Annotated in this window: 48 protein-coding genes (1 of these 48 cut by a window edge); 13 read left to right on the plus strand and 35 right to left on the minus strand. The window is 37.5% G+C overall.

The window, feature by feature from the left end:
- Window positions 1-834: the 3' portion of a LysR family transcriptional regulator gene (locus tag C0W29_RS11515; RefSeq protein WP_036790224.1), read on the plus strand. Its footprint begins 90 nt before the window's first position; 834 of the gene's 924 nt are visible here — the last part of the coding sequence; its start codon lies off the left edge, out of view; it ends in the stop codon at window positions 832-834.
- Between the two features lie 93 nt (window positions 835-927).
- On the opposite strand, the gene C0W29_RS11520 is transcribed toward C0W29_RS11515, so the two are convergent.
- Window positions 928-2043 (minus strand): 1-acyl-sn-glycerol-3-phosphate acyltransferase, encoded by a 1116-nt coding sequence (locus C0W29_RS11520; RefSeq protein WP_045044703.1) that lies wholly within the window; start codon window positions 2041-2043, stop codon window positions 928-930.
- A 260-nt stretch (window positions 2044-2303) separates the two neighbouring features.
- On the opposite strand from C0W29_RS11520, the gene C0W29_RS11525 reads away from it, so the two are divergent.
- Window positions 2304-2981, plus strand: a complete 678-nt coding sequence (locus C0W29_RS11525) for a cupin domain-containing protein (RefSeq protein ID WP_045044704.1) — start codon at window positions 2304-2306, stop codon at window positions 2979-2981.
- Window positions 2982-3044: 63 nt separating this feature from the next.
- Here C0W29_RS11525 and C0W29_RS11530 read toward each other — a convergent pair whose 3' ends face one another.
- A complete protein-coding gene (locus C0W29_RS11530) occupies window positions 3045-3572 on the minus strand; it encodes a hypothetical protein (RefSeq protein WP_052671597.1) in 528 nt (175 codons plus the stop codon).
- A gap of 45 nt (window positions 3573-3617) precedes the next feature.
- Window positions 3618-4145: a nicotinate-nicotinamide nucleotide adenylyltransferase gene (locus C0W29_RS11535; RefSeq protein WP_045041237.1), complete on the minus strand. Its 528-nt coding sequence runs from the start codon at window positions 4143-4145 to the stop codon at window positions 3618-3620.
- 246 nt (window positions 4146-4391) lie between these two features.
- Between C0W29_RS11535 and nadE the strand changes: the two genes are divergently transcribed.
- Window positions 4392-5228 carry an ammonia-dependent NAD(+) synthetase gene (nadE, locus tag C0W29_RS11540; protein WP_045044705.1) on the plus strand — a complete coding sequence of 279 codons (837 nt, stop codon included), beginning with the start codon at window positions 4392-4394 and terminating at the stop codon, window positions 5226-5228.
- A gap of 59 nt (window positions 5229-5287) precedes the next feature.
- Here the strand turns inward: nadE and C0W29_RS11545 are convergent, their stop codons facing one another.
- The 7 genes from C0W29_RS11545 to C0W29_RS11575 all read right to left on the minus strand — a co-directional run bounded on the left by C0W29_RS11545 (window position 5288) and on the right by C0W29_RS11575 (window position 12021).
- Entirely contained in the window at window positions 5288-5815 is a 528-nt protein-coding gene (locus C0W29_RS11545) for an HD domain-containing protein (RefSeq protein ID WP_045044706.1), read from the minus strand.
- A 155-nt stretch (window positions 5816-5970) separates the two neighbouring features.
- Entirely contained in the window at window positions 5971-6156 is a 186-nt protein-coding gene (locus tag C0W29_RS11550) for a YoaH family protein (RefSeq protein WP_036790236.1), read from the minus strand.
- An 84-nt stretch (window positions 6157-6240) separates the two neighbouring features.
- Window positions 6241-7440, minus strand: coding sequence for an NnrS family protein (locus C0W29_RS11555; RefSeq protein WP_308810767.1), 1200 nt, complete (start codon window positions 7438-7440; stop codon window positions 6241-6243).
- A gap of 142 nt (window positions 7441-7582) precedes the next feature.
- Window positions 7583-8467, minus strand: a complete 885-nt coding sequence (locus C0W29_RS11560) for a DUF2861 family protein (protein ID WP_080888804.1) — start codon at window positions 8465-8467, stop codon at window positions 7583-7585.
- 18 nt (window positions 8468-8485) lie between these two features.
- Window positions 8486-9145 (minus strand): response regulator transcription factor, encoded by a 660-nt coding sequence (locus tag C0W29_RS11565; RefSeq protein ID WP_036790237.1) that lies wholly within the window; start codon window positions 9143-9145, stop codon window positions 8486-8488.
- On the minus strand, window positions 9120-10559 hold the full coding sequence (vxrA, locus tag C0W29_RS11570; RefSeq protein ID WP_045041239.1) for a sensor histidine kinase VxrA: 1440 nt from the start codon (window positions 10557-10559) through the stop codon (window positions 9120-9122). The genes C0W29_RS11565 and vxrA overlap by 26 nt, the downstream gene beginning before the upstream one ends.
- Before the next feature lie 523 nt (window positions 10560-11082).
- A complete protein-coding gene (locus C0W29_RS11575) occupies window positions 11083-12021 on the minus strand; it encodes a LysR family transcriptional regulator (protein ID WP_045041240.1) in 939 nt (312 codons plus the stop codon).
- Between the two features lie 188 nt (window positions 12022-12209).
- Between C0W29_RS11575 and C0W29_RS22005 the strand changes: the two genes are divergently transcribed.
- From C0W29_RS22005 to C0W29_RS11590, 3 genes are read left to right on the plus strand one after another with little or no spacing between them, the layout of a single operon-like run.
- A complete protein-coding gene (locus tag C0W29_RS22005; protein ID WP_080888805.1) occupies window positions 12210-12428 on the plus strand; it encodes a DUF1656 domain-containing protein in 219 nt (72 codons plus the stop codon).
- A gap of 19 nt (window positions 12429-12447) precedes the next feature.
- On the plus strand, window positions 12448-13329 hold the full coding sequence (locus C0W29_RS11585; protein WP_045044707.1) for an efflux RND transporter periplasmic adaptor subunit: 882 nt from the start codon (window positions 12448-12450) through the stop codon (window positions 13327-13329).
- Window positions 13326-15509 (plus strand): FUSC family protein, encoded by a 2184-nt coding sequence (locus C0W29_RS11590; RefSeq protein ID WP_065191175.1) that lies wholly within the window; start codon window positions 13326-13328, stop codon window positions 15507-15509. The genes C0W29_RS11585 and C0W29_RS11590 overlap by 4 nt, the downstream gene beginning before the upstream one ends.
- A 48-nt stretch (window positions 15510-15557) precedes the next feature.
- Here the strand turns inward: C0W29_RS11590 and pntB are convergent, their stop codons facing one another.
- The 6 genes from pntB to C0W29_RS11620 form a co-directional block, all read right to left on the minus strand.
- On the minus strand, window positions 15558-16934 hold the full coding sequence (pntB, locus tag C0W29_RS11595) for a Re/Si-specific NAD(P)(+) transhydrogenase subunit beta (RefSeq protein ID WP_045044709.1): 1377 nt from the start codon (window positions 16932-16934) through the stop codon (window positions 15558-15560).
- 10 nt (window positions 16935-16944) lie between these two features.
- Window positions 16945-18498 carry a Re/Si-specific NAD(P)(+) transhydrogenase subunit alpha gene (locus tag C0W29_RS11600; protein ID WP_045044710.1) on the minus strand — a complete coding sequence of 518 codons (1554 nt, stop codon included), beginning with the start codon at window positions 18496-18498 and terminating at the stop codon, window positions 16945-16947.
- A 375-nt stretch (window positions 18499-18873) separates the two neighbouring features.
- Window positions 18874-19152: an HlyU family transcriptional regulator gene (locus C0W29_RS11605; RefSeq protein WP_045044711.1), complete on the minus strand. Its 279-nt coding sequence runs from the start codon at window positions 19150-19152 to the stop codon at window positions 18874-18876.
- Window positions 19153-19355: 203 nt separating this feature from the next.
- Window positions 19356-19550 (minus strand): hypothetical protein, encoded by a 195-nt coding sequence (locus C0W29_RS11610; RefSeq protein WP_036790252.1) that lies wholly within the window; start codon window positions 19548-19550, stop codon window positions 19356-19358.
- 228 nt (window positions 19551-19778) lie between these two features.
- Window positions 19779-21530: a bifunctional metallophosphatase/5'-nucleotidase gene (locus tag C0W29_RS11615; protein ID WP_036792748.1), complete on the minus strand. Its 1752-nt coding sequence runs from the start codon at window positions 21528-21530 to the stop codon at window positions 19779-19781.
- 223 nt (window positions 21531-21753) lie between these two features.
- Complete coding sequence (locus C0W29_RS11620) at window positions 21754-22149, minus strand: VOC family protein (protein WP_045044712.1); 396 nt, start codon at window positions 22147-22149, stop codon at window positions 21754-21756.
- A 148-nt stretch (window positions 22150-22297) separates the two neighbouring features.
- Here C0W29_RS11620 and C0W29_RS11625 point away from each other — a divergent pair, with 148 nt between their 5' ends.
- Window positions 22298-23977: a DUF2813 domain-containing protein gene (locus C0W29_RS11625; RefSeq protein ID WP_045044713.1), complete on the plus strand. Its 1680-nt coding sequence runs from the start codon at window positions 22298-22300 to the stop codon at window positions 23975-23977.
- Window positions 23978-24146: 169 nt separating this feature from the next.
- On the plus strand, window positions 24147-25145 hold the full coding sequence (locus tag C0W29_RS11630) for a sensor domain-containing diguanylate cyclase (RefSeq protein ID WP_107174053.1): 999 nt from the start codon (window positions 24147-24149) through the stop codon (window positions 25143-25145).
- A gap of 20 nt (window positions 25146-25165) precedes the next feature.
- Here C0W29_RS11630 and C0W29_RS11635 read toward each other — a convergent pair whose 3' ends face one another.
- From C0W29_RS11635 to rlmF, 12 genes are all read right to left on the minus strand, one after another.
- The gene (locus C0W29_RS11635; protein WP_080895350.1) at window positions 25166-25729 is read right to left on the minus strand and encodes a DUF3833 domain-containing protein; all 564 of its coding nucleotides are present in this window, start codon (window positions 25727-25729) and stop codon (window positions 25166-25168) included.
- 56 nt (window positions 25730-25785) lie between these two features.
- Complete coding sequence (locus tag C0W29_RS11640; RefSeq protein ID WP_045044715.1) at window positions 25786-26283, minus strand: hypothetical protein; 498 nt, start codon at window positions 26281-26283, stop codon at window positions 25786-25788.
- Complete coding sequence (locus tag C0W29_RS11645) at window positions 26280-26795, minus strand: DUF2878 family protein (protein ID WP_045044716.1); 516 nt, start codon at window positions 26793-26795, stop codon at window positions 26280-26282. Before C0W29_RS11645 ends, C0W29_RS11640 begins: the two co-directional genes overlap by 4 nt.
- 2 nt (window positions 26796-26797) lie before the next feature.
- Window positions 26798-28033, minus strand: coding sequence for an SAM-dependent methyltransferase (locus tag C0W29_RS11650; protein ID WP_045044717.1), 1236 nt, complete (start codon window positions 28031-28033; stop codon window positions 26798-26800).
- A gap of 19 nt (window positions 28034-28052) precedes the next feature.
- Window positions 28053-28871 (minus strand): DUF1365 domain-containing protein, encoded by an 819-nt coding sequence (locus C0W29_RS11655; protein ID WP_107174054.1) that lies wholly within the window; start codon window positions 28869-28871, stop codon window positions 28053-28055.
- The gene (locus C0W29_RS11660; protein WP_065191168.1) at window positions 28858-30201 is read right to left on the minus strand and encodes an NAD(P)/FAD-dependent oxidoreductase; all 1344 of its coding nucleotides are present in this window, start codon (window positions 30199-30201) and stop codon (window positions 28858-28860) included. The genes C0W29_RS11655 and C0W29_RS11660 overlap by 14 nt, the downstream gene beginning before the upstream one ends.
- Window positions 30198-30944, minus strand: a complete 747-nt coding sequence (locus C0W29_RS11665) for an SDR family NAD(P)-dependent oxidoreductase (RefSeq protein WP_045041247.1) — start codon at window positions 30942-30944, stop codon at window positions 30198-30200. The genes C0W29_RS11660 and C0W29_RS11665 overlap by 4 nt, the downstream gene beginning before the upstream one ends.
- On the minus strand, window positions 30941-31378 hold the full coding sequence (locus tag C0W29_RS11670; protein ID WP_045044718.1) for a nuclear transport factor 2 family protein: 438 nt from the start codon (window positions 31376-31378) through the stop codon (window positions 30941-30943). Before C0W29_RS11670 ends, C0W29_RS11665 begins: the two co-directional genes overlap by 4 nt.
- Window positions 31379-31404: 26 nt before the next feature.
- The gene (gene phrB / locus C0W29_RS11675; RefSeq protein WP_045044719.1) at window positions 31405-32904 is read right to left on the minus strand and encodes a deoxyribodipyrimidine photo-lyase; all 1500 of its coding nucleotides are present in this window, start codon (window positions 32902-32904) and stop codon (window positions 31405-31407) included.
- Window positions 32905-32941: 37 nt separating this feature from the next.
- On the minus strand, window positions 32942-33739 hold the full coding sequence (locus C0W29_RS11680; protein ID WP_045041250.1) for a MerR family transcriptional regulator: 798 nt from the start codon (window positions 33737-33739) through the stop codon (window positions 32942-32944).
- Window positions 33740-33783: 44 nt separating this feature from the next.
- A complete protein-coding gene (locus C0W29_RS11685) occupies window positions 33784-34731 on the minus strand; it encodes a YbgA family protein (protein WP_045044720.1) in 948 nt (315 codons plus the stop codon).
- A gap of 212 nt (window positions 34732-34943) precedes the next feature.
- Complete coding sequence (gene rlmF / locus C0W29_RS11690; RefSeq protein WP_045041252.1) at window positions 34944-35966, minus strand: 23S rRNA (adenine(1618)-N(6))-methyltransferase RlmF; 1023 nt, start codon at window positions 35964-35966, stop codon at window positions 34944-34946.
- Window positions 35967-36317: 351 nt separating this feature from the next.
- Between rlmF and C0W29_RS11695 the strand changes: the two genes are divergently transcribed.
- Window positions 36318-37391: a transporter substrate-binding domain-containing protein gene (locus C0W29_RS11695; RefSeq protein WP_373455523.1), complete on the plus strand. Its 1074-nt coding sequence runs from the start codon at window positions 36318-36320 to the stop codon at window positions 37389-37391.
- A 60-nt stretch (window positions 37392-37451) separates the two neighbouring features.
- Here the strand turns inward: C0W29_RS11695 and viaA are convergent, their stop codons facing one another.
- Both viaA and C0W29_RS11705 read right to left on the minus strand, forming a co-directional pair.
- Window positions 37452-38909: an ATPase RavA stimulator ViaA gene (gene viaA / locus C0W29_RS11700; protein ID WP_045044721.1), complete on the minus strand. Its 1458-nt coding sequence runs from the start codon at window positions 38907-38909 to the stop codon at window positions 37452-37454.
- A 60-nt stretch (window positions 38910-38969) separates the two neighbouring features.
- Window positions 38970-40625, minus strand: coding sequence for an ATPase RavA domain-containing protein (locus C0W29_RS11705; RefSeq protein ID WP_045044722.1), 1656 nt, complete (start codon window positions 40623-40625; stop codon window positions 38970-38972).
- A gap of 401 nt (window positions 40626-41026) precedes the next feature.
- Here C0W29_RS11705 and C0W29_RS11710 point away from each other — a divergent pair, with 401 nt between their 5' ends.
- On the plus strand, window positions 41027-41848 hold the full coding sequence (locus C0W29_RS11710) for a phosphate ABC transporter substrate-binding protein (RefSeq protein ID WP_045044723.1): 822 nt from the start codon (window positions 41027-41029) through the stop codon (window positions 41846-41848).
- Between the two features lie 104 nt (window positions 41849-41952).
- Here C0W29_RS11710 and C0W29_RS11715 read toward each other — a convergent pair whose 3' ends face one another.
- From C0W29_RS11715 to C0W29_RS11725, 3 genes are read right to left on the minus strand one after another with little or no spacing between them, the layout of a single operon-like run.
- Complete coding sequence (locus tag C0W29_RS11715) at window positions 41953-42810, minus strand: sulfurtransferase (RefSeq protein ID WP_045044724.1); 858 nt, start codon at window positions 42808-42810, stop codon at window positions 41953-41955.
- Between the two features lie 10 nt (window positions 42811-42820).
- Entirely contained in the window at window positions 42821-43381 is a 561-nt protein-coding gene (locus C0W29_RS11720) for a nucleotidyltransferase family protein (protein ID WP_052671599.1), read from the minus strand.
- 31 nt (window positions 43382-43412) lie between these two features.
- Window positions 43413-44258, minus strand: coding sequence for a DUF5718 family protein (locus C0W29_RS11725; RefSeq protein ID WP_045044725.1), 846 nt, complete (start codon window positions 44256-44258; stop codon window positions 43413-43415).
- 222 nt (window positions 44259-44480) lie between these two features.
- Between C0W29_RS11725 and C0W29_RS11730 the strand changes: the two genes are divergently transcribed.
- The gene (locus C0W29_RS11730; RefSeq protein ID WP_052671600.1) at window positions 44481-45566 is read left to right on the plus strand and encodes a S1 family serine peptidase; all 1086 of its coding nucleotides are present in this window, start codon (window positions 44481-44483) and stop codon (window positions 45564-45566) included.
- Window positions 45567-45678: 112 nt separating this feature from the next.
- A complete protein-coding gene (locus tag C0W29_RS11735; protein WP_045044727.1) occupies window positions 45679-46611 on the plus strand; it encodes a precorrin-2 dehydrogenase/sirohydrochlorin ferrochelatase family protein in 933 nt (310 codons plus the stop codon).
- 82 nt (window positions 46612-46693) lie between these two features.
- On the opposite strand, the gene C0W29_RS11740 is transcribed toward C0W29_RS11735, so the two are convergent.
- Window positions 46694-47155, minus strand: coding sequence for a DUF1097 domain-containing protein (locus C0W29_RS11740; RefSeq protein ID WP_045044728.1), 462 nt, complete (start codon window positions 47153-47155; stop codon window positions 46694-46696).
- Window positions 47156-47394: 239 nt separating this feature from the next.
- On the opposite strand from C0W29_RS11740, the gene nagZ reads away from it, so the two are divergent.
- Window positions 47395-48399, plus strand: coding sequence for a beta-N-acetylhexosaminidase (nagZ, locus tag C0W29_RS11745; RefSeq protein WP_045041259.1), 1005 nt, complete (start codon window positions 47395-47397; stop codon window positions 48397-48399).
- Window positions 48400-48456: 57 nt separating this feature from the next.
- Here nagZ and C0W29_RS11750 read toward each other — a convergent pair.
- The coding region (locus C0W29_RS11750) for an EAL domain-containing protein (RefSeq protein ID WP_107277783.1) at window positions 48457-50024 on the minus strand (1568 nt) is incomplete at its 5' end.

A 50024-nucleotide genomic window follows, 5' to 3' on the forward strand; every position in this document is an offset into this window, starting at 1 on the left:
AAATCTCAAGTAAGTAAACAAATTCGTTATTTAGAGGAACGTTTAGGCTGCCAGCTCGTTCAACGTAGTACACGTACAGTGGCCTTAACGGAAATCGGTTTACAATATGCCGATTACGGTCAGCAACTGGTTGATACTGTTAATGAAGCTGAAGCGATGGTGGCAGGATATCGTAATGAAATAAAGGGCGTGCTACGAATTGGCATTGCACAATCTTTTGGCAATATTCATATAACATCAGCTTTGGCTGAGTTTCAAAAAAGCAATCCAGAATTAGAATTAGAAATAAGCTTATTTGATCATCGACCAAATTTATTAGAGGAAGGATTTGATTGTTGGATAGCCATTCATGAACATCCACCTGAAGGCATGGTTGCGCGGAAATTAGCTAACTGCGAATTTGTGGTAGTTGCATCACCTGATTATATTGCGTTACATGGAAAACCAGAAACCCCTGGCGATTTACGCCGCCACAATTGTATAACTTATCAAAGTCGTGAACGTAAATATGTTAATTGGGCTTTTTCTCGTGATGGTGTACAGCAATCAATTCGAGTTAGAGGTAACTACCGTATAGATAACGCACCTGCGGTATTGGATGCCGCTGTCAGTGGCTTAGGTATTGCTTACTTATCGACCTATTTAATGACTAATGAAATCGAAAGCAATAAACTCATTCAGTTACTTCCAGAATGGAAAACGACGGTTGATTTGCCAATTTATGCAGTTTACCCTCGCAGAAAATACTTAGCACCAAAAGTACGTTGTTTCATTGATTTCATGGCTGAACGTATGGCGCAGGCACCTTATAAAACGCCGAGGCCAATGCAATAGCCGATGAGTAATAGAACTTTATTTATACACTAATAAACAAAAGCTACAACGCGGCCATATATCACCGCGTTGTTACTTTTACAGTAGCAGCATTTACTCTAGATGCTGCTTCTTCTGCGCAGGTAAAGCATACATACGACGTAAGATATCTTGTACGCCTTGTGGTTGATCTGCTAATTTCTGTGCAAATAACTGCTGTTCTTTGGCTGTAATTTGGTCAGACTCAATATCTGCTGCGATGTAATTTGATGGGAATAAATGATAATTTTCAGTTATTTGTTTATCAATAATAGCAGCAAGTTCATCTGGAGTATCAGGTGCATCAGTGATCACATCACCAAAGCTGATATGGATTCGTCGTTTCTGACCCACAATACCTTGTACAATACTTTCTATATCTTCAAATTCAGATTTTTCATAAGTACCTGTGGTCGCTTTTTGGTACAACTCTTGTGCTTTTGCCAAATCACAAGGATCGTTTTCATATGAAATAGCGACAGGAACAATATTAAGCCCACTCATAAACTCAGCAAACGGTAATTTTTGCTTACGTCCTTCCATAAAGAACATTTTTAAAATAGCTGGATCAGTTTTATCGTTACCGTCTTTTGCTCGCCCTTCTTTTTGTGCTATCCAAATATTATTGCCGGTCATTAAAGAATGAGAAATATAGCTAGAAAGTAAGCCTAATGACTTCATTAACTCACGAGGACCTTTTGATGAACGCTTTACAATAAAACTCTTGTTCAAACGCATCAATTCAGTAGCACATGGTTTTTTTAGTAAATTATCACCAATCGCAATGCGGACAGTATTGAAGTTCTCATGGAACAAACACCAGTTCACCATTGCCGGATCCATAGCAATATCACGATGATTCGAAACAAATAAATAAGCTTTATTTGGGTCGAGTTTATCTAAACCGGTTGTTGTTACACCGTCACATGAATGATCGATAGTTGCTTGCATATACCTTGCAATATAATCTTGCACATCTTTAACACTGGTCACATTCGACCATTTTTTAACAAGAAAACGTTTTATTAACGGAATTAGCAACCAGCCAAACATACCGGAAGCATGAGGAAAGCGGTATTTTAAAATCGCATTGATGAAATCTTTATCATCAATAAGACGCTGGATAGCCCCTTTAACTTCGTTATCATTGTAAGGGCGGATTTCTTTATAAATATCGTTATCTATACACACAATAAGGCTTCATCTTGAAAAAACTTGGTTATTTTACTGATAAATTCTATTTTACCAAATAACCTAAATCAATAAGGAGTATGGTTGGAGACCGAACCACGTCTAGTCGTTGAATTTTCAACCACTATTAATCATAAAAAGTGCGTTCTAATGCAAAAACGACCAATCATACACTGATTTTGATTATTGTCGCCTATGCAATGTTGACGATGTAACAAAAACAGCCGAATATGTGCAAGATATCGAGTTAGAGAGACATTATGAAACAAGCCATTGAGTTTTCCAAAAACGAGCACCCTTTTCTTTTTGTTGGTTCTCGCCGAAAAAGCCACAACGCCTACTTTATCGTTGTTGCTAGCGGCTGCATATTAATACGCTTAGGTAAACACGAGCACCTCGTATCCCAAGGACATGGTTTTTGGGTGCCTTTTGATTGTTTACATGCATTAACAGTTTTACCCGGTACTCGTTTTTTTAAAGTCGCTTTTTCAATCCGTTTACGACAGCCACTATGTCGTGATGCAGGGTTCTTTGTAGTTAGCCCATTACTTGATGCTTTATTGGTTGAACTTGAAAAGCAACCTATAGAAAAACATGACTGGAATGGCACTGAAGGACGCCTACTTAAAGTTATAGCGGATCAAGTATCAAGCTTATCAGCTTCAACACAATCGTTGTCACCTGCGATTAATAAACAATATCATAATGCACTTGCGCTATTACTTAATGGCAACAAAATTACCGAACAATCGGCGACTCAAAATATTGAACCCGTATTGGGTATGACCTTAAAAGAATTTGAGTCCTGTATTACCATACGTGAGGCGGTTAAATTAGTCCGTTCTGGAAGGAAGTTACCGCAAATTGCCGCGCAGTTGAATACATCTGAAGTGTTACTTGAAGCACTTGCCATGCCTATTTTAGGAAAACCTTTTTAACAATAAAGATTTTTCTATTAAAAGAGTGCCCATTCACATTCAGGGCATTCTTTTAACGATTCATTAATTAAATGGTACGTGAATTTGTAACGATATTCCGTCATCAACACTACTTTTGGTATGCCAACGATAATCTAAGCGTACATGAGTGCTATCGCTTCCAGGATCGCCAAACCCCACACTCATTTGGACACCATGATTTAATACCCACTGCTCAGCATCCACAATATCTTCAACTTCTTCTTGATCATATTTTTTTGGTAACCAAAAACCTAAACCATAGTACATTGAATCATTATGTTCAGTGAAAATAGGATGATCAGCGAAATCGTCACTCCATTTATTCCAAAACTCGCTGGTATTGTAGCCATGGTCTTGCTTCCAATCACGGAACCGTTGTTGAGCCTGCCCACTAGAATTATTCTTTTTATATAATAATGGAATACCAGAGTATTCATCACCGGGACCGCATAACGACCGATCATATTGAAAAAAATCATTATCTATTGGGGATATTTTAGTTGGAATAAACTCACAAGAAAAAGCAGACGCTGAAGACGAATAAAATAAATTACCTACTAAGACAAGCATACATAGTTTTACTTTATTTATGCGCAAATATTAACGTCCTTTAAACTAACTATTAAACTGATATCTGTGGTCATTAACTAACATTTTATGCACTGTTGGTGTTGTATAATCACTAATATCAGTTTTATTTAACAACGCCTCTCGTATCAACGTACTTCGAACAGGTACTGTTTCAGGGCATGCCATAACCTGCCATCGTTTTAGAATGTCTTCTGCTTTATAAAAACGTTGAAAGCTTAAAAAATTATCCGGCCCTATAACAAACGTTATATCACTATCAGGATAATCTAATTGCAGAGCTTCAAGCACAGCAAATGTTGTAACAGCATTATCTCCAATGGCGATTTTTTGTTCTAATGTAGATAATTCTAGATTAGATTGACCAATATCACAGATAAATGCACGTACAAGATCACATCGAGCACTATAATCAAGCATAACTTTCCCCCACGCATGCTGATAGCTAGGAAGTAGTAATACCTTATCAAATTGGCCTAAGCGCTCTAACACTGAACGGTGGCCTAAACTTGGAGGATTAAATGCACTACCAAAAACTGCCAGTGTATGTTTCATATTTCAATTAGCTAACCTCTTTATGAAAAATTATCTTAAGACGATCTTATTTGGTCTAATTTATTAATATGGTGCTGTTTTTGTGCTAAAACCACATTATTTCAAATATATTTACGATTGAGGATTGATCCTTAGTTAGAGTTATCGCATGATTTTGATAAAGGTGTAATGGCTAAGTTCTCATTTTTCCATTATATCGTTTTAAGTGATTAATATTTGGGCAAAAGCCTTAAGGATTCATGACCCATGGAACAACTTATCCGTGAAGAGATGCGTGTACTACCAGTTATCGATGTTGAATTTGAAATTCAGCGCCGTATTGCTTTCATCCAGAAAAAACTCAAGCAGTCTGGTTGTAAATCTCTAGTACTCGGAATTAGCGGAGGTGTTGATTCAACGACTTGTGGCCGTTTAGCACAACTTGCTATCAATGACTTAAATGCTACCACTGCAAGTAATGAGTATCAGTTTATTGCTGTTCGCCTGCCTTATGGTGAGCAACAAGATGAGGATGAAGCACAGCATGCTTTACAGTTTATTCAGCCAAGCCAATCTGTATGCGTAAATATAAAATCAGGGGTTGATGGGCTACATGCCAGCACTTTATTTGGATTAGAAGGTACAACTTTAATCCCAGCAGATCCTGCTAAAGTTGATTTTGTAAAAGGTAATGTTAAAGCACGCGCACGTATGATTGCGCAATATGAAATTGCTGGCTTAGTTGGTGGGCTCGTTATCGGTACGGATCATTCAGCCGAAAATATTACGGGGTTTTATACTAAATTTGGAGATGGTGCTTGTGATCTGGCCCCTCTTTTTGGTTTAAATAAACGCCAGATTCGCAGTATTGCAGCAACATTAGGTGCACCTGACCATCTTGTCGGTAAAGTACCTACCGCTGATTTAGAAGAATTGGCACCACAAAAAGCAGATGAAGATGCATTATTAGTTACTTATGACCAAATTGATGACTTCCTTGAAGGTAAACCTGTTGATGACTTTGTTCGTGATCGTCTGATTAGTATCTATCGTGTTACTCAACACAAGCGTCAGCCAATCCCAACCATTTACGACATCGATTAATTTAGTGGTAAATAAAAGGCCTAACATTATGTTAGGCCTCTTTTTTAGGAACCAATAATTTATTTACATAATATTGTTTCAGGTTGACCAATAATGAGTGCATTGAGTTCTACCCATAAATCATCGCAAAGACCAGGACGGTATACTGCTTCTTTGAAAGCAGGATGTTCATGTTGATACATTTTGTAATGGCGCGGCGAGCTTTGACTGCTTGAGCGTACATTCGCTAAACGATCACAAACCTTCACAATTAATGCTAAACGCGCAGCATCTTCTTTAACATTTAAAGCTGCTAATCGTTGATTAATTTCTAATTTTCGCTTGGCACGATCTTCTAATTTAACATCTGTAACATAGTTAACAGCGTCTGCAATAGTAAAACCAAAACGATCAGCTAACTCATCAAAACTTGTGTCAGTATCTTCAATTATATCATGCAGTTGAGCTACAATCATTGCATCTAAACCAAATGGTTGAGCTAGTTTTGCAACCGCATTAAGGTGAACGGTATATGGAAACTCACCATATCTCTGATCTCCATGACGACTTTTTGCAAATGCTTGTGCAACTAAATAACGACTATCCATCAATGCTTCCTCGGGACTTTTTTATTTTAATGCGTCATTGTAGAAGTAAAACATACCTTGATGCTAGTCGTTTATTTGAAATGAAATGATCCAAAAATAAAAAGAGCCTCTCGACTCTTTTTATTTATTAGATAGTTACGAATGATATCTTAATGTTACTCTTCTTCATCAGCCGGAAGTTCACCTGCGGCCTGACGGCGCTTCATGTCAGCCTCACGAATTTCGTGAGCGACAATCATGATAGCTTCACCGCTGCTGATACCTTTAGCCATAAGATCATGAATACGCTCAGCAGCTACTTGTTGTTCTGCATGCGTTAATGTCGGCGTGTGATTATACATATCATTCTTCTTAACTTCGTAATCGGATGAGTATTTTAGAAGTAAAGTGAAACAATGTCACTGTTTATCCTCGCTGATATCAGATTAACCAGGATGACCATCAACACGAGCTCTAGTGAGTACAGGAAAATAAATCACAGTAAAAATAGTAAAAGAAATTACCCATAAAATAGCAGAAATAACATACGCATCTAATACAGAAATCGGCATTAATACCACCAATAACGTTCGCGTTAACAGTGAACAGAATAAGCTAATAAACGCAATAGTCATCCAGCGCCCTACCTGTAATTTACGTCCTGTATGTCCTAATGAAACACGCGCCATCATCGCAAGTATCATTGCCCCAATACCACCAATAGCGATCAAATGAATACCTATTGTCGGGCTCATATTACTATTTAGGTAGCTCCCACCAAGCCACGCTAAGCCGAGAATCAATGATAAATAAGCACCATGTAATGACCATAACAAAGGCACTCTCATGGTTTTGATACTACGCCAACGACAAAAACGCACTAAATTAGTCACAGCAGCAATAATATACACTATTGCCAATAAACTCGATGGAACGTCACCTGGATAAATAGTAACTATCAACAATATCCAAATGGGAATTAGCGCTGCATATTCTATTACTGAAATTCTTGTGATCGTTGCGGTTTTTGTTCCTCGCGATGTGAAAAATGGAATAACTCTCCCTCCAACAACTAGCACCACAGCCGCAATAATCGTTAACGTTGCTAATGCAGTTGCTTTTAAATCATCAGGGATAACCTTAAGTACCATCAAGTGATATTTTACATTTAATAAAGTAAACATCATTAGAACAGGTATAAAAAATACATTGCGCCACTGCTTGACTCGAATAATTGGTATAGCTAAAAAAATAGTTGCGACGACAATCCAAGCACAATCAACGATCATCCATAAATAACTCGGCGTTGAAAAAATTAACCCTAAGCGCGCAATTAGCCATAAACTAAATAAAAATGCTAACTTGGCGCCTTTTACCCCCGTTTGTCCAGTCCACGTCTGCACTGCCGTCAATAAAAAGCCAACAATGACTGCACCAGCAAAGCCAAATAACATTTCATGGCTATGCCACCATAATGGATTACCATACATCAACTGACTAATATGAGTATTACCCGACCAAAATAAGCCCCATAATGCTATTGAAACGACAGCATAAACTGCAGCCCCTATAAAAAACGGACGAAATGCGAGCCTAAATATAGGGGGGATTTTTTCTTCTTTTGCCCGGTCAATAATTTGCATCATACTACCTCACTGTAAACATGCATAAATTATACATGTTTGCAGTGATATTTCTACTTTTTCACTGTTTACTTTTATTTGTCTGAATTTAAAACAAAAAAATAGCTACTACATGACTGTAATAGCTATTTAGCTTTGAATATGCTTAATCATCTTCGCCGACATAGTCAACGGGACGAGTGATTCGTTGAATATCTAATATCGAAATTTCACCCTGCCAACGTGTTTTCACGACACCAACACTAAGCCAATAACGACCTTCAGGAAGACTCAATTTCGGCAATGATGTAGGCCAATTTGAATCAGACTCTTGACTCCAAATTGCATGCCATGTTGTATCATTAAGATCATACAATTTAATGTTTAAAGTAGGCGATGGACAATTACCATTATTTTTTTCGATATTATCAATTCGCCATGTTTTACTGTCTTTCCAACTAATTTGTTGTTTATCAGCTGGTGCAGTTAGAACAATCCATCCAATCCATGGTGGCTTATTTTCAGCGGTAATAGATAGCTTGTATAAACCTGCTGATACAGGTTCATCTAAACGTTGTGTTTCAACAGAAAAATATCCGCCATCATCGATAAATGGTGCGCCTTGCAATAAGGTCTTATTTGGCCATTTAGTCAGACTAATATTAGTAATATCACTGCGTGTAAGACCAACAACAGAAATTTTCAATAATTGTTGATTTAGGTTCTGCTCAACTTGGCGTTCAATCGATAATTTCGATAACCATGTCGGTAAAACCTTACGCTCAAGGCTATGTCCACAATCTTCACTAATAGCAAGATTAAGCAACTGATCGAGATTATTAGCTTTAACACTATTTGGCGATTGCTGCCATGCTTGGATAATCGTTTGAAAAACGGCGGCGGTATTATCTTCAAGTAATTCTTTATGTGCCATCGTATAAAGATCTTTGGAGATAAACCAATCAGACGATGCAAATGCACTCGATGAAAACAACATCGAGTGCATTAACAATAATCCCATAAGCCAGCGTTTGGGCTTTTTAATTCTCATGGAATACGGACCTAAACCTTATGGTTTCATTCGGTATCCGACACCACGTAGTGTTTCAATCTCAATATCAGGCAATTTTTGACGTAATTGCAAAATATGAGTATCAACGGTACGTGTTGTTGGGTAATGGTTGTAACCCCAAACTTGATCTAATAATTCATCACGAGTAAACACACGGCCTGCATTCTTAGCTAAGAATACTAACAGCTCAAATTCAGTACGTGTCAAAGTCACACTTTCACTTCCATGAAAAACTTCACGGCTTTCTTGATTAATGCGAATATTACCCACAGAAATAATATTAATGGCTGCCATATCGCCATCTTCACCACGAAGATGTACTCGAACGCGTGCTAGCAATTCTTCTTCAGCAAATGGCTTAGTTAAATAGTCTTTTGCACCTGAATCTAACCCGATTACTTTATCGTTAATTGAAACCATTGCTGTTAGTAAGATAACAGGAACATGTTTCTTTTTTAGCCAACCTGATAAATAGTCGAGTGAATCACCTTCCGGTAATTGACGATCAAGTACAACAAGATCAGCATCTTTCCATAATGCATCGACTTTAGTGGCACAATCTGCATATAAGCAATTGTATCCAGCTTGCCTTAGGCAATCGAGTAAACCATCAGCAAGGTTACGGTCATCCTCAACCAGTAGCAGAGTTTGATTCACACGGTATCTCCAAAATAAACGTTGTAGGTGGACCAATGAGTTTCATTCGGCCTCCCATTCTATTAATCATCGATTCAACAATTGTTAAGCCAAGACCTAAGCCTTTAGAGCTAACAAACGGTTTTCTTAAACGAGACCAATCTTTTGCGCCTAATTGCCCTTCATCTTGAACAACCAGTTTCAAAATCCCATTTTTATACGATGACGATAAACTAACTGGTGCTACACCATATTTATGAGCATTAGACAATAAGTTATCAAGACAAGTCCCTAGCCAATAAATATTAACAAGAACGCTTCTATCCTCGCCTAATTTAAGTATAACATCATATTTTTCAGCAACATAACTTAGCCATTCATTCAGTGATTCAATTTCTTGAACACTTAACTGCTGTTGATTAGCTTGAAGGTAGTCTTTACTCGCTTCAGCTAATTGACGTAATCGTCGAGAATCTTCAGTTAAACGGCGGAATTCGTCATATAAACCTTCTGGCAACTCATCAAAATGACGTCGAAAACCTTCAACAGTCATTGCTAAGCTCGCAATTGGAGTACGTAATTCATGTGTTAATATTTGTAATACTAACATCCGCTCTTCCATCGTTCGGCGGCGGATTCTGAATCGGTAAATACCCCAACTCAATAATAATCCAGCATTCATCACAAGTAAGCCTATCAACAAATAATAGGTTACATGTGACTTATTATCTTCACGCCAACAAATATTGCCGTTTTTCGCTAGACAAAAATCATTTTGATCCAAGCGTTTAAAGTGCAATTGGTAGCGATTAAGCATTTTAGACCATGTTACTTGATCAAAAACACGGTATTCATTGTCATTGCGAACCCAAAGTTCGCCATTAGATATAAAAAATTGTGCGCCAGAAATAAATGCATGGATCTCATCATTATTCATTCGCTGCAATCGTCCTAGAATCGTTGTTGCTGCTGCGATTGGACGTTCTTTTATATGTAAATATTTGCTGTACTTGATCGCCATATCCGGATGTTGCTGAATATAGCGATATGCATAACTACCACCACCGGGATGAATATACCCTGAACGTACAAACCAACTCGATGGTAATTGTGTTTTAAAACAAATAGCACGAGTAAATACAACAGGTTGAGTAACTAATGGCGATAATGGCCATGGTCCCTTACAAGTTAACGAATTATGATACAACTGACGCAGTGCATTCAGTGGATATTCACTCGTTTGCGGTAGTAGTGTTTCAGGCACCAATAATGGCCCTGGATATAAGCTCTGAAGTTTACGAAAATCGTATGTTGCTAAAGGCTTACGTTTCAATATATCAGAACGAACCGCATTTAACCGTTCTGGAAATGTTTGAGCTTCTGCAAGTGACGCTGCAGAAAAGAATAAAGAAAAGACTAATACATACGTTTTCATGCTTTTAGTTTAACATTATAGAACAGTGTTTTGTCAAAAAAATGTCAGAGCAATAACCACTTAAACCTATTGCTTTTTAACTTCCAAAAATTGACTCGAAACGCATTCTTTTGTTTATTAATAAAAAAAGCTACTCAACCTTGAGTAGTTTTATTCATACTACGGATATTTTTATAGATGTACAAGAATAGATAAACATGATGTTTTCATCATGCCAAACACTATATGCGCACACTACAATATAATGATTCAAATAACATTAATACCTCATGAGTGAGTTAGCTCTAAGGTACAGATTAGCAGCCTCTATTTATAATCACACAACAACTATAACCAACTGAATAAAAACACAAAAAAACCAAAGTATAATGATAAACTATACTTTGTATTATAAACATGTGAATATCTTATTTTTCTCGTTTTAAGATCTACATCATGTTTTGCTAAACAGCATAATTTAACTGATTAGTTATTATGACTAAAGCAACCTCTCCCTTAATATGAAATTTCAACTTTATAATCATCAGTTCGATTCATTTAACACCTGATTAGGATGAGGAGAAACAATAGGATTCATTTTAGTCAAAGGCAAAGTGGTTAATAAATATTCTAAAAAAGCCGTAAACTTAGGCGTTAACCGCTGGCTTACTGGGTAGACAATATGGATATCAATATCTGAAGCTTGGTATTGATCCAATACTCGAATAAGTTTTCCTGTATCTAGTGCATGAGCAACCATCGGATAAGGTTGTAATGTAATACCTAGCCCTTGAATTGCCGCAAGCAATTGTGCTTGACCATTATCAATAATCAATCGTGAATGTAGGTTCACCATAAAATCACCGTCATTGCCATGAAAACGCCACATTTTTTTACTTTCTGATAGATGACTATGCAGACATTGATGATTATTGAGATCTAGTGGATGGTTTGGAATTCCATGCTGCTGTAAATAAAGTGGCGAAGCACAGGGGATATTTTTATAACTGATCAATTTTCGAGCAATTAATCGACTGTTTTCAATCTCACCAAGACGAATAACCGCATCAAAACCTTCATTAATCAGATCAACACTACGATTTGTAAGTACTAATTCAATATCGATCTCATGGTAATCGTGCATAAATTTCGCGATAACTGGCGTAAGTATGTACCCAACGGTAATTGACGAAGCGATCTTAATTAGGCCTCTTGGTGCATTTAAAAAACGAGAAGCTTCATCTTCTGCTGCTTTAAGTTCAGCTAATACTGTTTTACAGCGTTGATAGTATTGCTGCCCTAGTTGAGTAAGACTTTGCTGTCTTGTTGATTTATTAAGTAATTTTGCCCCTAAGCGTTGTTCTAAATGGCGAACGTGTTTTCCAACCATTTGTGGGCTCATTTGTTGTTCTTCTGCAACAGCAGAAAATGACCCTAATTCTACAGCCTGAACAAAGACTAACATACTGGTAAATCTATCCATAACTATTCACTTTGTGACTTTAGTCCAAAAAATTAGAAACTGTCAGTTTCGAGATTAAGTGTTATTTGAGTGTTTATGTTCTTCATAGTAGCGAATAAAATGCCGAAATAATATTCCCATGGTGAATACTCTCCCGTTATAAATGATCGCTCTATTTTTAACACCTAATAATAACTACAGAGAAAAGTATGGTTACTTTGTTTTCCCCGCATCAAATAGTCCTTGGAGGATTCAGCTTGCCGCCATTATTGGTGTCGGGATTGTTAGCATTAGCTTGCACCTCCATCACCATACGTATTTTGAATAAGGTACGATGGCACCGTTTTTTTGTGTCACCACCTTTGGTTGAGCTGTCGTTAACAATTATTTACACCGTGTTGATTGGCACGTTTGTTATTCCTTCTTAACCTTAAAGTTGTTTGACTCATGAATTTAATTAGACGAATTGGTTTTACTGTAGTATTGGTATTATTAGCGATTGCCGCCATTATTTGGAAATATCAGCAGTATTTGATGAATCCTTGGACACGCGATGCGCAAGTTCAGGCACAAGTTATAACAATAGCACCACGTGTAACGGGGCCAATTGTGGCTTTAAACATCAGTGATAATGAAAAAGTGACCGTTGGGCAGTCTTTATTCAATATAGATTCAAGTACTTATAAAGTCGCCCTAGCCCAAGCTAAGGCATCATTAACCCAGGCTAAAGTTTCGGTATCTGAAGCTAGTGAGCAATTTAATCGCTCATTTGCAATGAATCGAGTAGACCCTGGTGCTGTGTCAAAGTTAAAAATTATTAGTTTACAAAATAACCTTAGCTCAGCAGAAGCAGAGGAACAGCAAGCACAAGCCAAAGTAGATCAAGCTCAACTCAATGTGAATTTCACGCAAGTTAAAGCCCCTGTTAGCGGCTACATTACCAATTTAAAAGTACAACTAGGTACACAGGTAGTGGCGAATAAACCGGTTGTTGCTTTAATTGATAACAAAACATTTTGGATTCAAGCTTTCTTCAAAGAAACTGACGTTCAGCACATTCATCCAGGATCGCATGCAGTGGTAACCTTAATGGGTTACCCAAATAGCCCTATAAATGGCACTGTAACCAGTATTGGTTTTGGTATTAACCCTGAAAACCCAACCTACAACGATAACTTATTGCAAAACGTTAACCCAACATTTGAGTGGATTCGTTTAGCACAACGTCTTCCTGTTCGTATCCATTTAGACACACTCCCGAAAAATGTCGTGTTACGTGTTGGTACTTCCGCTTCTGTTATTATTAAGCAGCATGAGTCACAACAGTGAATATATCAGTCTTATATGAACGCGCTAAACTGCCCATTAAGGTTGCTTTAACGTTAAGCATCGCAATGATGATTGCTATCTGGCTAGGTTGGGATCGCCCTTATTGGGCTGGTTTGGCTGTGACTGTGATGTCAATGATGGAAACCAGTGGTCATTCTTTACGTAAAGGTAAATGGCGTTTAGTTGGTACATTTTGCGGTACAGCCTGTGCCTTCTTCTTGTTGGCTTTTTTTGCACAAGATGTAGGAATTATGATGGCCTTATTCACCTTGCTGGTGGGTATTAGTGGCTATATGATTTTTAATCCTCGTTATGGTTATATATGGGCCATTACTACCACCGTCTGCTCTCTCATTCTGGTTATGGGGGACATGACTCCAATCAATGACTTTAATCTAGCCACTTTACGTTTAGAAGAAACCTTATTGGGTTTTATTTGCCATATTGTAGTGTTTAGTATCCTGTGGCCACAATCAAGTCGACCCGTTTTTGAAGATGCTGTACTGGATCTATTAAAGCAACAACAAACGAACTTAATAAACCGCCGTCACCAATTAATTAAAAGCGATCAACATACCGTAACACAACCGGCATTAGGTGAAGGTTTGAAATTGGTTATGCGCTTACAAGATCTGCTGTATGCCGCAGAAGCTGATAGCTACAATATTTTACGTGAAAAAAAATCATGGCAATATATTATCGAAATAGGTGATCAATGGGCAATTGCTATTGGTCATTTAACTGAAGCAATTGATTTATTAAAAGAAGCTAACTTGGAGGCTGAAAAATCAAAAATTGACTCTATTTTTATGTATTTATTACATAACTTTCAACAATGTGAATCTATAGTTAAAACGGGAAAAGCCCCTAATAAGAGACAAATAACCTGCTTTCAATATATGAAACTGGGTTTGCATCCAGAAACAGATATGCATACACAAGGCGCTTTGTTGCTATTAGAACGTCAATTGAACAACATGGCGAAGTTAAGTGACGAATTGGTCTTAGCATTTTATTCGGCTTATTCAGGAGATCGTTGGTATCGCGATGAACAATCGTTACCTAAACCGGTAAAGCGTTGGTCATTAGACACTGAACGTTTAATTGCTTCATTCAAAATCATGTTGATCGTTTCGAGCTTAGTGCTCATTTGGTATTACTATAATCCACCTGGCGGATCATTGATGATCGCACTTGGGACCATTTTTGGTTTAACGTTTATTGGTCTCCCTTTCGCGAACATGAAAACTATCTTGGCTTATATTGTAGGATGGAGTGGCTTTGTTCTACTTGAATACATATTTATTATTCCGTTCTTAGATCAGCCGTATCAAATTGCGTTATTTTATTTTTTTAGTACCTTTTTTATTTGGTTTAAATTTTCAGGCCCACAATACTTAGTTTCACGTGTAATGGGAACAATGATTCTAATCATTAGTACGAAGTCAGTTATGTGCTTAACACCCGTTTATGATCCCAAATTAGCCATATCTATTTTAGTGTCCCTTTCCATTGGTTTATTGCTAATTATTTTCTTTAATGATTTTCCATTTTCAGCTCAGCCTGAACGGGTTATGTTACGACGTTTGCAAATATTGAGAAATGTGTTGGCATGGCAGTTACGATACGCAGTGGCAACAATACAAGAACGTCGCCGTTGGTGGGTACCTATTGTTGGATTGTTGTATAATATTCGTCCCATTAAGTTAGTTATGGGTGCAGATAATGCAGCAAAAGCGATTAAATGGAAGAATTTCCCTGAAGTAAGCGAAGATCAAGCACAAGTAATTATTCAACGTTTGTATCTGTTAGTTCTGCGGATTAACTCACTCAAAGATGGTTATGCGAAATGGCGTTTAAACACTAAAGACGACCTAGCGCAATCCATGGTAAAAGACAGTATATTACGCATTGCAGCGGCTTTAGAGCATACCGATGGTTATCAAAACTTGCTTGTATTAGAGCAAGAAATGTTATCTTTATATAACGACGTCCACCGTCGAATTCATTTGATTGATCGTCAAGTGGAGATTGAAGGTGATATCTCTCTAGAGGAAGCATTAAACTTACATCGAGCACTCGCTTCACTTGGCTTACTTGTGAATGAGTTAAAAATACTCAGTGAGGCTATGGCCGAGTTCGATTTTAAAGCTTTAGAAATTCAGTACTTCACCGTATAAAATAAAAAAGGACTTCCGAAGAAGTCCTTTTTATTTAACTAAAATCTATTAAAGATGCTCAAGAATCTTCAAACATGTATCTTTCGCATCGCCAAACAACATTTGGCTATTGTCTTTAAAGAACAATGGGTTTTGTACCCCTGCATAACCAGTATTCATTGAGCGCTTAAACACAATCACGTTACTTGCATTCCACACTTCAAGAACAGGCATACCAGCAATCGGACTATTTGGATCTTCCATTGCTGCTGGGTTTACAGTGTCATTTGCACCAATAACTAATACCACATCAGTTTTAGGGAAGTCATCATTGATTTCATCCATTTCTAATACAATATCGTACGGTACTTTTGCTTCAGCAAGTAATACGTTCATATGTCCAGGTAAACGACCAGCTACTGGGTGAATACCAAAACGCACCTCTACGCCTTGAGCACGTAGTTTATCGGTGATCTCATGAACAGGATATTGTGCTTGAGCAACAGCCATACCGTATCCAGGAGTAATAATCACTGATCTTGCATCTTTCAATAATTCAGCAACGTCTTCCGCAGTCGTTTCACGGTATTCGCCATACTCTTCATCAGCTGTCGATGCTGCACCATCTGAACCAAATCCACCTGCAATAACACTGACAAATGAGCGGTTCATTGCTTTACACATGATGTAAGACAGAATAGCACCAGAAGAACCAACTAATGCACCAGTAACAATCAGTAGATCATTTGCTAGCATAAAGCCTGCTGCCGCTGCTGCCCAACCTGAGTATGAGTTAAGCATCGATACCACAACTGGCATATCTGCACCACCAATAGATGCAACCAAGTGATAACCAAATGCAAAGGCAATCAGTGTCACTAGAATCAATGCAACCATTGAGCCTTCAGCGTTAACAAACCAAACCAACAATAATACTGATGCAATCAGCGCTACAAGGTTAAGCTTGTGACGATGTGGAAGCATTAATGCTGAAGATGAAACTAAACCACGTAATTTAGCGAAGGCTACCAACGAACCAGTAAAGGTCACAGCACCGATGAATACACCAAGGAAGACTTCTACCAAATGTATATTCAATTTAACGCCACTAAGGTCGCCGTGATGTAAAAATGTATTAAAACCAACCAGTACTGCCGCCATACCCACAAAACTGTGTAGCATAGCAACCAACTCTGGCATTTCAGTCATTTCTACTTTTTTCGCATAGAAAATACCGATAGCACCACCGATGATCATCGCTAAAATGATCCAAACTGTAGCTTCAGAGTCTGGACCAAAGATAGTAGCGATCAACGCGATAGCCATACCCGCCATACCGAAATAGTTGCCTTTTCGTGCGGTTTCTTGCTTGGATAACCCAGCAAGTGACATGATAAACAATACGGCAGCAACAATGTATGCCGCTTGTACGATTCCTGCAGACATGTATTACTCCTTATTTATCTTTACGAAACATTTCTAGCATCCGTTTGGTAACGGTAAAGCCACCAAAAATATTGATACTAGCAATGAGAACAGCAACAAAAGCCAACACAGAAACAATTCCGGAGCCTTGTCCTATTTGGAGTAATGCACCCACAATAATGATGCCTGAAATAGCATTAGTTACAGACATAAGTGGTGTATGCAAAGAATGACTAACATTCCATACGACGTAGTAACCAACAACACACGCTAGAACAAAAACCGTAAAGTGAGCAAGAAAATCTGGCGGAGAGTAATGACCTACCCATGCAAACAATGCAATGCCTGCCGCCATCATGCCGTATTTCTTAACTGGAGACATTGGTTCAGCTTTTTTAGGCTGTACTTTTTCTACCGCTTTTGGTTGTTGAGAAGCTGCCGATACTTTAATTGGTGGTGCTGGCCATGTAACTTCACCCGCTTTAATCACCGTTAAGCCACGTAAAACTTCATCATCAAAATTAATATCAATGTTGCCGTCTTTTTCTTTACATAGTAATTTTAATAAATTAACTAAGTTAGTACCGTAAAGCTGCGAAGCTTGTGTTGGTAAACGACCAACCATATCGGTATAACCAATAATTTTGACACCATTAGCCGTTGTAATGACTTTATTAGCTTCTGTATAAGCACAGTTACCGCCATTAGCCGCCGCTAAATCCACAATCACACTACCCGACTTCATTGAGTCGACCATTTCTTTGGTGATCAATTTAGGCGCAGGACGTCCCGGAATCAGAGCTGTTGTGATGATAATATCAACATCTTTTGCTTGCTCTGCATATAAACGCTCAGCCGCTTTGTTGAACTCATCTGACATTTCTTTGGCGTAACCATCACCCGTTGAAGTATCTTCTTTAAAATCGACCTCAAGGAATTCAGCACCCATTGATTCGACTTGCTCTTTCACCTCAGGGCGAACATCAAACGAACGAACGATAGCACCTAAACTACCCGCAGCACCGATAGCAGCAAGACCTGCGACACCTGCTCCTGCAACGAGAACTTTTGCTGGTGGTACCTTACCTGCAGCAGTAATTTGGCCGGTAAAGAAACGTCCAAACTCATGTGCAGCTTCAACCACAGCACGATAACCAGCAATATTCGCCATCGAGCTAAGTGCATCTAACGCTTGCGCGCGTGAAATACGAGGAACAGAGTCCATCGCCATCACATTAATATTTTTTGTCGCTAATTTTTCTAATAACTCAGGATGCTGTGCTGGCCAAATAAAGCTAACTAAACTCGCACCTTCTTTTATTAGTTCAAACTCATCAATACCCGTAGCAGGATCAACCTGAGGAGCATTCACTTTTAAAATGAGATCGGCTTGCCATACTTTTTCAGTAGAGGCTAGTTCTGCGCCAGCGGCTTCAAAAGCTGCATCATCAAAACTTGCTAATGCACCCGCTCCATGTTCAACAACAACGCTGAACCCCATTTTTAATAACTGCTCAACCGTTTTAGGTGTGGCAGCAACTCGCGTTTCATTCGCGAGGACCTCTTTTGGTACACCAATCTGCATTATTATTCCCTGAACATTGGCTATAGATAAATATTTTGTATCCAACCTTAAAAGCAATAGCAAGCTTTTTACAGTTAAAATCAAAAAATCACACAAATTTCATTAAAAGACAACATTGCCGTCATTTAACACTGAAATATAAGCACCTTTTCATCCGTGACAAAGAGGTTAAAAAACTTGTATTACAAAATGTTAGCTACATCAACCAAGCTAAAAAAACCACTCAGTTGATCTTTTCATTGATATTGCTTCAAACTAATTTAAAACAATTCAATTTTAACTAAAATGCAACATTTCACTGCTGTTTTTAGTCGTTGAAAACAAGATACCCAGCAAACAACATGATTGCAATGAAATATGTTGTATATGTGACATTTATTTAAACATCCGATCCCCTGTCTGATCGATAAACATCTGCGCCTTTTTGATCATAAATGCTTCTGCATCCGATTTTGAAGGCAAGAGATCAGAACGAATAAAGTGATGTGTTTGGGTTGTGTCATCAATTTTTTTGCAGATTCGTCCAGCAATACGAAATTGCCCACCTTCCTTTTGTGGATCGGGATAAATCAAGTAACCATTATATTCAATCGGTTCGATTACTACTGTTTCTGTCGTTTTTTTAGTGCTAAACAACCACGAGAATAAGCCCATTACTACCTCATCTTATTTATTAACAAAACTCACTATTGTGAGTCACTTTCTTCAATATCATAACAACATATCGATAAGCTACTTTAATATCAAAAATATCAATATCATCTCATATAACTATTTATTACAGATGTAAAAAAACCAGCACATAGGCTGGTTTCTTATCTTATCGATGCAATTATATGTTTATTTGTAGTATCACATTAACGATAAAGACCAATATCTTTTTGGATATGTAGCGGCAAATCAGAGATATTACGCGTTTTTGGTACCGAAACCGAACGACTGAATAGAATGTCACGGGCATGAACTAACAGGCCTTTAAACGTCAATGAATACGTTTTTTGATCATTCATTACTGGTGCTGGAATAGAATCAAAATCAAATACCTGTGCCATGATGCCTCTCGAATTAAGCCGTTACAAATGGGATTGGCAGCATAATAACGTAACGTTAAAGAGATTGAACAATGACATTATTTAGCAACTAGGATTAGATAATCTAATCCTAGATACTAAACTCAAATAGTGCGTGCCATGACAGAATATCTAACTACTATCGATACAGTGACCATATTAATAGCGATTAATACGCTTTTTAGTCAATAAAATAACATCCTAAATGAATTAGTTATTATGATTATCACAAGGAATAAATACGGTTAAATTTTCACTCGGCTTATTAAATTCACCTTGCTGTTTCGCAAAAGCTTCAAAAGCATCAGCCATAGTCACATTAAGTGCCTGAGGCTCTTTCACATAATCAAGTAACGGTGCATAACCCTCTTTGCCCGTAGCGGTATAGCCTGATGAAACTGATGTATAAACATCATTATCTTCAACCGCTACCCATTCTCCATTAGTGTAATACTCTAAAGTTTCGATTCGCTGGCCACTGGGTGCTCCACAACGATATACATAACGAAGATCAGCAACATAAGGAAAACTACCATCTCCTGTTCCCTCAATATCATTATTAATCGCATTATCAATAGCACCTTCAAGCGCTTGACGAATTCGCAATCCTTTTACGCTGTACATCATAATGCCAATCGCAAATGGCAATAATCGACCAGCTATATCTGCTGGAGTAATTTCTCCAGGATTGAGTGAACACCTTACTCCACCAGCATTATGAATACCAAAATCAATATGATGACCTAATTCTCTAGCTTGCCAAACAAAACTTTTTACAACCCATGGAGCAATATCGCTAGGTCCTTTAGCATCAGGTACACGAATATGACGCAACGGTTCATTAACACGGGCTATTTTCTCTGTTTGTAATGCTCGTACTGCAGGCCGGTAATGTTCATTGAGAATGTTCTCGACACGTGGATCTTTTACCACAAAACGAATGTTTTTCTGACTCTGTAAATAATCCCGCACTTTATTATGATTATCATGATCAAGATGCTGCATTCGTCCAGCATCGATAGTAAATTTACGTCCAAGTAATAATTGATTACATCCAGAGGCGCTTTCAACACTACCATCAGCATTAAACACCAATGTTAACTGACCAAGTGCTAATGCATTACAGCCAGCTTGTACTACACAAGTATTATTAACCATCAATGCATAAGTATCTGTTTTTCCATACCCAATATTAGTAAAGTCGCCTTGCATAGTATGTGTATGGCCTCCAATAATAGCACCAATACCATCCACTTCTTGTGCTAGCGATAAATCTCGGTCATAACCTAAATGACTTAAAATAACGACTTTATTAATACCTTTAGCTTTTAAACATGCAATAGTATTTTTAGCTACGGTGGCAACATTATGAAAAGAAGTATCAGGATCAGGACTTGATATACCAGCCATATTTTCAATCGCTAGACCAAAAATAGCGACAGGCTCGCCATGAACATCTTTAATCAAATATCGAGCTGATTGGGAGGCATTATCGTACGCATAAACATTACGCTTATTACGTAAAGGATTACGTTTAGTTTGATCTTCTTGTGATAAGTCCCAATTTCCAGCTAATAATGGAAATGTCGTATTATCTAAAAAGTCAGCGACAACATCATTACCAATATCAAGTTCATGATTACCTAATGCCATTGCCTCGACGCCAATAGCATTAAGTAATACCGCATTTGCCATGCCTTTATAGAGCGAAAAATACAAAGTACCTTGAAAACAATCGCCCGCATGAACAAACATAAATTCACGTTGATGAAGAAAAGCATCTTGTTTAACTTCAGTGACAGCAGAATAAATACGAGAAAAACCACCACAACTAGCATAGACAGATGTTTCGGTATTTAATACATCAGGCGATAGTGATAGAGAAATCGCAGAAGGCTCAAAGTTAGAGTGAGTATCATTGATATGAGCAAAAGTGATTGTTGCTGCGTGATTAACAGTCATAATAATTTCAGTTCCTCCAGAACCATCGGTATCAACTAACAACTGATTTATAACGCTCACAGCATTACAAAAATAAAGATCGTCACTAAATAAGAAAACAGATTACATTAAACGACATAAAAATGAGATCTTTACTAAAATATACTATTTTTCGAATAAAATCGCTGAGTGAATATCTTAACGACAATCTTTATTCACTCAGCGACAATAATACAATCAATAATTATTGGTAACGGCCATGACGTTGTAAGAATTCAATCTTGTAACCATCAGGATCTTGAACAAAGAAAAATTTAGCCAGTAATACACCCTCTCTAAAAAACTCTTTAATCTCTGCTGGATTATATTTTAGTTCAGCCAACTTTTGATGTTCAGCTTCAAGATCATCAACAGCAACCGCAATATGCCCGTAACCCGTACCATGAGTATAAGGTTCCGTTGTGCCCTCATTCCATGTTAATTCAAGTTCCATATCATTTTCGTGATTACGTAGATACACCAAACTAAAACCATCAAAATCAAGTCGCTCTGCAATCTCCAAATCTAACGCTTGCTTATAAAATGTTAATGACGCATCAAGGTCAATAACACGAATCATTGCGTGAATCATTTTAGCCATAGGATCATCCTTTATAATTGTTTTCGTTAAAAATTCAGACTCGATATATTAGCTTTTTTAATTTGAAGATTGTATCAATAATGTGAGCAAAACGATCCCTTTTCTATAACCTCTGCGCTATGTTGTAAAGAAAGAATAAGGAAAAAACATGCATTTAGAACGAATTGAAATTGCTGGATTTCGAGGAATTAAACGGCTATCACTGTCATTTAATGAATTAACTGTGCTTATTGGAGAAAACGCATGGGGAAAATCATCACTGCTTGACGCATTAAGTTTAACGCTATGCCCAAGTGCTGAGTTTTACGAAATGAAATTTTCTGATTTTCATATAGACCATGCCATGGGTCATGAACGCGCCTCTTCTATACAAATAGTGTTACGTTGGCATGAAGATTATCAAGGTGAATACCGTGCGCGACGCTATCGTGCTTTTGATCCATTTTGGGTTGAGCAAAATAACCTTAAGCATCTTTATATTCAAATAGATAGCCACATCGAAAACGATAAGATCATTACTCATCGTCACTTTTTACATGCCGACGGTCACATTATTAAACACCCCGATACAGATAAGTTTTTACGTCAGCTGATGGTGTTACACCCAATCGTTAGAATTCGGGATGCTCGCCATTTAGAATATGATAATAATACACCGGCCACGACATATAATACGTCAACAATGCCACCAGCAAAGAATCGCGAATCAGATCGTATTCAACGCCGGCTTGATAATACCTGTCGACGTTTAATGACCCAGCCAGGCCATGTTAGCGCCGCCGAGATAAAAAGTAGTATTAACACATTACGCTCGCTGGTCGATCATTATTTTGCTTTTACACCACATAAACGCAGTAAAGTACAACCTCATTCTTATTTCCCTCTACAAAATCAGCATGACGATCAATGTCTTAATCCTTTTGATCAACTTGTACAGCCTAAAATGACCAAGCAAGCCAAGCTTATTTTAATGGGTCTACTCAATGCATATATTCGAGCTCGAGGACCGGTAGATCTTAAACGGATTTCACGACCTATCATGATCTTAGAAGATCCAGAAGGACGTCTACACCCCATTATGCTTCATCAAGCATGGGCGTTTATACAAAATATGCCGATGCAGAAATTATTAACAACCAATAGTCCAGAATTACTCAGTGTCGTTCCGCTTACCGCAATTAAGCGCTTACAAAGAACACCACAAAAAACAGTTGTACATAGCATTAATAACGGCGAACTCAATAAGGATGATATTCGTAAAGTCACTTTTCATGTGCGAATGCATCGCCCTAGTGCTTTCTATGCACGTGTTTGGCTTTTAGTAGAAGGAGAAACTGAAGTATGGCTATTCAATGAAATGGCCCAGCTTACTGGCTATAACCTTGCAGCAGAAGGTATCCATGTGATTGAGTTTGCACAAAGTGGATTAAAACCACTGATTAAACTTGCCCGATTATTAGGTATTGAATGGCATCTTGTGGCTGATGGTGATCCTGCTGGTAGAAAATACGCTGATAAAGTCAGGTCATTATTAAATATTGATAGTGAGCGCGAACGCTTAACTGTACTGCCAGCCAAAGACATTGAACACTTCCTATTTAAAAAAGGCTACGAACCATTATTTCGTCAACTCGCTAATATTTCAGAAAACGACCAAATGCCAATTCGAAAAATTATTTATCGAGCTTTAAAAAAACATGCAAAACCTGATATTGCACTCGCTATTGTAAAATATACCCAAGAATCAGAATCAGAATCAGACAAAATGCCACTATTAATTCGCTGGGTGTTAAAGCGAGTGATAATAATGGCAAGAGGCATAATTTGAATGAATAAATAAAATCATAAAAATAAAAATAATGTAAAAAATTCATTACAGATCACGCATTAAAAACAATAACAGCACATGAACACTTCTATTGATAATAATAATTAGTATAGAATATGGAACAAAACAATCTAGCTCCACCGTTTTACCCATATATTAGGAATACAATATGTCCGGTGCATTAATTACAGCATACCGTTCGTTTAATAACATTTTAAAACATTTACCAGTAGAGGAATCTCTGCCTGAAATACTATTACGTGTTATTGAACTAACAGAAAAAACGTTTAATTACCGACAGACATCGATCTTACTTTTTGATAAAAACACAAAAAAATTCACACCTTTCACGAATAAAAATCGTCATCAACTGTGTCGTGAAAGATTTATGGTCAATCCAAATAAAATACATTTTGAAAGCATCTGTGAAAAAGAGAAAATAATCATCTCTGAACATATAACTACAAACAATGAGTATCGGAAGTATTACAGCCTTAAAACTATCAATTCTGTAAGTTCTTGTTATGGGCTTCCTATCTTATCTTCAAGAAACAAAATATTAGGTATTATTTATTCTCACTGCTCTCAAAACTCATTAATGACAGATAATGAATATGAGCTACTTGAGATGGCAGCGACAATTTGTTCAATATCGATTGAAAAGAATATCAAAGAACAAGAACTTAACTATATTGCATCTTATGATTGTTTGACTAACATTTGGAACCGTCGCGCTTTTTATCGACAAATCAACAAATCAATTAAAGACATAAAATTTAAAAACAAATATATTATTATTTTCTATGTTGATATAGATAAATTCAAAATGATTAATGACCAACACGGCCATCGGTTCGGTGATCGAGTTTTAAAAAAATACGCATCAAAATTAAAACAATTTAATAATGAAAAAACGGGAGCTGCACGTCTAGGTGGGGATGAATTTATTGTTTATTGTGAAGTTAATTCTTTGATTGAAGCAAATATCAAAAAAAACTCCATTCTGTCTGAATTAGATAAAATAGAAATAGATGGCGTTCTTATTACAGCATCAATTGGCTCATATTGTATTCATGCAAGTAAGATTCAAGATGTGAGTATTGATTCTATGATTAATCAAGCAGACATGTGTATGTATAAAGAAAAACATTTATCTCGTTCATTATGACAATCGCTTTGAGCTATACATTACTTTTGAAAAAACAATGTCACAGTACCAACTGTAATTCCCCATTTCTTCATTTTAGCCTGGTTAAACAACTTGTTATTATTTTGATAAAACATCCAATCCTCAAAATTAATATGGTATGTCGAACCATTAATTTCCATTGCTAGTGCATATTGCCAATACAACGCATTCCCTTTTTCATACCCCACAGCTTCACCAATTACATCATCAGCAATGCCTAGATAACGTCCATTAGCTTGTTTGGTGATAGTCCATATACGTTGCTGGGTTTCGTTATCATCAAAGACGAAATCTTCAGTAAGAACGAGTTGATCACCAGTTATAACCCCATTGAGTTTGACATCAAATCGACGTACTTGTTGTCCTTTATAATCTTGAACCATTCCCCAAGCTTGAGTACTCCCTTCAAAAAATTGAAACAACTCAAACTTAGGCTCTGTATGTTCATAGTCATCAATAGACGTCGTACAACCATTTAATAGCAATGCCAACCAAAATACACACAGCCAATGTAATATTGATTGATCTGTATGCTTGATGCGATAACTGCGATGAGAATACATACTATGTTCCTCTTTAGCTTTTGAGATTAATAATCAGCGTTAATCGATGACGAAAATTATTGTCCTATTAACTTTAACCGTAGTTTTGGATATTCAGTGTCGGTTGATAACCAAATAGCAATAAACGCATTACTTAATGGCACAGAAAGCGGTTTGCCTAACGGTTTGCCATTCTGATAAAACCGTCCTTCTGTCACCGTTTTCACAAACACCAATCTATCGCCTTGTTTAACATTCGGCCATTGCTGTGCCAGCTGATTTAACCATTGTTGGCGTTGTTGTGCAGAAATACCTAACTGCTGCCATTGCTTATCTGTTGCTAACAGAAGATCATTCTTATCTATATCACGCAAATAACGAATAATCAGAGCAAGATTAGGATCACTCGCAATATACTTACCAGTAGGTGTTTTAAGTTGTGCAGTATATATTTTCCACCAGCCCCATTTTAAGGTTGATTCTCCAACAGTCGGCCAAGTAAACCATGAGGAGGCATGTACTTGTGAGCTAGCCAAAATAAAAACAAACACTAATAATGCTAAGTACGCTTTCATGCTGTTTTCCTTTTAGTCATCACCTGTAATAACCACCTTAAATAAATACTGTAGAAGCCCCATACAACACCAATACCAATAACGGTAATCCCTTCACCGTAAGGCCATGTAACCGCCTCTAAAGTTAATCCAATCCAATAACTTAATCCTCCTCCAAAGCTGCCACCGATAATCACCCCCCATAACGGTAGTCTTAGCACTTGAGTTCGCATGATCCATACCATAGAGGTAAAGCCTAACCACAGTAAGATTAGCCACAATGGTATAAAAGAGCTAAAAGGAGCAAATAAGGGGTTGGTTGGTAACGGAAATTGCATTACCCCTAAATGAAATAATACATAATCGCCACCAACACCAATAACACTCGCTATTACAGCAAACGGCAAGCTACGGTGATAGAATAACCAACAGCCAATGAGGAGTGATATTAATATACCGACATACTGATATTGACCCCATACTGCTAACAGCCAAAACAGATTAAAACCCAGCCCTATCACAATATATTTCATGGTTACCGCCACTGTGGACGGCTAGCAAGTAACTGAATAGTACTAATGCTACGTTCTAAGAATCCCCCCTCGCAATAACAAAAATAATAGCGCCACATGCGCATAAAACGTTCGTCATAGCCGTATTGCGTTAATGCTTCACTATTACGATTAAACGCAACGTGCCAATCGGCTAATGTTTTCGCGTAATCTAAGCCAATATCTTTAATATCACGGGTAACAAAATCGCTATAAGCCGTTAGCTGTGATTGTAATAGGCTAATTGAAGGCAAGAACCCACCAGGGAAGATATGTTTCTGAATAAAATCAACATCCTTGCTATAGCTTTCGTAGCGTTGATCGGCAATAGTTATCGCTTGAATGGCTAATAAACCATTAGGTTTCAATAATGACTGGCATTTTTTGATGTAGGTTGATAAATACTGCTTACCGACTGCTTCAATCATTTCAATGGAAACCAGTTTGTCATATTGGCCGTCTAAATCGCGATAATCTTCAAGCAGCAATGTGATCTTATCCTCTAAGCCTGCTTGTTTAACGCTTTCTTGAGCCAATAGATATTGTTGCTCTGAAATGGTGGTGGTTGTGACATGGCAACCATAATGTTGAGCAGCGTAAATTGCCATGCCTCCCCAACCAGTGCCTATTTCTAACAGATGATCGTGCTCTGTCAGTTGTAATTGTTCACACAAGCGCGCCATTTTGTTTATTTGTGCTTGAGCGAGGGTATCTGAATCGGATAAATACATCCCTGCGGAATACAACATTTTGTCATCAAGAAAGTGTCGATATAAATCATTACCGAGGTCATAGTGCGCTGAAATATTATCCTTGGCGTTTTGAATATTATTTCTACGTGAAAAGTGACTAAGTTGTTTCACTAATCGTGTTATCCAACTCACTTTAGCTTCAATCTTATCCAGCGTCGCCAAATTTCGAGCCAGAATACGCACCACATTGGTTAAGTCAGGGCTATCCCACCAGCCATCAATATAGGCTTCACCAGCACCAATACTGCCATCAGTTAATAAGCGTTTATAAAAATGAGGATTAATAACAGTTAGATTCGCTTGTAAACTGGCTTGCTTATCACCAAAAAAATGGGTATCTCCGTCTTGCTCTGACAATGTTAGGCCTACATCGGACAACTGATGTAATATTGTGAATATCAATTTCCGTGACCGTTCAGGATTCAATAAACGTATTGATGTTACTGGCTCTATCTCACTTCTAAGCATAGTTTATTCCCTTTACTATTCATTCATTATGATGATTAGGATGATCGTAAATCGGGGCACCTTTTCTCCACAATTTAAAGGCTTGCCAATATATTCCTACTACGACTTTGATCGTCATAATTGGTGTAACTAACAAGTGTCGTAATAAGGTTGTGGTTGTAAATGGTTGTTTCTGCATAGCTAACGTGGCATCAAAGACTTTCGTTGCGACACCCTCATTATGATTGCTATTTTTAATTTCCTTTATTTTACCCCCTCGACGAAAGCCATCTTTTTTTGAGTGAACTTCTAAATGAACCCTTACAATGCTATCAGGGCAAGAAAGCTGCCATACATAATCTTGATTCATTGGATTAAACGGCGAGACATGAAACCCTTTATCATCAATAAAACGCTCATGCTGCCAATACTGCCTTGCCGGAATCGCATAATAATGACGTTGATTCCAAGGGGTATTACTGACTTCTGCTAGCACATATTGCCAATCCCCCTGCTGATCAAAAATGTAATACAAATTCAATGGGCTAAAGTACAAACCGCCATAACGTAAATGACATAACATACTCACCTTGCCATGAATACGTTCACCAGTAAGCGCATAAATTTTATCTTCAACCGCTTGGTTAATATCATCTGTACCACCAATATAATCTTGGCGACGAAAACGGGCAAAATGAAACCATGCCCGCCCAAACCCCGTTACCTTGTCACACAATGCATCAATTTCATCCACATCGAGATACACCATAAACATTGAATAACGAAAACGATGTAGTATCGGAGTAAAGCGACGATGCCGAACATGGCCACTATAAATACCACTATTATTGATGCGCATAATTTTGACTACTATTAGCTGTCGTACTCGCGGCTTCAAAATCCGTTGTATCAGCCGCTGATACATAACTAACTGGATCGGTGTGAGTAATTGCGTCAATAACATCAAGCGCACTTCTTACACCATCTTCGTGAAAGCCGTTATACCAATAAGCACCACAGAACCATGTGTTTTCTATGCCATTAATCAAGTATCGCTGTTGCTGAGCCTTAATACTGTTGCGATTAAATACAGGGTGGGCATAGGTAAATTGACGTAATATCTTACTAGGATCGATATCTTGAGTTTGATTTAAAGTCACACAGAAAGTTTCTGGTGCATCAATGCCTTGTAAAATATTCATGTTATAAGTCAAAGCAGGCAGTTGCTGTTGCGAGCCGTCCTTATTCAACGGTAAATGGTAATTCCACGAAGCCCACGCACCTTTAGCATCAGGTAAAATACCTTCATCGATATGTAAAACCACTTCGTTATCTTGGTAGGTCATCGCTGATAATATTTGTTGCTCATTAGGGGTGCTATCCGCTAATAATGCTAATGCTTGATCGCTGTGACACGCAAAAATAACATGATCAAAAACATCAACGGTATCATTAACGGTAATATAAACCTGTTCATTCAAGCGACTAACTTGTTGTACAGGAGAATTTAATCGAATTAACGTTTCCATTTCCACAAGCATTCGTTTTACATATTCACGTGATCCACCAGGAATCACATACCACTGCGGGCGATTAACAACATCAAGCAAACCATGGTTAAGGAAAAAGCGTAAGAAGAAATCTAACGGTATTTTTCGCATATCCGCTAATGATGATGACCAAATCGCAGCCCCCATAGGTAGAATATAATTCTCAGTAAAATACTCACTAAGATCATGCTGTTGAAGAAAATCACCTAATGTTTGTTGTTGTTCAATCTCTTCATAAGCCGTTTGCTTGGCAAGACGATTAAACTTAGTGATTTCATATAAAAAACGATAGAACTGTGGCTTGAATAAGTTTTTCTTTTGAGCAAATAACGATCTTAAATCATGACCATTATATTCCAAGCCATTATTATCATTATGAACACTAAAACTCATCTCACTGGCTTGACCTTGAATATCTAGCTCAGTTAATAACTGTTCAAAATTAGGGTATGTACGTTCGTTAAACACAATAAAACCAGTATCAATCGCATATTGACCACTCTCGACTTCAACATCAACGGTTGCCGTATGCCCACCAGCATAATCATTTGCTTCAAATAACGTAATATCATGTTGGTGACGTAAATACCACGCCGCTGTTAACCCCGAAATGCCTGATCCTATAACTGCTATTTTCATACTGCTTTCCTTGTCATTCGGTAAATAATTGCTCTTTGCATCGACACAGGAAAGAAGGCAATCATTTTAAGTAATAAGGTAAACTTAACTGGAAAATGTATTTCTGCTTGTTGGTTACGAATACCTTGACGTATTTTGAGCGATGCATACTCGCAGCTCACAATCATAGGCATTGGAAAATCATTTTTATTCGTGAGTGGCGTTGTAACAAACCCTGGATTAACTAAGGTAACTGTATTAACTTTATTTTTTAAATCAATTGCTAACCCATTACTAAGATAAGACAAAGCCGCTTTTGATGCCCCATAAGCTTCTGCACGAGGTAAGGCTGTATAAGCCGCTGATGAACTAATAAACACCAAATGAGTTGCCGCACTAAATCCTGTTTGCATAGCCTCTAAACAATGAATGATGCCAAAGAAATTGACCTCAAATACACGTTTAAACAATTTACTATCAATCACACCATCATCTATATATTCACAAGTACCAGCATTTAAAATAATAAGCGTTGGGATTGTTTCAAGTTGCGATAATGCTTGTTGGGTTTGCTCTAAATTAGTTACATCAAATACCAAGGGGGTGATTTTCCCTGCAGTAGTCTCAGCGAGAGACATCACTAACTGTTGAAGACGTTGCTGATTTTGCCCGCAAGCATAAACATCCCAACCATCATTAGCATAATCAGTTGCCAGTTGCAGACCGATACCAGAGCTTGCTCCTGTAATGAGTACCTGTTTCATTGGCCTAATCTCGCTTTAATGTGCTTGATAACACCACCAATGATAGGCAGCCCTTCATATAACATCGCACCTAAATCAAAAAAATCACGATGATAAATAATACGTTGCTGCTCAATGGTTAACTGGGTACACCCTTCTAATGTTCGTTGCTTTCCTTGTTGTAAGCGTGGATGTGAAAAACGCATCGTCCATTGTAAAAAAGCGTGGTTATCTTCAACTACCGCCTGATTAATAACAAAAGTACATTCATTAATATTGCGATAAAGTGTTCCGAAATACTGATGCAGTGCAGCAAGACCAATGATTTTATGTGCGGGATCTTCAAACACAATATCAGAGTGATAAACATCATCGAGCAGCAATAAGTTATCTTTATTAAGCTGGCAATAAACCTCAATAAACGTATTAATTACCATGTTATTGGTCGTAACCATAATAATGTCCTTATTATTGTATTTGCTTATGCCTCACGCTGACTGTCATAACACGTTTTAGCTTGTTTATAACTGTCGATAACTAATAAGCGCATCTGTTTATGATCAACAATCGGTAATGGATAATCCACACCTCCAAAGCCAGACCATAACGAAGGCGAATGAATATATTTATCAGGCACATGTTGAAGCTCAGGTATCCATTGGCGAATAAACACCCCGTTTGGATCAAAGCGTTCACTTTGAGTTGTGGGATTAAACACTCGAAAATACGGTTGAGCATCAGTACCCGTTGATGCAGCCCACTGCCAACCACCATTGTTAGATGCTAATTCACCATCAATAAGCTGCTGCATAAACCACTGCTCACCAATACGCCAATCACACAGCATGTCTTTAACTAAAAAACTCGCACTGATCATCCGTAATCGATTATGCATCCAGCCCGTTGTGGCAAGCTGTCGCATTGCAGCATCCACAATCGGAAAACCTGTCTTTCCTTGCTGCCAAGCATGTAGATGATCACTATTTTCTAACCAGCGAACATGATGGGTATATAACTGAAATGGTTGGTGTTTACTTAGACGACCATAGCTATCAAGTAGATGATTATAAAACTCACGCCAAATCACTTCACTGAGCCATACAAAAGCGCCATTTTGTTTGTTTATTTCGACACACTGCGGCAGAGCTTCCATTAATGCAGCTAAACACTGACGAGCAGACAATGCCCCAATAGCTAAATAAGGAGAAAGACAACTAGTACCATCAATGGCAGGAAAGTCGCGCTGTTGTTGATAATATTCAGCTTTTGTTTCACAAAACATCTGTAACCGTTGTTGAATAGCACTCTCATCAACGGGCCATAGTAAACTGTCTTGTTTGCTGTAATTAAACGTTTGAATATCGCCGTTAACTTTAGACTTACCTTCAAGTAAATTCAAACAATGCTGACTAAAAGTTACCTTGTCACTATTTGTAACAGGCTGATAGTTATAGCTTAAAAACTGTTTTAGCCACGCATTACGGTAAGGAGTAAATACTTTATACATTTTTTGCTGCTGTGTTAGCACACTGCCAGGCGGCAAAACACAATAATCATCAACACAGTGCCACTGTCTATCTTGTGCTATTAATGCTTGTTCTACAGCAAAATCGCGTTGCTTTTCGTTCCACGGATGCTGCCGATTACAATAAACAGCACTAATTTGATGCTGCTGACATAAGGTCGCTATTGTGGCTGGCACCGTTGAAAAATCATGACATTCAACAACTAATAGAGGAATATTGATATCGTTTAACTGTTGTTTAACAACGTGTAGCCGCCGTTCTATTAAGTCAATCTGCCGTCCTGATATATGGTGTTGGTACCACTGCATTGGTGTCACAATATAGACCGCAATTACGGGTAAACCAGATGCTATTGCGTAATTTAGAGCGGTATTATCAGTAACGCGTAAATCAGCCCGTAACCATAACAGAGCATGGTTAACCGCAGAAATAGTTGATTGTGACTTAGAATTCATCGCGATCTCCTATTGAGCGCTTATTTCAAATAGCTGATTAGTACCCATGGATCATTTTTACGCTACCGACAAAATGTAATTTGACCCCAGTTTCTTGCTCTATCATTTCAATATCATCTAATTGACGACGACTTAGTTTTGTCTCACCGACCACGACTAAATTTTTAATATTACGCTCACGAATACAAGCAGAAATACCGGTTAAACGACCAGATAAGTGAGTCATGATAGTGACACCGTCACCTTTGTAACACCACGCAAGTCCTTGCTGCCAAATACTATGACTAATATGCTGATCAAAACTTATCAATAAACATGTTAGTTTTTTTTCGTTATTAATTTTGGTTATAACGTTAATAAAACAAACCGTTAAAACCGATGACCACAAGCTTCTTTGTACTGTAATTAAAGGATTATCTTGATGTTCAATAACAGCACTCACTTCGGGCAATAATCGTTGCTGAATCACTTCATACGGATAAATTTTCAATGCTTCATTAATCAGCCGTTCTAATTTAAACCCATTTAATGCTTGGACTGCGTTAATGATTTCAACGGCAACATCTAAGGTTTGTTGTTGTTCCACTACCGGAACGCAATCACCCGCTAATAGTGGCTTCACTTTACCAATAGAAACACCTTTTGCTAACCAATCAAGGATCACTTTAATCTTTGCAATATCAGCTTCAGTATATAAGCGATGACCTTTAGGTGTCCGTTGAGGAATTAATAGTCCATAACGACGCTGCCATGCTCTTAATGTGACCGAGTTAACTCCGGTAATCTCAGAAACCTCACTGATTGCAAACAATTTAGTTTCAATAAGAGCGCTCATAAGACCTCTGTAAAATAATGATTAAATATAAAATGACCAACCTCTTATAACGCATAACGTAACTTCAAGTTTTCAGGGTAAAGGTCTAAATATGTTTGGTCAGCCAAATAGCTATCAGGATGAACAGCTAAATGGTGATTAATGAGGGTTAATGGTGCAATTAGCGGCAAGTTACCTTCACGATAGCGCATAATGACATCACGAAGTTCCGCTTTTTGAGGTTTGTCTAAATCACGCTTAAAATACCCCTGAATATGCATTAACACATTGGTATTATTTTTACGGCTAGCTCTTTGCTTTAATGCGTCCATAAATAATTGACGGTATTCAATAAAAAAAGCACCCAAGTCATCCCATTGATGAATACCAGAAACAAAGCGCCCTAATGCACGATATGCTTGTGGATCATGTGCCATCAGACACAACTTATAACGTGAGTGAAATTTGATAATACTATCGCGGGTTACGCCATCAGCAATAGATCGGTATAGGTCATCTAATGCATAAATACGGAAAATAAAGTTCTCGCGTAATACAGGATCTTGTAAACGTCCATCTTCTTCAATCGGTAACCACGGCATTTTTTCCATTAATCGTTGTGTAAAAATACCGACAGAACCACCGGGTACAGAATTACCATTATCTAAATATAATTTAACGCGTTCCATACCGCAGGTTGGCGATTTAGCACAGACAATATAACCTCGTAGAGCTTCAAAGCTAGGTAATTGGTTATCTGCAAACGCTATCATTTTATCGGTATAATCAAGGTTATGATCTTTAGTGCCAACTAACGCAATACGATCACCATTATCTTGTAAACGAATAGTTGGACGCGGCACCGTCATACCAATACCGACTTCAGGACACACAGGTTTAAAGTCAAAGTATTCACTCAATTCTTCATCTGCAAAACGATTTCGTTTATGCCCGCCGTCAAACCGAACTTTCTGCCCTAATACGCAAGCACTAATACCAACAGGAATCCCCATGCCGCCTCCAAACCTTACATCAAGGTTGTACAATTGTTAAAAGCTGTACAATAAATGTAGCGAATAAATCATAGTTGTACAAATTTTTTTTCTGTACAACTTTGTAATGTGTTTATCAATAAATAATGACGCCAAATAGTAGCCATAAAAAAAGCGACCGTGACGGTCGCTTTTATAATATTCAATAATGATTGTAGGTTACAAGGTAGCCTTTATGCCCAACGCTCAGCTTGCCACTCAGCTTGCTGTTCTTCATTGAGGAACGTCCATGCTACAACACGAGAGATTTTCTGCCCTTGTGACATTTCAATGGTTTTGACTTGGAATGCGCTTACTTTTTCAAGTTGCTTATAAATAACGCCAAGGTTTTCTTTCTTAGAAACAAGTGTTGTGAACCAGAAACACTGTGTCGCTTTGGTTGCACTTTGGTTGATCATCTTTTTAATGAAGCCAACTTCACCACCTGTGCACCACAATTCAGCTTTTTGACCGCCAAAATTAAGCACTGGCGCCGCTGACTCAGATTTCGCATTAAATGCCGAAAGCTTATTAGTACGACCATGTGCTTGGCGCTTCTTATTTGAGTTAGTCGCAAGGTTGCGCACTTTACGCTCAGAACCTGCCATAGCTTCAGCTTCTGAACCGTGGAATGGTGGATTACACATAGTGAAATCAAATACTTCTTCATCATTAATCACATCAGTAAAGATATTATCGGCATGATTTTGAAGACGAATTTGAATTGCACCTTTTAGACGTGGATTATTAGCAGCAATGAATTTAGCTGATTTAACCGCTAAAGAATCAATCTCCGAACCCACAAATTGCCAGCCATAAACACGATGACCAATAATAGGATAAACACAGTTTGCACCAATACCGATATCTAAACCGCGCACACCTTTACCTTCAGGGATAGCACCGCCATTAGACTGTGCCAATAAATCTGCAATGTAGTGAATGTAATCAGCACGACCAGGGATTGGTGGACACAGAAAACCTGCAGGAATATCCCAATAATCGACATGGTAGAAATGCTTTAATAACGCTTTATTCAACGTCTTAACTGCGAGTGGATCAGAGAAGTTTACGGAAAGATCACCATAAGCATTTTCACTAACGTATTGCGCTAGTTCAGGTGTCGCCTGAGTTAATGTCGCAAAATCATAACGCGCACGGTGTGGGTTACGTGGATGTAGGCCTTGCTTAGGCTGTGCGGCTTTCTTTTGGGTCATCTTTGCTACTCGCAGGAATCAAATACAATTAAGCGCTGCATTGTACATGCTAAACCCTAATAACCTTAGCACCTTAACAACCAAATGCACAAAAAACACTCAATTGCGCCTAACAATTGCTCTCTTTATAGTTAAATTTACGATTAAGAACAAAATACGCCATAAAAATATAACCTCCTTAGTTTTAAATCTCGTTAATCCTAGCAACAAGCCGCTAGTGGTAATGTCTATTATTATTAAAGAAGTACTTATACTTAAACATAACCCTACCTTGTTAGGAGTGATATTATGCCAATTCCCTCCCCACCATCTCAGCCTTCCCTCTCATTTTTTTACTCATTATTATGGATGATGGCTTTTTGCGTATTCGTTATTTTTTATTCCTCTAATATTCAAGCTGAAGAATCAATTAACAATAAAACACTACAGATAGGCACCTATTCTTGCCCACCTTTTGTCATGATTGATGAGTCAAATGATTATCAAGGACTAACATTTTTACTGTGGAATAATATAGCAACTAAACTCAACCTCAAATATACGGTTCAAGTCCTACCGCTCAAAGATCTACTTGCAGCAGTAGCCAGTGGTAAACTCGATATTGGTTTATCCTGTATTTCTATCACCCCAGAACGTGAAGAAATATTAGATTTTTCACATTCATTTTATGAAACCAATCTAGCAATTGCGATTAAACAAAAAAGTCATTGGGAAACCTTCATCAATATTATATTGAATAAAAAACTCTTACAGATCTTGTCGATTATCTCAATAGTTGCCGCTATTGTGGGTGGGATTTATTACATACTTGAGCACCGCGTTAACCGTAAATTATATTCAATGAAGTCACGATCTGCGCAGTTAGTAGAAGGATTTATCTTAGGGTTATTGTTTATAACTAAAGGTCCTTTTAATTATTATGAATTTAAAACATTAACTGGGCGGGTGATCACTGTTCTATTAGCCGTTTTTACGACATTATTTATCGCTAGTATCACTGCTGTTCTTGCCAGCTCATTCACATTGGGCTTAATCGATAGTGACATTAAAAGTCCTAATGATTTAGATAATGTCATCACTGGTGCGAAACAATCATCAACCTCATCAGAATTTTTGACCAACCATAGTATTACCCATAAGACCTATCCAACCGTTGCGGCAATGTTGATTGCTTTAGATAAAGGCGAAATCAATGCGGTGGTCGATGACGACGCTATTTTAAGATATCAGATAAAAATGGCGAAAAGCCAAGGTGATTATCAACAATTACAGGTTCTTCCTTATCAATTTGAAAAGCAAAATTACGGTATCGTGCTTGGAGAAAACAGCCCTTATGATGAAGAAATTAATCGAGAGCTATTACAATTTCGTAAAAGTAACCAATGGAAAAAAGCACTGACTGAATACTTTAGAATCAAAGAGTAACAATATTATTAAAACAAAAAGGAGCACTAATGTGCCCCTTGATGATTTAAAAGTAACCTGCTAACGCAATTTAAACAACCGTCCTAGTTGAGTTAACGTTGATGGGTGATAAGACCAACAATGATCAAATAACTCCAGTAACTCTGGGTTACCATATTTAGATAAGTTCACTGCATGAAAACGATTTTTTTGTTGTTTTAACTTTTGTACTCGTACTTGCATTGCCTCAGGCTGGCTAGGTGCAATAAAATCCGACAATACGACTAGATCGGCATTTTTATATTTACCGTCAACCATTAAATCAATTGACTGATCAAGTACAGGTCCTAGATCTGTGCCACCATGAAATGAATACGACAAAAAGTTAACGACTTCATGTAAACCATCTTGTTTAGTCAGTTCGTAGGTAATTTGTTGGGTAGAGAACATAATCACAAAACAGTCACGTTCTTCAACCAGCGCTATCTGCATTAATCCATATGCTAATGCTTTAGCACAATTCTCAGGATAACCTGACATTGAACCAGAAGCATCGATACAAACAATAAATGGCCCTTTCGGTTGATCTACCTGCTTGGTTTGTCGCTGAAATGCTTTTACTTTTCGCAACTTTCGTTGTGTGCCCTGCATACAATAATTCATTAAACGTTTATCAGCTAAATGCTTGTAAAAGATCACTTCGAGCTCAGGGTAAGCTAAAAACATCGCTTCATTAGGCAATAATTTGGTTAGATCATCACTTTCATGAATGCCAACAATATCATCAGTTACATTGTCACTTATCTCTTCCACCAGCTTCATTTGTTCAGCTTTTACGCGCTCTTTATTTGGATCATCAACTTCATTCGCCATTCGACCTAATTTTTCTGCAATGTCTTGAAGGCCGTTATTCTTTTTTAAGAATGCCGCTATTTTCTTCATCACATCGACATCAGTTTTAGTCAATTTCGCTTGTGCCATATCCCACAATCGTCCAGCTTTACTGGCATCACCAGCGTCAGTCACTGTCGCCATTTTTTTCATGGTTTCAATGCGTTGGTAGAGATCGGTTAGCAGTTGATCTTTTTGCTCTTCCACTTCAGACTCTTGTGCCTCACGTAATGCATGAGCAAGATAGTCATACCATTTATCACAAAAAAAACGCTGAAACATTGGGTTATGTTTGCTTTGCTCTTTTGCTAATAAACTTTTAGCTTTGAAATAAAATGCAGATTGTCCTTCAAGTTGCTGAACAATCTGTTCTGAATGAGCAAAAAAGTATTGTTGATTCCATGTACAAACTTGTTGATACAAATTAATTTCATCACTAAATTGTTCAACGACCGTACCTTTGGCAGTCCTTTTTAGCATCTGGCCGCGCCATTTCATGATTTGGTTTTTCATGGACGTTTTTACACCAGGGCTAGCTTCTGCTGCCATTAATAACTGCGGTCTTACCATAACTTCATGTACAGCTGAATCAATAATACCTGACTCTGCAAGCATCAAAGCAAAATTTAACCCTTCAGATACTGGCATAGGCATCTATCCTTTACTTTATTTTTCATTACACATAACAATATTACTGGTTATCTAAAATCACTGTTGCGAAAAATATTCATCCATATGAGTAATTCTAAAAGCACTTCTTTCAGCTACTTGCTTCAATTCTGCGACTTCATCAACGCAATCACTAAGGCTTTGCTCTATCAATGTAGGAAAGTCACCACTGATAAAATTATGTGGTAGTGCGCCATGAAACGAGGTTCGCGCTTTAATTATATTATGTTCAGAGTCTGTGATTTTAGCCATTGCTTGATCAACATGCTGTTGCCACTGTTGTTGCTGCGAGGTCGTTAAACCCTTGTTACCCGTTACACCAACTAATACTGGACGGTTCGCAATATCTTTAATCACCAATTGGTTTTCAGCATTTATTTCAAACTGTAATCGACATAAATGGGTATTTTTATTCACGAAACCATAAATATCACATTTCCCAGTCCGAATTTTTTTATCAAACTCATCACCATCAATGTAAACCCAACGACTATCACCGAGCTCTTGCTCTGACACCGAGGTATTTTGTTGTAGCATCACTAACTTAATCATGCGCGGGTTATTATTAATATTAAATCGTGTTGCAGTCGCAAAGTTATATTTAAACCATTCTTTACGCATTGTACTTTCGCGAGTAAAGGTTAACACTAGCTGAGTACAAATATCTTGATTAATATTATCGATAATAACCAATGCTTCTTTGGCATCCGCAATGGCATCTTGTTGATTAAAGGCATGTTTAGTCGCAAACTCCTTCATAATACTTACAATAACATTGCGTGATTCTGGGCTATGCCATAAACAATCTTGCAATAGTAATAAATCTAGCGGGTTAATTTGATCGCGGCCATTAAAGAATGCACTCGCTTTCAGTAATCGCACTGACTTCTTCCAGCGACGATCTGAAATATAAAGCTCGCTTTCCGTCGCTTGTTCAGTAACTTCCCCAGAACGTGCTTCTATCATTGATTTTAACTGGTAAATTTTTTCAAAAAGGGTTTCAGTTAATGTTATATCTTCAATGAGTAGTTGCCAGTTTTGATATTCATCATCCTTAATCGTTAATGAAGGATCAATCGCTGTGAGTGCGATACCGTCTCCCATTAACATCGACTTAAAATTACGCTTCTCTTGAATACGATTAACAAACACTCGTACTAACATACGGTCATATAATGCATCTAAGCCACTATCGGCATCCGGCAATTCATTGGAAGCAGTAATCAACAGTCGCATTGGTATTGGCAGAATATCTTGACCATTTTTAAAGGTGCGTTCATTCACCACGGTCAATAAGGTATTCAATATTGCAGGACCGGCTTTCCAAATCTCATCCAGAAAAACCACTTGTGCTGTCGGTAAGTAACCATCAATTAAGCGAACATATTTACCGTTATCTTTTAATTCTTGAATTGAAAGTGGGCCAAAAACTTCTTCAGGGGTTGAAAAACGGGTCATTAAGTAATCGAAGAATCGACTGTCGTCAAAAGCTTGAATCAATCTCTTTGCAATTAAACTTTTAGCAATACCTGGAGGGCCTAACAAGAATACACTTTCACCCGCCAATGCGGCTAGTAAACATAACTTAATCGTTTCTTCACGTTCATAAACGCCACTAGAAAGCCCATTAATCAGTTTTTGAATACGTTCTGATAAAATAGCTTTATTTGGTGCTGTTGTTGCTACTGTAAGCATATATCCAACCTTGAATTCATTTCCTACCGTACATTGATGCACCGCACTACTGCTTGTAATACGTTAAACCACACCAACACGTTGCTGCTTTGTTACAGTTATATCACGATTTTATATAGTGATACATCTTATACGCTTTTTTAACAATAAGGGATTAACGTGATCTTGGCGATCAAATCCATTGTTGTCATATAAATAAACTAATACAAGTACAAATAAAAAATAATCATCTATAAATCATAAACCTGTGTATTTTATCTTTATATAAAATATCTTTTAATCTACCACTAAACATGAGTTAGCTTACCATTAAGCTCATAAAATCACGGTTTGAGTTTCACATTAACGTCATATAAACGTAATAACATATTTGCTTATCATTCAATTAATGGAGTAAAGCAATGCTAACCAAGGCAACTACTTTATGGGCACTATGTACAACACTTGCATTTAGCGCTCACGCTAATGATACCGTCACTGTTGCCGGTTCAACCTCTGTCAGCCATATTATGGACATTCTCGCTGAACACTATTCAGTACAACATCCTGATAGTAAAATTAATGTACAAGGCATTAGTTCATCAGCAGGTATCGTGGCGCTTCAAACTGGCACCGCTGAAATTGGTATGAGTTCGCGGATTATTAATGCTAATGAGCTTGATGAAAACTATGCCATTGTCCCCATAGCACATGACGGTATTGCGCTAGTCGTTAATCCTACCAATCCAGTCAATAATATTACTCGCTCACAAGTCGATAACATTTATCATGGTGTCACAAGGAATTGGCAGCAGATAGGCGGTAATAATGAAAAAATCGCTGTTGTCAGTCGAGAAAACGCCTCTGGTTCACGTTTTTCATTTGAACACTTTATGAAACTGACTAAAAATGTATCGGGATTTACGGTCTCAGACATAAACCCTGAAGTGCTGGTGGTCAGTACTAATGGGATGGTCAAAAGTCTTATTGCTCGTAACCAACAAGCTATTGGTTATTTATCTTTTGGATCAGTTGATAATTCAATTAAACCGTTATCTTATGATGGCGTCATTCCCAGCCTAAATAACATTCGATCTGGTGAGTATAAAATCGCTCGTCCATTTTTAATTATGTATAAAAAACAAGGCTTATCCGCGAATGCGGAACAGTTTATTAAATTTTTAAACTCAGATGATGCAAAAAAAATCATTAATGATAATGGCTATATCGCAGAGCAATCATAACGTTATTATGATTAGATAAAATAAAGGCTTTTAGTAAAGTAACCCTGCTAAAAGCCTATTTGCATAACTTGTATTATCAGTACTCTTTAAAATAACTCGAAACGTTATTTAACCACAGGGTACTTTTCATTTGCGCCCCATTCTGTCCATGACCCATCATAAACAGTGACGTTGTCACGACCACTCACTTGTGCGGCTAATGCTAAAATACATGCCGTTACACCAGAACCACAACTAAATATAAGTCTTTGATCATTATTGCTTAATGCATCAAACTTTTGCTTTAATTTAGCAACAGGTAGGAAATGACCATCAGTTAATAACTCGCCAAACGGCAAGCTTTTAGCATTTGGCATATGGCCGCTGCGCAATCCAACACGTGGCTCTTTAACTGTAGCTAAAAAGCGCGCTGTCGGACGTGCATCTATTATTTGAATATGGCTATCATCCAATTTTTGACACAAGCTATCCGCATCAATAACCCAATCAGATCGGTATTTCGCACAAAAATCGCCTATGGTATTCACTGTAGGCAATCCAGTTTGTGTTGCATATCCCGCTGCTAACCAAGCAGGTAATCCACCATCAAGCACAGACACATTATCATGTCCCATTGCTTTAAACATCCACCACCCTCGCGGCGCTGAAAACATCCCTTGGCTATCATAAATAACCACATGACTTGTATTATTCACGCCTAATTTTGATACTTCACGAGTGAATAAATCAGCAGATGGCAACATATGAGGTAAATCAGTATTCGGAGCCGCTATTTGGTGATTAAAATCGAAAAAGCGCGCTGTAGGTATACGAATATCAATAAATTCTTGTTGAGGATCACGGGGAACATCTGGCATAAATGCACTGGCATCTAATACGACAATCGATGCAGATAACATGGCATCAGATAATTGTTGATGGAGCCATGCAGCAGAAACGATATTATTAACAGGCGATATCATGAAACAGTCCTTAGGAATAATCCGCAGTCATAATCATTAACTTTGGCCACAATACCTGCCACTTTTTGTCTCGAATACGCTGTTGATAAACGGCAGGTCTTGGGTAATGAGGATTGATGCTAACATGTAATGACCAGTTATGCTCTAACCCATATGCTGCAGTAAAAACTAAGCAATTATCCGCAGTTAACCGAACTCCTACGCAGGTGGGAACTTCCACCCAGCGTGAGATAGCATCTGCACTATTTTGATAAGGCTGATGTTGGTGCTTAATGTGCATTCGAGCTTGATTTTTCACTTCCCAATTAAATTGTGGAAATTGCTGGCATAATAATGCTGCATAATGTGCTTCTGTTGCTAATGAACAGTCATTACGATCAAAATACACCACATCAATATCATTAAGCGGCGTCATCGGTAAATCGTGTATGTGATCCCAAATAGCATTACGTACAAAACCCGCAGCAATAAACCAATCAGGAAGATTAAGCTCCCGCACTGCCCGTAAACAATCCATTCGAATAAGATCAGTTTCGATAACGACTGCTGTATCAGAGATTATATCAACCATCGTATTCATATCCTTTATGGCTAATAACACACTACAATGCGTTAACTTGCTGAATTAATACTGACATACCATCATCAGTCAAATCATTGTTCGTTGCCATTTGCATAATTTCACTGGCGTTGTAACGACGACCATCATAAACAACAACAATACTGCTATCACCAGCTTGTAAAAAATGTGTTTCGCCATAAGGAGTATAACGCGTAGCACCAATACTGATCACGGCTTGGGTTGGATAGTGGCTTTGCTCTAGCAGTTGAGCAATATTTTCTGTAGGGTCTATATCTTGCTGATGATTCATTCGCTCAACGATCCAATCTAGCAATATGTCATGAAAGTAACTATAACCAACAACGGCACTGTCTTCCCCATAGCGATGAGTTTCACCGTCTCGGCAATGAAAACTCGCGATACGATAACTATCTAAAATACCGCCTGGAGCAAAATTATCGATAGCAATAAGATGATCACTTATTCCTTTACTATTGACGCCCCAATTTTTCTTTTCACTGATCTTTTTTGCATGAGGTTTACGAATAGAACAATCGTTATAGGCACCAAATTGTCGTGGAATCAACGCTGTTACTATTTTAGTCGTACCATCAGCACTCGTGCTATATATAACATCACAAATAAGAGCGACTTCAGGCTCTATCTGAAGGTTATCAGCGTCGTTAGGTGGAATAATAACGGCTGATGATAACGGGTATACCGCTAGCGGCCCCGTCTCAATATTAGGTAAATAAAAAGGAAAAATAGCCTTAGGCTGAGCCGTTTCTTTAACTTCAACAGCAATGAAGTCTGCAGCTTCACCAGCTTGTTCTAAATGCCCTGAAAAATTACCCGCGACACCAAACCCAACATATTGATTAAACAAGACTTACCCCTAAATAAACAAAAAATGAAGTTATCATAACGACTAATTCTTCTATTTTCCGTTATCAAGTTAACAATTATTAGCACTAATTAATCAACATTCTTATTTTTGATTCAACCTTGATCACAATTTAACAGCTAAATAGCAATGTAATAACTACCCTTAAGAGTAGTAACACAGCAATAAGGGATTATTATGCGGGTATATCATCCAAGAAGCGTCATGGGTCATTTTCTGTTATTAATTATCATCATCGCAAGCTACGCTAACTCTCAAGTATATGCTGCTCCTGCAATTCCTAAAGCAATTAATAGTAATCCTGCATCCCTCTATGCCCCATTATTATTACCATGGCAAGCGGCATTAACATCATCTACTGTTACCGATGTCTACTGTGGTGCGGTGATTATTAATGAATATTGGCTAATAACAGCAGCCCACTGCAACCATGATTATATTCGTCATGTTATTGCGGGTGTATCTGTCATTCCGCAGCGACTAAATACCAAATATAAATTTACTATTACTCATAAAATAAACCATCCTAATTATGAACCCAAAAATTTTGCTAATGATATTGCACTTATTCGTGTAGATCGTTCTTTATTAGACGTTGCTCAGCCGATACTTATAGCTTCAATAAATGATCAACAAACAGCAAATAATATATTTGCTAATCATTGGGTAACACATCAAAATTCAAAGGCAAATCTCATTGCATCTGGTTGGGGAAAATCAAATACTGATGCCGTAATAGATTATCCTGCTCAATTACAATTAATAACTTTAGCGGGAATACCTGATAATCGCTGTAATGGTTTACTCGCAGATCATTCACATATTATTTGTGCAGACTCTAATATAGATGGCCTTATTAAAGATGTTTGTAGTGGTGATTCTGGAGGGCCTTTAATTTGGCAAGATCCACAACATATTGCCAGTGATGATTTTGGTTTGCGTGTATTGGGAATTGCCAGTAATGGGGCTCGATGTGAAGATCGCTTAAATGATCCTACTCGTCAATACCAGCAACTTCATGGCCAATATACAGAATTAGCCCCTTTAATCCCTTGGCTTGAATCTTATATTAAACAATATGACAACTTAGCTACTTTTTCGCTTTCTTTACACTACTCTCCCCAAAGTTACAAGTACGATCCATTTACCCTCGCTGATGACTATCCTCAAGACCAAGATATTAAGTCATTATTAGTATCCACTCATTCTCCAACAGCAGGAAGTATACCGTTAACAACTTTCATTATGCTTATAGTGATTTATTTATTTCGAAAAAGAATCGATGTATGATAAATATTAACGAGTGACTATCTATTTATGGATAATAATATATACAATATTGCCATCAAACTATATTACGTAATAATAGACTTACATTGATATTTAGAATGGATATTATTAAATGGATTTCTTTCCGATATTTCTAAAAGTAAATCATAAACAAATCTTAGTTGTTGGTGGTGGCGAAGTTGCTTGTCGAAAAGTTGACTTATTACTAAAAGCACATGCTAACGTTACAGTTGTATCACCGCAATTGCACCCACATTTACAAATGTTACTTGCGCAACAATTAATTGTACATATTAATCAGCCTTATCAATCATCACAATTAGAAGGTGCAGATCAAGTATGGGCAACAACGGATTCATCAACACTGAATCATCAAATTTACCATGATGCAAGTGCATTAAAAATTTGGACCAATGTTGTTGATGATCCAACATTTTGCGATTTTATTACGCCCTCGATGATTGATCGCACACCAATCCAAGTTGCCATCTCAAGCGGCGGAGCATCGCCAGTCTTAGTGCGTTACTTACGAGAACGTTTAGAGACCTATTTACCACAAAATTTAAGCTTACTTGCTGCATTCTCCGGAAAACAACGTCAACGCATTAAACAACATTTCACAACCGTTGATGAACGACGTAAATTTTGGGAGCAATTCTTTCGCTTAACCGCCATAGAAACTGCACGTACTGAAGAAGAATTAGAAACAGCTTTTCAGAAACTATTAGCGAAGCAACATAATTGCAGTGGTAGTGTTTATTTGATTGAAACAGGTCATGATCCCGAGTTATTAACGCTTAAAGCATTACGATTGATGCAGCAATCAGAATATGTTCTTTATCATGACGATGTTGCTGATGTGTTTGTTGATTTATGTCGACGTGATGCTGATCGTGAGCGCTGTAATTACACTAATATTCAAACCCTAACAGAAAGCCTTGTAAAGCAAGGGATTCGTGTCTGTGTTCTAGCAACTAAAGATAATCATCGTCCAGGGCTTAAAAAATATTGCACTCATCATAATGGTATTTTTGTTCCAATTTAAAGCACGCAGCTTCTCTATGCCTAAACAAAAACGCAGAGCCGATGCTCTGCGTTTTTATTATCAATACTTATTAACTACTTATTTACTCATAACGCGGTGACATTTTTGCATGTAACCATATACCCGTTGTTTTCATTAAATAACCAAAAATAACACCAACAATAAGAGATGGAATAACTAACTGCCAGTTACCAGCTGCTGCAAATGTTGCACACGAACCAATGAATGTTCCTGGAATAAAACTTAACCACCGCTTTTTAGCTTGAGCACACATCATAAATGCCACTAACGCAGTAATAATATAACCAACAATTTCGAGGTTAATTACTGAAGACAATTTAATAATTACCATAGCCCAAAATACGCCACTAAGATTAGTCGCAATACTTAGCCCAACCCCTTTGATGCCATCTAGTTGCAAAGCAAAATATGTTGTACATCCCAAAAAGCCGCCCCAACTAAGTAAACCAAGAGAAACAGCAACCCACCCCCAGATCCCCGAAAGAATACCAGTAGTTAAGGCAATAGCGATAAGCAAAGACATTATTGATCCCACGTCAATTTTTAACAATGCGTAGTCTATATGAAGCGAGGTCGCACTCAAAACGATTTAGATCACATATAGATAAATAAACTTACACTTAGTTACTATTATAAGAGACGTTCATCACACTGTTTTTTTATCGTTACAGTTACATAAACACAATAAAATCCAGATTAGAAATTGCGGTTATAGCAAACTGTGATAATTTATTCGCTCTATTTGTTTGACGGAGTGTCTTCATGGGACCTTTAATGCTTGACGTTTCAAGCTATGAACTTGATGCAGAAGAACGTGAAATTATTCAACACCCAACAGTCGGTGGCATTATTTTCTTTGCTCGTAACTATGATAATCGTGATCAACTACGAGCGTTGATAAAAGATATTCGCCAAACAGCAAAGCGTCCATTGATTATTGGTGTCGATCAAGAAGGTGGTCGTGTTCAGCGTTTCAGAGAACAATTTACACTACTTCCCCCGGCCAGAGCATTTGCCGAATCAAATAATGGTTTAGCACTAGCAACAACGGGGGGATGGCTAATGGCAGCTGAATTATTAGCAATGGATATTGATATCAGCTTTGCACCCGTTTTAGATTTAGGCTTTGATTGTAAAGCGATTGGTGATCGCGCTTTTTCAGATAACCCAGCAGAAGTTATTCGTTATGCCTCTGCCTTTATTGATGGAATGACAACAGCAGGCATGGCTGCAACAGGTAAACATTTCCCTGGACATGGTGGTGTCATTGCCGACTCCCACCTAGAAACACCGTATGATTCACGCGATAATATCAAGCAGTATGATATGACTGTATTCAGTCATTTAATCAGCAAAAATAAGTTACAAGGGATCATGCCAGCCCACGTCGTGTTTGATGCTTATGACGAACGTCCTGCAAGTGGCTCTGAATATTGGCTTAAACAAGTACTTCGTCAGGATTTAGGTTTCAACGGCGTTATCTTTTCTGATGATTTAAATATGAAAGGCGCTGACGTATTAGGTAATTACAGTGAACGTGCAGTAGCAGCTCAACAATCAGGCTGTGATATGGTGATGTTATGTAATAATCGTGCAGGTGCTATACAAGCACTTGATGGATTACCACAAACGCAAGTGCCTATTCTCAATACCCTACTCAAGCAACCAACACCTGAATTCAATGTATTAATGCAAACTCGTGAATGGAAACAAGCACAACAAACTATTTCAGGTTTAGTTGATAAATGGAATAACAAAACTAATTAATTGCTTCTCCCCATAACCGCGCCTTATTCTACATTTTGTTTGTTGAGTAAGGTGCCGTTAAATCTTTGCTTGATCCCGTTGAAAATAGTGACGAAATTGTTCAAATTTTAATGGCTCTGAAAAATAGAAGCCTTGCTGTAAATAAACTCCACTTTGTAATAAATAATCAGATTGTTGTTTTGTTTCAACTCCTTCAGCGATCATTTCCATCCCTGCTTTTTTACCGAAAGCAATTATTGAATCCAACACAAATAACTTATGATCATAGGTACCAATAGTATCAACGAACATTTTATCAATTTTTAAACTTTGTAAATTCAAATGTTGGATATAACTAAAACTTCCATAACCAGTACCAGCATCATCTAACTTCACATTGATACCTTGAGCTTTTAAATAATCAATCACTATTGCTGCTTTATCTAGATCAGTAAAAGACATTCGCTCCGTAATTTCAAACGCGATTTGCTTTGGCGAAATAGATGATTTAATAATCATATCAACAAACTTACGTATCTGTTGTTTATTTTCTAATTGCTCAGGGACTAAGTTAATACTGATAACAGCTGTGCTTTTTTGCCAATTTAATGAACTTAATTGAGTTAATGTCTTTTCAAGTAAAACATCTGTTATATCAATAATTAAACCACTATTTTCAGCATAAGGTATAAAATCATCTGGTGATATTAATTCTTTTTTATTGAACCACCACCTGACTAACACCTCACAGCCATACATTGTATTATTTTTCACATTAATAATAGGCTGATAGTAAGGGATAAATTCTTTACGTATAACACCTTTAACAATTAATGAATGTAATGATAGTTGACGCTTAATATAAAGATTAATAAACAAAAAAATAATTAATCCAAAAAAAACACCAACAATAAATAATAATGGCTTTAAGTCTATAGATATAAGTGATAATAACTGAGGATCGACATAATTTCTTAATATTAACCCATTATTAAATACTTCTGTATTTAGAGGTGGCAAGGATGATAAATTCTTTACATCATTATGAGATGATATTTTTTTATCGGCATTACCTACTGTTGAAACAACACTTAATATACAGTCATCACAATACTTATTGCGTATGACATCAGAAATTATTGGTTCAAAATCAATAGATACCTGACCTCTTTCGTCTTTCCATACTAATGAGAGTATTGATTGTTCATTTTTATCATTCAAAATAGCCCATAAAGAAAGATTTTTATTTATTTTTTTTATAAAAACAGAATCTGATTCATATTCATGCCGATTGCCGTCAAAGCTTGAACAATATTTTTTATTATTAGTTGCAATATCAATATTTCGAATGTAATAATTATTATAAGATTTTTTTTCTATATATGTTTTATCATTTACACCACAATCGAAGTCAATATTACTAACTACTGATTTTATAAAAGACTGATAATCACCTATAGTAGAACTATAATTATCGATTAAATCATTTGATACATTATTTATTTTTGATGATAGCTGTATTTTTGCAAAATAAGGAGAAAACAATGTAAAACATGTAGCCATAATAACTACTATAAAAACAGCCACAACTGTCATGGTAGCTGAATAACTAGCTATTAAGCGACTTTTAAGCCATGCTTTAAATT

It is taken from the genome of Photobacterium kishitanii (genome assembly GCF_003026355.1).
GTDB lineage: Bacteria > Pseudomonadota > Gammaproteobacteria > Enterobacterales > Vibrionaceae > Photobacterium > Photobacterium kishitanii.

Bases quoted from the DNA above. Each gene is read 5' to 3' on its own strand.
- C0W29_RS11705 (WP_045044722.1), bottom strand. From the start codon at position 40,625: ATGCTTACAGTAGCAACAACAGCACCAAATAAAGCTATTTTATCAGAA.
- C0W29_RS11575 (WP_045041240.1), bottom strand. From the start codon at position 12,021: ATGGATAGATTTACCAGTATGTTAGTCTTTGTTCAGGCTGTAGAATTA.
- C0W29_RS11645 (WP_045044716.1), bottom strand. From the start codon at position 26,795: ATGAAATATATTGTGATAGGGCTGGGTTTTAATCTGTTTTGGCTGTTA.
- C0W29_RS11600 (WP_045044710.1), bottom strand. From the start codon at position 18,498: ATGCAGATTGGTGTACCAAAAGAGGTCCTCGCGAATGAAACGCGAGTT.
- C0W29_RS22005 (WP_080888805.1), top strand. From the start codon at position 12,210: ATGGTTACTTTGTTTTCCCCGCATCAAATAGTCCTTGGAGGATTCAGC.
- C0W29_RS11670 (WP_045044718.1), bottom strand. From the start codon at position 31,378: ATGGTTACGACCAATAACATGGTAATTAATACGTTTATTGAGGTTTAT.
- C0W29_RS11655 (WP_107174054.1), bottom strand. From the start codon at position 28,871: ATGCGCATCAATAATAGTGGTATTTATAGTGGCCATGTTCGGCATCGT.
- C0W29_RS11720 (WP_052671599.1), bottom strand. From the start codon at position 43,381: ATGGTTGATATAATCTCTGATACAGCAGTCGTTATCGAAACTGATCTT.
- C0W29_RS11555 (WP_308810767.1), bottom strand. From the start codon at position 7,440: ATGATGCAAATTATTGACCGGGCAAAAGAAGAAAAAATCCCCCCTATA.
- C0W29_RS11695 (WP_373455523.1), top strand. From the start codon at position 36,318: ATGGCTTTTTGCGTATTCGTTATTTTTTATTCCTCTAATATTCAAGCT.
- C0W29_RS11545 (WP_045044706.1), bottom strand. From the start codon at position 5,815: ATGGATAGTCGTTATTTAGTTGCACAAGCATTTGCAAAAAGTCGTCAT.
- C0W29_RS11605 (WP_045044711.1), bottom strand. From the start codon at position 19,152: ATGGGCTTATTCTCGTGGTTGTTTAGCACTAAAAAAACGACAGAAACA.
- C0W29_RS11680 (WP_045041250.1), bottom strand. From the start codon at position 33,739: ATGAGCGCTCTTATTGAAACTAAATTGTTTGCAATCAGTGAGGTTTCT.
- C0W29_RS11660 (WP_065191168.1), bottom strand. From the start codon at position 30,201: ATGAAAATAGCAGTTATAGGATCAGGCATTTCGGGGTTAACAGCGGCG.
- nadE (WP_045044705.1), top strand. From the start codon at position 4,392: ATGGAACAACTTATCCGTGAAGAGATGCGTGTACTACCAGTTATCGAT.
- C0W29_RS11630 (WP_107174053.1), top strand. From the start codon at position 24,147: ATGTCCGGTGCATTAATTACAGCATACCGTTCGTTTAATAACATTTTA.
- C0W29_RS11535 (WP_045041237.1), bottom strand. From the start codon at position 4,145: ATGAAACATACACTGGCAGTTTTTGGTAGTGCATTTAATCCTCCAAGT.
- C0W29_RS11625 (WP_045044713.1), top strand. From the start codon at position 22,298: ATGCATTTAGAACGAATTGAAATTGCTGGATTTCGAGGAATTAAACGG.
- C0W29_RS11610 (WP_036790252.1), bottom strand. From the start codon at position 19,550: ATGGCACAGGTATTTGATTTTGATTCTATTCCAGCACCAGTAATGAAT.
- C0W29_RS11650 (WP_045044717.1), bottom strand. From the start codon at position 28,033: ATGCTTAGAAGTGAGATAGAGCCAGTAACATCAATACGTTTATTGAAT.
- C0W29_RS11550 (WP_036790236.1), bottom strand. From the start codon at position 6,156: ATGTATAATCACACGCCGACATTAACGCATGCAGAACAACAAGTAGCT.
- C0W29_RS11525 (WP_045044704.1), top strand. From the start codon at position 2,304: ATGAAACAAGCCATTGAGTTTTCCAAAAACGAGCACCCTTTTCTTTTT.
- C0W29_RS11635 (WP_080895350.1), bottom strand. From the start codon at position 25,729: ATGTATTCTCATCGCAGTTATCGCATCAAGCATACAGATCAATCAATA.
- C0W29_RS11585 (WP_045044707.1), top strand. From the start codon at position 12,448: ATGAATTTAATTAGACGAATTGGTTTTACTGTAGTATTGGTATTATTA.
- C0W29_RS11715 (WP_045044724.1), bottom strand. From the start codon at position 42,810: ATGATATCGCCTGTTAATAATATCGTTTCTGCTGCATGGCTCCATCAA.
- C0W29_RS11710 (WP_045044723.1), top strand. From the start codon at position 41,027: ATGCTAACCAAGGCAACTACTTTATGGGCACTATGTACAACACTTGCA.
- C0W29_RS11620 (WP_045044712.1), bottom strand. From the start codon at position 22,149: ATGGCTAAAATGATTCACGCAATGATTCGTGTTATTGACCTTGATGCG.
- C0W29_RS11530 (WP_052671597.1), bottom strand. From the start codon at position 3,572: ATGCTTGTCTTAGTAGGTAATTTATTTTATTCGTCTTCAGCGTCTGCT.
- phrB (WP_045044719.1), bottom strand. From the start codon at position 32,904: ATGAATTCTAAGTCACAATCAACTATTTCTGCGGTTAACCATGCTCTG.
- C0W29_RS11665 (WP_045041247.1), bottom strand. From the start codon at position 30,944: ATGAAACAGGTACTCATTACAGGAGCAAGCTCTGGTATCGGTCTGCAA.
- rlmF (WP_045041252.1), bottom strand. From the start codon at position 35,966: ATGACCCAAAAGAAAGCCGCACAGCCTAAGCAAGGCCTACATCCACGT.
- C0W29_RS11730 (WP_052671600.1), top strand. From the start codon at position 44,481: ATGGGTCATTTTCTGTTATTAATTATCATCATCGCAAGCTACGCTAAC.
- C0W29_RS11640 (WP_045044715.1), bottom strand. From the start codon at position 26,283: ATGAAAGCGTACTTAGCATTATTAGTGTTTGTTTTTATTTTGGCTAGC.
- C0W29_RS11560 (WP_080888804.1), bottom strand. From the start codon at position 8,467: ATGAGAATTAAAAAGCCCAAACGCTGGCTTATGGGATTATTGTTAATG.
- vxrA (WP_045041239.1), bottom strand. From the start codon at position 10,559: ATGAAAACGTATGTATTAGTCTTTTCTTTATTCTTTTCTGCAGCGTCA.
- pntB (WP_045044709.1), bottom strand. From the start codon at position 16,934: ATGTCTGCAGGAATCGTACAAGCGGCATACATTGTTGCTGCCGTATTG.
- C0W29_RS11740 (WP_045044728.1), bottom strand. From the start codon at position 47,155: ATGTCTTTGCTTATCGCTATTGCCTTAACTACTGGTATTCTTTCGGGG.
- C0W29_RS11615 (WP_036792748.1), bottom strand. From the start codon at position 21,530: ATGACTGTTAATCACGCAGCAACAATCACTTTTGCTCATATCAATGAT.
- nagZ (WP_045041259.1), top strand. From the start codon at position 47,395: ATGGGACCTTTAATGCTTGACGTTTCAAGCTATGAACTTGATGCAGAA.
- viaA (WP_045044721.1), bottom strand. From the start codon at position 38,909: ATGCCAGTATCTGAAGGGTTAAATTTTGCTTTGATGCTTGCAGAGTCA.
- C0W29_RS11685 (WP_045044720.1), bottom strand. From the start codon at position 34,731: ATGGGGATTCCTGTTGGTATTAGTGCTTGCGTATTAGGGCAGAAAGTT.
- C0W29_RS11735 (WP_045044727.1), top strand. From the start codon at position 45,679: ATGGATTTCTTTCCGATATTTCTAAAAGTAAATCATAAACAAATCTTA.